The sequence below is a fragment of the Bacteroidota bacterium genome (assembly GCA_020402865.1).
GTDB lineage: Bacteria > Bacteroidota > Bacteroidia > Palsa-965 > Palsa-965.
This window is the reverse complement of the sequence record JADBYT010000001.1, coordinates 115,343-173,013: the sequence shown is the minus strand read 5'-3', so window position 1 is coordinate 173,013 and position 57,671 is coordinate 115,343. Positions and strand designations below refer to the sequence as shown.

The following is a 57,671-nucleotide window of genomic DNA, read 5'->3' as shown; positions in this document are numbered from 1 at the left end:
TACGACTCAAAATAATCGCGCACGCGGAAAAACCAGTCGAATGCGCCTTTGGAATAACCATTGGCCACAATGTGCAGGGTAGGACGGCCGGCAATCATCTTGCGCGATTCATCCACTTTTACCACCGCCTCACCGGCGTTTACCGCACCGTAGTGCAAGCGGAATTTAAGTTCTTCGCCGCGTTTAAAAGCGGTGTTATTTACCTTGCGGTAGCTTGCAGTCTGCGCCACGGCCGAGGTGGCCGCAACGACCAGCAAACCGGAGATGAGAAGAAGCTTTTTCATTTTTCGTAGTTTAATTAGCGTTTGCAGGTATAATCCAAACGATATGCCAAAGTGACGTTAAACTATAGACTTTTCGTATGTGAAAAGGTTGCTTTTTACCCCGCAATTCTGTTAAAAATACGAAACAAGCGGCCAAATGGTTACTAAACCACTGATTTTCAACTACTAACAGGCAAGCAGTTCAGATTTAAAAAATCAGGAGCACGATCTGAATGTGCAATTAAAAAACAGCTGTCCCGTCTTCCGCTATACTCCTTCCCCGCAGTTACGAAGCTGCGGAAAGTTTATCGCGTCAGCGATTGAAATTCGAAGCTGCGGAAAGTTTATCGCGTCAGCGATTGAAACTTTTCGCTCCGGTTAATCAAGTCTCCAGACTTGATTAACCGGAGCATCCTTTTCAGCTTTTAAATCACAATATTCACAATCCGCTTAGGCACGACCACCATCTTTTTGGGTGTTTTGCCTTCCAGCCATTTCTGCGCTTCTTCCGATGCCAGGATGGCTTTTTCCACTTCGGCAGGCGGCATATCGGCCGGTGCGGGAAATTTGAAACGCATTTTGCCGTTTACCTGCACCGGATACTCAAACGTATCGTCGGTAAGGTATTTTTCGTCCACCACGGGATAAGGGGCGGTGGTAATGCTGCCGCTGTGGCCAAGCTGCTGCCATATTTCCTCGGCAATGTGCGGGGCAAAGGGCGAAAGCGCTACCGCCAACGGCTCCAGCACGCTGCGTTTGCGGCTCTTGAGCTCGGTAAGCTCGTTTACGGCAATCATAAACGTACTTACGCAGGTGTTAAATGAGTAGCGGTCAATATCGTCGCGCACTTTCTTTACGGTGCGGTGCAGCACTTTCAGTTCGGCTTCGGTGGCTGGTTCGGCGGTTACGGCAAGGCCGCTTTCGTTGAAAAACAAACGCCAGAAACGTTTCAGGAAGTTGTGCACGCCGGTAATGCCGTTGGTATTCCACGGCTTGGCCTGATCAAGCGGACCGAGGAACATTTCGTACAAACGCAGTGTGTCCGCACCGTACTGGTCGCAAATGTCGTCGGGGTTTACTACGTTGTATTTCGACTTCGACATTTTTTCTACTGCGGGCAATAGTTCGCGTTTATCACCCTCAAAGTAGAAATTGCGGAAAGTAGCTTCGTATTCTCTTGTTTTTGCACCACCTTCCTGCGTGATGAAATACTTGCCGTTTTCAAACTCCACAAAATTTACCAGGTAATTTTTGTGAAAGCTCACTCCTTCCACCACAGGCTGGTCAACGGGCAGCATAAAGTATTTTTCAGGTTCAGAAGTACGATCAACCGACACATGTGCAATCATGCTTGTGCCCTGAATCATGCCCTGATTAATCAGCTTCTGCGCAGGCTCATTCACCGGAATAAAACCACGGTCGCACAAAAACTTGGTCCAGCTGCGTACATACATCAAATGGCCGGTAGCATGCTCGGCGCCGCCCATGTAGAGGTCGATATTTTTCCAGTATTCCGCAACACCTTTATCCACCATCGCATTGCCGTTATTCGGATCCATGTAGCGCAAAAAATACCAGCTTGAGCCGGCCCAGCCGGGCATGGTAGTGGTTTCGAGCGGATGGCCTTCGCTGTCCACGCAGCGGGTGCTTTCGTTCCACTTCCATTTTTCGGCACGCGCCAGCGGCGGCTCGCCGGTTTCAGTGGGGAGAAATTTTTCAATTTCGGGAAGCACCAGCGGCAGGTCGCTTTCCTTGAGCGGATGGGCAATTCCGTTTTTGTAGTAAATCGGAATGGGTTCGCCCCAGTAGCGCTGGCGACCGAAAGCCGCATCGCGCAGGCGGTAATTTACTTTGCCTTTGCCCAGGCCACGCTTTTCAATTTCTTCAATGGCTCGTTTCACGGCCGGCTTTACATCGAGTCCGTTCAGGAAATCAGAATTCACCAGAATGCCCGTTTTCGCATCATACGATTCCACTTCAATATTGCCGCCGCTTACTACTTCAGTTATCGGCAAATTGAAATGACGTGCAAAGGCATAGTCGCGGCTGTCGTGTGCGGGCACAGCCATAACCGCGCCTGTACCGTAACCGGCCAGCACATAATCGCCCGTCCACACGGGTACTTTGGCGCCGGTAAACGGATGCAGCACATACGCGCCGGTAAACTGACCCGACACCTTTTTCACCTCGGCCTGCCGTTCGCGCTCCGATTTGCTTTTGGCTGTGCGCACGTAAGCATCCACTGCCTCGCGGTATTCGGCCGTGGTTATTTTATCCACCAGCTCGTGTTCCGGTGCAAGTGTCACGAAAGTAACGCCAAACACCGTGTCGGGCCGTGTGGTAAATACTTCAATCTTCTCCGCATGCCCGTCGAGCTGGAAAAACAACGACGCACCTTCCGAGCGGCCAATCCAGTTGCGCTGCGATTCCTTTACGCTTTCGGGCCAGTCAATCGTATCCAGATCGGCCAGCAGCCTGTCGGCAAATGCGGTAATGCGGAAACTCCATTGCGGCATACGTTTGCGCTCAACCGGAAAACCGCCGCGCTCCGACACGCCGTCTTTAATTTCGTCGTTGGCCAGCACCGTGCCCAAACCGGGGCACCAGTTTACCCAGGCTTCGTCGAGATAAGCCAGACGAAAATTCATCAGCACATCAGCCTTCTTTTTTTCGTCAAACGCCTTCCATTCGGCCGCAGTAAATGGCGCAAGATTGTGCTCTTCGTTTCCGGTCAGGATGCGGTCATCGTTTCCGGTGTAGCCTTCGCTTTCAAACAAGGCTGTAAGCGTATCAATAGATTCCGCCTTTTGTGTGCGGTAATTGTACCACGAATCAAAAAGCTGCAAAAAAATCCACTGTGTCCACTTGTAATACTGCGGGTCGCAGGTGCGCACTTCCCGCTCCCAGTCGAACGAAAAACCGATACGGTCAAGCTGTTCGCGGTAGCGTGCAATGTTTTTCTCTGTGGTTACGGCCGGGTGTTGTCCGGTTTGTATGGCATACTGCTCGGCCGGGAGGCCAAATGCATCGTATCCCATGGGATGCAGCACATTGTAGCCATTGTTTCGTTTGTAACGCGCCACAATATCGTTGGCAATATAACCAAGCGGGTGTCCTACATGCAACCCGGCTCCCGAAGGGTACGGAAACATGCTGAGTGCATAAAATTTAGGCTTATCGCCTCCTGCTTCGGAAGCATATACTTTTTCATCGCGCCAGTAGCTGCGAATCTTTTTCTCAATCTCGCGGAAATTGTATTCCATATTAATAATGCTATTCTTTTACCGCCCGGTTATTTTACCGGCGCTGCGGGATTTTCATTGTAAATTACATCCAGCACCACAGTGCCTACCATTTTCAGCGTACTCACATCAATAACCGAAAGGTTATCGCTGTGGCGGTGGTGGTGCGGGAAGTAATCATTTGCATTGGTATCGTAATGTACAATGTCGATGGTGGGGATGCCGGCAATTTTGTTGAGGGGCACATGATCGTCGGTAGTGGGGCCGGTTTGTTCGTTGATGAAGATATTGCCGTAACCCATAGCGGCGGCGGCGGCCCATACTTTATCCTGCACGTGTGAGGCGTGTATGTATGAGTTTCCTTCGCGCGGGAAGATTGGATTCTGGCCGCCCACCATATCGAGCAGGATGCCGTAGCGGGGTTTGTAGTTTGCCGGTTTGTTGGCGGCCCAGTACTGCGCGCCCAGGCACCAGCTTTCGTCAGAGCCGCTGTTTCCCTGGTCTTCGGCATCCACCAGCAGAATGTCCACACCAATGTTGGGATCTTTCTGCTGGAGCACACGTGCAATTTCAATCAGTACGGCCACGCCGCTGGCGCCATCGTTGGCTCCGTCAATGGCTTCGTTCTTGCGGGCGGTGTCGCGGTCGGCCATGGCGCGGCTGTCCCAGTGGGCAAGCAGCAGCACACGGTCGGTGCGCTCGGGTTTGTAGGCAGCAAAAATGTTTTTCATGCGCACCGGCTGGCCATTGGGGAGTGAAATGGGTGCTTCCTGCATGGTTACGGTAAGGCCGTATGCGGTGAGTTTGTTTTTCATCCACTCCGCGCATTTGGCGTGGGCTTCCGAGCCGGGCACACGCGGCCCGAACTCCACCTGCGTTTTCACATGCGCAAAGGCCGAGTCGTATGCAAACAGCGGCGCAGCCACACGCGGAACAGCGGGTTTGGAAGACGTGGAATCGTTGCCTCCGTTTTGCGGGTTGTTGCTGCACGACACAGCCAGCAGCGCCACCGGCAGTAACGCCGTGAAGGTAAATTTCGAAAACATGTTCATTATTCGGATGCTTTAATATCCCAGCTTGTGCCTTCTTTACCGTCTTTGAGCACAATATGGAGTTTGGCTAATTCGTCGCGCACAAGATCAGACGTGGCAAAATCTTTTTTGGCTCTTGCCTCTGCACGCATTTTTATAATGAGCTGCATGAGCCCGTCGGTAGTACCGCCGGCTGCATTGTCGCCAATATCATCTTTCAGGCCCATGATGTCGAACACAAACGCATTGTACAACCCGGTGAGTTGATCGAGATCAGCCTGGTTGATGGTTTCGCGGCCGTCGGCCAGGTTATTGATCATGCGCACGGCATCAAACAAATGCGCCAGCAGAATTGGCGTATTGAAATCGTCGTTCATGGCCGCGTAGAAAGCGGTGCGCAGTTCGGCAATCTTTACGCTCGATTGCTCAGCGGGCTTAATTTTGGTAAGCTGGCGTGCGCCGGCCATCAATCGCATAAAGCCTTTTTCAGCCGCATCAAGCGCCTCATTCGAAAAATCGAGTGTGCTCGAATAATGCGTCTGCATCATAAAAAAGCGCGCCGTCATGGGCGTGTAGCCACGTCGCAACACATTGTGCGGGCCGCCGAGTTTGGCCTGTGAAGGTGTAGCTACGGGCGAATCGGCTGCTACAGCCATACCGGTAAGCAGCTCCACCGGCAAAATGGAGTTGTTGAGCGACTTCGACATTTTTTTGCCGTTTACCGTAAGCATGTTGGTGTGCATCCAGTAGCGTACCGGCGCTTTGCCGCAGCAGCCTACACTTTGGGCAATTTCGTTGGTGTGGTGTGTGGGAATAAGATCCATGCCACCGCCGTGAATGTCGAATGCATCGCCAAGATACTTGCGGCTCATGGCCGAGCACTCAATATGCCAGCCGGGAAAACCGTCGCCCCAGGGCGAAGGCCAGCGCATGAGGTGTTCGGGGCGGGCCATTTTCCAGAGCGCGAAATCAAGACGGCCGCGTTTCTCATTCTGCCCGTCGAGATCACGCGTGTTATTGATCTGTTCATCAAGGGTGCGGCCAGAGAGGATGCCGTAGTTATATTGCGTGGTAAACTTCTCCACATCAAAATACACCGAGCCGTTTGATTCGTAGGCAAGGCCGTTTTCGATAATGGCTTTCGTCATTTCAATCTGTTCAATGATATGGCCGGTGGCACTTGGCTCGATGCTTGGCGGCAGCGCATTAAAGAGCGCCATTACTTCGTGAAAACCGTGGGTGTAGCGTTGCACAATTTCCATCGGCTCAATCTGCTCAAGCTTGGCACGGCGGCCAATGCGGTCTTCGCCTTCCCCGGCATCTTCATCGGTAAGGTGGCCTACATCGGTAATATTCCGCACATAACGCACTTTGTAGCCAAGGTGCTTCAGGTAACGGAAAATCATGTCAAATGAAATAAAGGTGCGGCAATTGCCCAGATGCACATCACTGTAAACGGTAGGGCCGCACACATACATACCCACAAACGGGGCAGCAAGCGGTTCAAACTTTTCCTTAGTGCGGGTAAGCGTATTGTAAATAAAAAGCTCCTGAGCGGGCGGTTGGTTTGTCATAAGTACTATTCAAATTTCATGCAGGCGGCAGAACCACAAATTTAGCAGAAAAACATGGCTGTTGAGGGCCTTTCAAAACAAAACCGCTGCACGGAGAGGTGCAGCGGTTTCAGGTTATTATGGGTAATGTAAGCTTATTTTCCGCTTTGTCCTTCAACCGGCAGCGGACCATCGCCCACGTAGCGCCCTTCTTTGTAGAGCTTGATACGGATAAGCATGCCGTTCTGATCATAGATGCGCTGCTCGCCGTCAATGAGTTTTTTCAGGTGGAAAGTCCCTTTCATGGTAATCTGTCCGTTGGTGTACAGAATCCAGTAGCCCTCGCCGGTAAACTGGCCTTTGTTGGGCATTTCGTTGGCTTTTGCCACCGGTGCAGGTGCTTTTATTTCTTTTTCTTCGGGAGCTTTCGACTCAGCTACGGGCTTTTTGGGCTCATAGGTGCGTGATTTGGCGGGATCAATATTACCACCATTGAAGAATTTCTCGGCTTTGAGCTCGCCGTTTTCGTAATATTCTTTCATCATCCCCTCTTCCTTACCGGCTTTCATGTTTACTTCAATCATGAGTTTGCCGTTGGGATGATAATATTTCTGCACACCATCGCGCTGTCCGAGCGGATTATAGTTGAATTCCTGACGGAGCGTTCCGTCTTCGTAGTAAAGCTTATAAGGCCCTACCCAACGCGAACCCTGCCAGTTACCTTCTTCGGCCTTTTTACCGTTTTCGTGATACATCACGGCAGGACCGTTGGCACGGTTGTTCTGGAAAGTAAGTTCGCTTTTTTTAACTCCGGTGGGGAAATACTCAATCCAAATGCCGGTTTTCATACTGTTGAGGTACTTGCCCTCTTCCACTTTGGCATCAGCTGCGTATTTCGGATCTTTCTTCATTCTGCCGAAGATGATCCAACGCCCTTGTCGTTTGCCACCCGCATCAATCATATTGATGGTGTCGCCGCCATACATCTCGTAAGATTGGGCAATGCCCACCTTACAGATTATGAATAACAGTATCAGGGTAATTTTTTTCATCCTGTATGTAACTGTAGCGGTTTTCATCGTTCGGAAATCCAAACTATACAATAGTTTCGTATCTCCGATTTAGATTTAGATAAACTAGTGTTTTTAATCGACGAAAAAATGTCGTTCTGGTCAGTTTACAGCATTTTTTACGGGAATGATTAAGGCCGGGTTACACCGGATTATTAACTTTTTTCAGGTTTACCAACATCTCTTCAGTCATGCGCTGCAGATCGAAAGCCGGTTTCCAGCCCCAGTGTTCGCGCGCCACGCTGTCGTCAATGCTTTTCGGCCACGAATCGGCTATGGCCTGGCGGAAATCAGGCTGATAGGTAATTGTAAAGCCGGGTTGATGTTTGCGGATAGCCTCGGCAATTTCTTTGGGCGAAAAGCTCATTCCCGCAATGTTATAGCCACCACGGAACTTAATCTGTTCGGCCGGGGCTGTCATAATTTCGATAGTAGCCCGGATGGCATCGGGCATATACATCATGGGCAGGGTGGTATTTTCAGAAAGGAAGCAGTTATAGGTATTATGTGCCAATGCTTCGTGGTAGATATGTACGGCATAATCGGTAGTGCCGCCGCCCGGTGCCGATTTCCAGCCAATAAGTCCGGGGTAACGGATGCTTCGCACATCCACACCATATTTATTATGGTACCATTCGCACCAGCGTTCGCCGGCTTGTTTGGAGATGCCATAGATTGTTGTAGGCTCAATTACAGTAAATTGCGGCGTATTATCGCGTGGTGTGGTTAAACCGAACACGGCGATTGAGCTGGGCCAGTATATTTTTTGGATATGGCCTTCGCGGGCCATTTCGAGGATGTGGAAGAGGCTTTCCATGTTCAGCTTCCAGGCAAACATGGGATTTTTCTCAGCAGTGGCCGAAAGCAGGGCCGCGAGCAGGTAAACCTGATTGACCTTGTATTTTTTCACCACCTCAAAGATCTGATCGCGGTTCAGGGCGTCGATTACTTCGTAGGGGCCTTCACTGAGCTGCTCAGGCGTGGCGGGCTTAATGTCGGAAGCAATTACACGGTCGTGGCCGTATCGGGTGCGGAGTTCGGCAACGAGTTCGGTGCCGATCTGGCCAGAGGAACCTATAACGAGAATAGTATCCGTTTCCATAGCGAGAAAATATAGCGCGTAAAGGTAGTAATAGGTATGATACCAGAGCCGCCAGCATCAAATCTGACAAAAATCAGCCGTATTGGCGGAAGCGATTGGCTACCTTTGCTGCGTTTTTCAGAAAATACCTCCAGATGCCCTCGCTATACAACCGTGTGAACCGGCAGGAAATGCGCGAACGACTTATGGCCGAACCCTTTCGCCGTGTTACCCTTTCGTTTTACCGCTATGTGATTATCAGCAGCCCGGAAAAAATGCGGAACACGCTATGGCGCGAATGGGAAACGCTGGGCGTATTCGGGCGCATTTACATTGCGCGTGAAGGTATCAATGCCCAACTCAGTGTGCCTGAACACAACTTTCAGGCTTTCCGTGAGGTGCTCGACAACCACACCGAATTTAAAGATGTGCCGTTTAAAATTGCAGTGGAAGATGATGGAAAGTCGTTTTTCCGGCTGCAGATAAAAGTAAAATCCAAAATTGTGGCCGACGGACTGGCCGATGACACATTCGACGTGACCAACGTAGGCACACACCTCAGTGCGCAGGAATTCAATGCCGCACTTGAAACACCCGGTGTGGTGGTGGTGGACATGCGCAACCACTACGAAAGCGAAGTAGGCCATTTCGAAAATGCCGTGCTACCCAAAGCCGATACGTTTAAGGAAGAACTTAATGAGGTGCTCGACCTGCTTGGCGAGGATAAAGAGCGCAAGGTGCTGATGTATTGCACCGGCGGCATACGTTGCGAAAAAGCCAGCGCCTGGCTGCGGCACCACGGCTATAAAGATGTAAACCAGCTGCATGGCGGCATTATTGAATATGCGCGTCAGGTAAAAACGCAGCAGCTCCCGTCGAAATTCATCGGCAAAAATTTTGTGTTTGACGAACGGCTCGGCGAACGCATTACGGATGATGTAATTGCCTCCTGCCACCAATGCGGCAATGTGTGCGACACACACGTAAACTGCGCCAATACCGATTGCCACGTACTGTTTATCCAATGCGATGAATGCGCCGTACGCATGGAGCATTGTTGCAGCGAGGAGTGCCGCAACTGGATAAAACTGCCCGAAGACGAACGCGCGAAACTCCGCACAGAAGGAAAAACGGTGAGTGCAGCAGCACTTTACCACAGCAGGTTAAGGCCGGCTATCGGGTTAAAGAAAAATCAGCCGTAATTACACCCCTTCTTTTTTTTCTTACTTTCATTCGGCCAACAAGTATCAACGGATGAAAAAATCGTGTTTTATTCTTATTGCCTTTATTGGCGCGCTTTACAGCTGCAACACCAGCAAAATTAAGTCGGTTTACAAACTTGAAGTAAACGGAAATCCGGAGCAGGTAAAGGAAGTAAATTCAGCTCTCCTGAAAAGAATGAATGCCATTGAGGCGGGAAACGAAAAAATGGCCACGCGCACCGAAGGCAACCTGATTTTTCTTGAGTTCCTTTCCTCTGACACCGGCGCTGTTCACAAAAAACGGCTACGCGAGTGCATTCAACAACAAGGCGAACTTGTATTGAGCGAAACATACGCTGCCACTAAGTTTCTCAGCACTTATCTTGAAGATTATGATACAAACGACACGCTGAAAGCATTTTTCACGCGGCTGTTTACCCTGATGACACCCTACCAGCCGCAGGAGCAATATAACCAGGGCGAGTATCCGCTGCTGGGCTTTGTGCATTTAAAAGACACGGCCAAACTTAACCTCATGCTTAACGACTCACTCAAGCTGTTTCGTTTTTCACTTCCCGTACGCGCTGAATTTACCAGTGTATATGACGACCCTAATTTATGTCAGGTAGTTCTTATCAGCACCTCATCCGCAGCAACCATTCATCCGAAAACTACCGAAGTAACACACTCCACACAGGGCGGCCTTCCGGGCATCGAACTAAAATTCACGCAGGCCTACACGACACTCTGGCGCGAAATGACAACCCGAAATACAGGCAGGGAAATTGCCATACTTATCGACGGACAATTATTCGCTTTCCCGACGGTGATGAATCCTATAACAAACGGACGTTGTAGCTTTAACCTGAATTCACATGAACAGGCAGCGTTGCTCACTGTAATACTTGCCAATCCTTACCCCTGTTCTGTTGCAATAATTGAAGAAAATCACCAGAGCAATACCGGGAAATAAACAGGAATACCGTTTCTTCAAAAGAACAATTTTCGCGGGAAAACCATTTCTTATCATACATCAATTTTATCATTCCTCATACTGCCTGATCTTTGCGGTATGACGAAACTGATTCTTGCTACCTGTATTGGCATTGCGGCAACCCTGCTTCTTTATCTCGCCTCACACGTTATTCCGCAAACAGGCATTCAGCTGCATGCAAATCCGTTTATCAATAAAATCATCCAGTATCAGGCTTTTGCACTGGTGCTGGCTTTTGTGGTAATGTTTGTAACGCTGAAGGCTGCTCCGCAAAGTGTGCAGCTGCTCCGCATCGGGCAAACCGGTGTTGCTGCCGGGAAAATGACGTTACTGGGGATTTCGGGAAAGAAAAGCTGGACGCAGGAGTTTTTCAGCTTGCTTTTTGTCATCAGTGCGGCCACGTTTGGTTTCATGTTTTTTACACGGGCTCAGGCGGGAACATTTAAACCGGAAATGATTTTCTGGATTGTGCTCTTTTCGCTCACCAATTCGTTTGGCGAGGAAATTATTTACCGTTTCGGGATAAACGGAATGCTTACGGGTTATACACCTGCCTCCACGGTATTTCTTATTTCAGGATTGGTATTTGGGGCGGCACACTGGGGCGGCAATCCGGGCGGGCCGGTGGGTGTGCTCATGGCCGGACTTCTGGGCTACGTGGCTTCAAAGGCCACAGCAGAAACAAGCGGACTGGGCATTGCGTGGGCGCTGCATTTTGTGCAGGACGTGATTATTTACACTTTTTTATTCCGCGCAAACGGCTGAACTGAATTACTGTTTCGGCTGACATCTGTCATTGTTGCACCCGCAGGCATGGGTTAGTTTTGAAACTTTCAAAATCAAACCTATGCCCATTTATCACCGTCTCGGCAACTTCCCGCAAAAACGGCATACTGTTTTTCAGCAGCCCAACGGCCGCCACTACTACGAGCAGCTTTTCGGAACAGAAGGTTTTAACAACCACTCTTCCCTGCTCTATCATACACATCGCCCCACTCAGATCAAGGAAATTCTGAGTTCGAAAGAGGTGAGCCCGAAAATTGCGGTGGCTAAAAACATCCGCCCCATGCTGCTCAAAGGCTTTCAGGTGGCGCCCAAAGATGATTTTCTCGACAGCCGCACTGATTTGCTGGTGAACAGCGATTGTGTGCTGGGCCTTGCCGCACCGCGTAAATCGCTGCGCAGCTATTTCTATAAAAATGCCGATGCCGACGAAATGCTTTTCGTACACAAAGGTAAAGGCACGCTGCGCACACTCATGGGCAATATTCAGTTTGAATACGGCGATTACCTGATTATTCCGCGCGGCATGATTTACCAGATTGATTTCGACACCGAAGACAATCGTCTGCTGTATGTGGAAAGTCCTCATCCGTTCTTCACCCCTCGTCGTTACAAGAGTTCATCGGGTCAGTTGCTTGAGCATTCACCTTTCTGCGAGCGTGATTACAAACTGCCCACCGAGCTGGAAACGTTTGATGAAAAGGGTGATTTCATTGTAAAAATCAAAAAAGAAGGCCAGCTTCACGAACTCGTGTATGCCACGCATCCGTTTGATGTGGTGGGCTGGGACGGCTACAACTTCCCCTGGGGCTTCTCCATTCACAACTTTGAACCCATTACGGGCCGCGTTCACCAGCCGCCGCCGGTTCACCAGACTTTCGAAACTGCCGCATTTGTGGTGTGTTCATTCTGCCCGCGCCTTTACGACTATCACCCGCAGGCTATTCCGGCGCCTTACAACCACAGCAACATCGACAGCGATGAGGTGTTGTATTATGTGGACGGCGACTTTATGAGCCGCAACAATATTGAGCAGGGCCATATTACCCTGCACCCGAAAGGCATTCCGCACGGCCCCGCCCCCGGAGCCATGGAACGCAGCATCGGCCAGAAAGAAACAGCCGAACTTGCCGTAATGGTAGATACTTTCCGTCCGCTGCAGGTAACCGAAGCCGCACTCGCCATTGATGATGGCGTGTACTATAAATCGTGGGCAGAATAAGATGGTCTGCAAAGCCGGTATTTCTTACCTTTGTAAGGATATGTCGCTACGCAACATCATCCGTCCGCACATGATGGCCATGTGGTCATAACCGGCTGTGTTTCCAAACCCACAGCCGATAAACCAATTCTTTACACTACAAAAAGAACATCATCATGTCAACCGAACTCAAAAATGTAGAATACAGTCTCGAAAAAATTTTCGAGGGTGCACAAGATTTTCTCCCTCTCCTGGGTACCGATTACGTTGAATTTTATGTGGGCAATGCCAAGCAGGCTGCACATTATTACAAAACAGCCTTTGGCTTTCAGTCGCTGGCTTATTCAGGCCTGGAAACAGGCGTGCGCGACCGTGCATCGTATGTGCTGGCGCAGGATAAAATCCGCCTTGTACTCACCACTCCGCTCAACAGCGATTCGCCCATTGCCGAGCATATCAAAAAGCATGGCGATGGTGTAAAGGTGATTGCGCTTTGGGTGGATGATGCCCGCAAATCGTTTGAAGAAACCGTGAAGCGTGGTGCAAAACCGTTTATGGAGCCTACGGTTGAAAAAGACGAGCATGGCGAAACCGTTCGCTCGGGAATTTACACCTACGGCGAAACCGTACACCTGTTTGTGGAGCGTAAAAATTACAAAGGCATATTCCTGCCCGGCTACCAGAAGTGGGAATCAAATTATAATCCTGAGCCTGTAGGCCTCAAGTTTATCGACCACATGGTAGGTAATGTGGGCTGGGGTGAAATGAATACCTGGGTAAAGTGGTATGAAGATGTGATGGGCTTTGTGAACTTCCTTTCGTTCGACGACAAGCAGATTCATACCGAATATTCTGCGCTGATGTCGAAAGTGATGTCGAACGGAAACGGCCGCATCAAATTCCCGATCAACGAGCCTGCCGAAGGCAAGAAGCGTTCGCAAATTGAGGAGTATCTTGATTTTTACGAAGGCTCCGGCGTACAGCACATTGCCGTAGCAACCGACGATATTATCCGCACGGTAACGGCCTTGCGTTCACGCGGCGTGGAATTCCTCACGGCTCCGCCGCAGGCATACTACGATGAAATTCCGCAGCGCGTGGGCGCCATCAAGGAAGACCTTGAAGTGCTGCAAAAGCTGGGCATCCTCATCGACTGCGATGAAGACGGCTACCTGCTTCAGATTTTCACACGCCCGGTAGAAGATCGCCCCACGCTGTTCTACGAAATCATTCAGCGCATGGGTGCCAAAGGTTTTGGCGCCGGCAATTTCAAAGCCCTGTTTGAGTCGATTGAGCGCGAACAGATGCTGCGGGGTACGCTGTAATTTCTCGACTTCGTTCGAAATGACAACGTAGGATTCGTTCGAAATGACAGTGTAGATTTTGCTTGAAATCACAGCGTAGGATTCGCTCAGAATGACAGCGTAGGATTCGCTCGAAATGACAGTGTAGATTTTGCTTGAAATCACAGCGTAGGATTCGCTCGGAATGACAGCGGAGACTATGCAGGAAGTGACAGCGAAAAATTTCATTGTCCCTTGAAACAGAAAATGTTCTGTCTCTTCGAGCGGAGCCGGTAAGAGACAGAAACCTGCACTTATTCAGTAAGTAAATACGCTTATAAAGCCGGAGGCAGTGCTTCCGGCTTTTTTCGTAATTTCGGCGCTGAGACCCTATGAAAAACCGGAAAACATTATGGACTGTGCTGGCCGTGATTCTTGCTGCGGCGGCAGTCACATTCTGGCTCATGCAGCGCCCTGCACCCCGTATGTCGGCTGTAATTGATTCGATGAACGGGGGCCATTATGCGCTCGATCTTCCTTCTACCATGACAGCGGGCGATTTCGACGAGCATGCTTCCTTGCAATATGCCGACCGGAATGCAGAGCTTTATGTAATGGTTATTGATGAGTCGAAGGAGAAAATTGCCTCTTTCGGCTTGGATTATGACCTTGAAACGTATATGAAAATTGCCGTGCGCCGGCTCGACAGTACCGGTCTTTACCGGGCATCAACACGTAATCTGGGTAATTACAAAGCCATACAAACCGAAGTTAAGGCAAAGTTCAAAGGCGAAAACATGGTGTACCAGCTCACCACCATTGAAACCGAAACCGGCTTTTATCAGCTGCTGATCTGGACACTGGAAAGCCGCTACGAAAAGCACAAGCCTGAAATGGAGCGAATTATCACCTCCTTCCGCGAAACAAAAACACCTGCCGGATCAACCATGAAGAAGGCCGACTCATTAAATTAACGTGTTGATTAGCAATTTTTTACTAAATTACAGCATTAAATCCCCTTCCCGCATAGGGGAAGCCGGGCTGACGATTGTCATTATTCCAGTAATCAGGGAAAATGGCCACCGCAGCATTTCACATAACCGTTTCACATTCTGCTACGCAGACAGCCATGCTCCTTACGGAAACGAATGACATGATGCTAAGTGCGGCTATCCGCGAAGGCAACGAGCAGGTTTTCGGCGAGTTGTTTAAGCAGTGGTACAATCCGCTCTGCAACTATGCGCTGCGTTTTACCGGAAATGATGCCGATGAAGCGGAAGAACTGGTACAGCAGGTATTTTTAAAAATCTGGGAAAAACGCGGACAGCTGCCCGATGTGGTTTCCATGAAATCATACCTCTACAGAGCCGTACATAACACCGGGCTGAACCATGCCGAAAAGCAGAAACGCAATGTAAGTCTCGACAGTGGCGTTCACCTTCAGGTGGCCCATACCCGCGAGGAAGCACTGCCTGGACTGCGCACAAAAGAACTTGAAAAAGCGATTGCACAGGCGCTCGAAAAACTTCCGCAGCAATGCCGCCGGGTGTTTGAACTGAGCCGCTTCGAAGAACTGAAATACAAAGAAATTGCCGAGGTGATGAACATCTCTGTAAAAACAGTGGAAAACCAGATGGGGAAAGCCCTGCGCATTATGCGCGAGCAACTTGTTCACTACCTGCCGCTTGTTGTTGTTACACTGTTCACTCACCTCTTCAGAAATCACTAACATGCGCGAAGAAAATACATACATCATCAGCGGTCTCAGTGAGGCCGACAGCGATGCACTCTTCGCACGTTATATGAGCGGAGCATGCAGCGCCGAAGATCTTGCCCTGCTTAGTGCGTGGAGCGCAGCACATCCCGACCATAAGCTGTATCTCGAACAGCTTGGCGAAATCTGGAATCATGCACCCGAAGTTTTTGCTCCGCAGCAATTTGATGAAGATGCTGCCTGGAAACGCCTTCAGGCACGCATGCACATACAACCCGAAGCCGGGCAAACAGGCGAACGCAGCAGCGAAACACCTGTGGTAAAAAACCTTTGGGAACGTCTCGGCCCTGTGCGCATTGCGGCTTCGGTGGCATTGATTATTGGCATTGCCGCTACCATTTTCATCCTCAATTCGCAAACCGAGCAGCCTTTACAGCGCTCGCTGGCCGCTACTGATAAGCCCGTGGAAAGCCGGCTGAGCGACGGTTCCACCGTGCACCTCAACAACAGCACACGACTCGATTATCCCGAACAGTTTACGGGTGATGTGCGCGAGGTAACGCTTACCGGAGAAGCCTACTTCAAAATTCAGCGCGATGAAAAAAAGCCGTTCATCATTCATGCCGGACCGGTTGATGTGCGTGTGCTGGGCACTTCGTTCAATGTAAAAGCCTATCCCGGCCGCGAAGAAGTGCTGGTGAGTGTAGAAAGCGGAAAAGTACGATGCGCTGCTGCAAATGATTCGATTGAGCTTATTGCAGGTGAAGAAGGCATCTATAACCTGCGCACCAAAAAACTGCGCAAGCTGATTATGGATGATCCCAATGCATTTGCATTCCGCACGCGTTTCCTACATTTCCGCAATAAACCGCTGTCAAAAGTGCTTGATGAAATTGGCGATGCATACAGCGTGAATTTCATCATCCGGAATCCTGAACTTGAAAACTGCCTTTTCAGTTCACGTCATCAATCGGCACCACTCGAAGAAGTGCTTTACGCAATACGTGAATCGTTGAATGTAAGCACCACACGACAAGGCAACACGATCTACATAGACGGTTCAGGCTGCAACTGATGCGTACTTTTTGGTCTTTTATTTTCATTTTGCTCTTTGCTTCTGTTCATGCACAGGTAAGCACCACACCACTTGAACGAAAAATTACGCTCAAAGCCGAAAACAAACGCACCGAAGATATTTTCCTTCTTATTGCCGACAAAGCCGGTTTCGATTATTCCTATTCGCAGCACGCATTCGACAGAAACCGGATTACCACGCTGAACGTGATAAATGAAACGGTACGGCGTGCGCTCGACAAACTGTTTGAGAACAGCGTAAATTATAAAGTACGCGGCAATCATCTTATACTCGTTGCAGCTCCGGCACCGCTTCCTCCCGTAGTGGTGACTCCGCCCAAAAAAGTAGAATACAAGGTAAGCGGCTATATTACCGACAAACGAAGTGGTTATGTATTGCGCGATGTAACAGTAGTTGACACCGCACGCATTGTAGCTGTACTGAGCGATGTGTATGGATTTTACTCGCTCACTGTGCCTGCAGGAAAAGAGTCCATGCACCTGCGCGTGAAACGCATCGGGTATTTCGATACTACAATCACCATCACTCCGAAATCGAACCTTACGGCTGATATAGCCCTGCGTCCGATTCCTGCTCCCGAACCGATATTCAATGCACAGGAGCAGCGAACCGATTCGCTGTACGGGGTAACAAATGCAGCGCCCGATAGTGTTTCGACCGAATTTAATCGTTTGCGTTTTGAGTGGGCCAACGGATTACTGAACCGTGCACAGCGCATTCAATTCAGTAACCTGAAAGACGATGTGTTTAAAGGCAACTCACAGGTATCGCTTGTACCGGGGCTTTCCACGCGCGGACTGCTTACCGGGAAAACGCGCAACAAATACTCGTTCAATGTTTTAGCCGGCTACACCGGAGGCACCGATGTATTTGAGCTTGGCGGCATACTGAACTTTGACCGCGGCGATGTGCAGTATGTACAGATTGCCGGTGCCGCAAATGTGGTAACGGGCAATATGAAAGGCGTTCAGGCCGCCGGAGCATTTAACATCGTAACTGAAAAAACGACTGGTGTTCAGCTTGCGGGTTGCGGGAATTTTGCACTTGATACCATGCGCGGCATGCAGGTTTCAGGAGCAGTAAATCTCGCCAACAACTATTTTTATGGTGTACAGGGAGCAAGCAGTGTGAACGGTATTCTTGGTAATGCTCAATGCACGCAGGTTTCGGGGGCGGTCAATGCAATTTATGGGCACCTCGATGGTATTCAGGTTGCTGGAAGTGTGAATTATGCCAAACAGATTTCCGGCATGCAGGTTTCGGGAGCAATTAATGCTGTAACCGATACAATGCATGCAATTCAGGTTGCTGCGTTTGTAAACTACGGCTCCTCTGGCAAAGCAGGTCAGCTGGCAGGCGGTATAAACTGGATAAAATATGATCTTGAAGGCTTTCAGTTTGCCGGTTTTTTAAATCGTACAAACCGCCTTAACGGCTTTCAGATAGCACCTTTCAACATTTGCAAACAATACGAATCGGGCGCGATATTCGGGGTAATGAGCTTTGTGAAAAATGGTGTACATCAGCTCGAAATTTCGGGAAATGAAAAAGGATATCTGAATGCTTCATTCCGTTCAGGAATTCCCCGTTTTTACAATATCCTTGTGGCCGGCATCGGCGTTTTACCCGATCATCCTTACTGGAGTATCGGCTATGGTGCCGGCACCCGCTTCAATCTCAACCAGAAAAAAAACCTTCGTCTCACGGTTGACTATACCAGCCAGCACATCAACCGCTCGGCCATTACATTCAGAAGAAGCACGCTCGTGCAACTTACTCCCCGTGTTGAATGGGCTCCGGTTTCAACTTTTTCCATTGCAGCCGGCCCGGTAGTTAATCTTTACACCAATTCAACTACAGAGAATTGGTTTACACCGTATATCGGCTCTCCCTTTTACCAAAAAACAACCCCGGAATACACCAGACGGGCCTGGATTGGTGCTTCATTGGCTTTCCGGTTTCTCTAAGAGCCTGTTACCTTTCCTGCACTTAACCCAACTTAGGGTTGTTTGTTTCTTTCTCCGAAATCATCTCAATATTTAAACTATTTTTTGGCCGGATATATTTTCCCCCGACATAGGGGTATGCACAATGTTTCCTGTTCTAGTAATGAACAACAGGAAAAAACATGAAATCAATTTCTATTCTTTTTGGCTTATTACTGAGCACGGCAGCCATAGCGCAACAAGATTCGCTGAAACCGGCCAGCCCAAAAAAGAATGCATCAGTTACCATTATCGGAATCAATAATGGCCAGCACCAGCTTGCATTGTTTGGAAATATATCAGACAGCACGCCAATACAATCGCAGGCAGCCTTGCTGTTTAACACAAGCACGGGGCAAATTTCAGGCATGCAGTTCAGCAGTATTCTCAACCTTACTACTGACTCAATTTCAGGTGTACAGATAAGCGGTGTAATGAACATGGCCGAAGCCACAACGGGCTTGCAAGTGAGCGGAGTAGCAAACATGACACAAAAAATGGCAACAGGTTTGCAGGCTGCCGGTAGTTTCAATTATGCAGGGCAACTCAACGGTATTCAGCTTGGTGGCAGCGGAAATATTGTTTCGGGAACTGCGCGCGGGGCACAGCTATCAGGCGCTTTCAATTTTGCGGGAAATGATGCCGAACTGTTTCAGGTTGCCGGTTCGGTAAACTATGCCGGCAACCTGCGCGGCGTGCAAATAGCCGGTGCGCTTAACATTGCCAACGGTAACATAAAAGGCGCACAAGTTTCTGGTGCGGTAAACTATGCGCGCAATGTGAAGGGGCTTCAGCTTGGTGTATTTAATTTTGCCGACAGTGTGGATGGGGTAAGCATCGGCGTATTCAGTTTTGTGCGCCACGGCTATCATAAGCTTGAACTCGCAGCCACAGAAAGCATGGTTGGCAATATTTCGTTTCACACGGGAAGCCACTTGTTTCACAATATTATCGGTGCCAGTTTTACGCCTCGAAACAATGATCTGTACTGGGGGTATCACTACGGAATAGGTTCTGCCATTCGCCTCACACCTCGTATGGATCTGGTAATTGATCTTACCGGCCACCACATCAGCCGTAACAGATTTAACGAACGGGTTAGCGAACTGGTGCGACTAGAACCGCTGGTTGATTTCCATATTACCAAAAATATTTCTTTAACCGCCGGACCTGCGCTCAACTTGTTTGTATATGACATACAAGGAATGGCCGGCAATGAGTCGATGGCTGGTTTTGTTCCGTTTGATTTTTATAACCGGACTTATGATAACCGCTGGACAGTTCGTGCATGGGCAGGTGCTAAGGTAGGTCTTCGTTTTTTTTGATGCAGTGTGTGTAAACAACTAAACAACACAATATCATGTCAATTCACTTGCAACGCGTGCTTCTGAGTTTTTTACTTGCGGTCTTGCTTATGTTTTTGTTTTACGCTACATCGCTGGGGCAATCGGTTATCTGAACAACTGAATAATAATACAGCAGCGCACCAATTTTCTCTGGTCAGGTGCCGGGCGGTAGTTTCTTCAGGAATTACCGCCTTTTGCATTACAATGCAAAACCTGTACTTTCGGGGTGAACACAATATTGTACGCCACGCACGTGAAAAAAGCAGTAATAGTTGTAGCCGGAGGCAGCGGAAGCCGCATGAATGCAGCCATTCCCAAACAGTTTTTACTCCTTAACGGGAAGCCGGTGCTTATTCACACACTCGAAAAGTTTGCCTTGTTTGATGCCACTATGCAGGTGGTGCTGGTACTCCCTGAAAATGAATTCGGGCGGTGGGAAGAACTGAAGCGGCAATTTGGCAGCGGCGGTTTTGACGTGCAGCTTGCCAAAGGCGGCACTACCCGTTTCGAGTCGGTAAAAAACGGACTGGCGCTGGTAACAGCCGATGTGGTTGGCGTACACGATGCCGTGCGGCCGCTGGTGAGTATTGAAACAATTGCACGCGCTTTCGGTGCAGCCGTTTCGCATGGCAGCGGCATTCCGGCAGTACCACTCACCGATTCCATCCGGCGTGTGGAAGGCGACACAAGCCTTGCAGCCAGCCGCGAAGCATTCAGGCTGGTGCAAACACCGCAATGCTTCCGCAGCGATGTATTGAAAAATGCCTATCAGCAAGTGTTCCGGCCGCATTTTACCGATGATGCCAGTGTGGTGGAAGCATCGGGCAAAAGCATTACACTTACCGAAGGCAATAAGGAGAATATCAAGCTCACCACACCGTCAGACATGGTAGTGGCCGAAGCGCTGATGAAAATGAATCAGTAAATACGTGTAACGCCCGCATCTTGTGCAATGCCGCTGTGTGCGTCCACACCTTGCAGCAAAATCACTCCCGGCTTTTTGCCTCTTTCAAAACTACCGATATGCGGCATATTCAATGCAGCGGCACCTCCTGCTGTGGCCCATTGCAGCAATACAGCAGCGGGAATGCCGGGCGCAGCGGCGGTAATTACTTTCAGCTCATCAAGTATCGAAAGGCTGTGATTGGATGCCAGACTATCGGTGCCCACACAACAGCGCACACCCTGCGTATAAAACTGCATGAAGTCAGGCAGCGTGTTTTCGATATATAAATTGGCGTTGGGACAAAAGCACCAGTGAAGATTGCTGTGCTGCGTTTCGGCCCATTGCAAATCATCGGTTGATGTAAACGTGTTATGCACCAGCAGCAGCGGACGACCGGTAATGAGTTCGGGCAGCGTGCGCCGCAGGGCATTGCAGCCGGGCGGTGTAAACCAGCTTATGTCGATACCGAGAAATGCATACAACTCGTTGACACGGCCTTTGCCGGTTTCAAAAAATTCGTTTTCGGCCCGGCTTTCCTGGTTATGAATGCTGAACGGCAGTGTATCATCAGATACAGCTATGCTTTGCAGCAATACTTCGGAAACAGAATACGGCGCATGCGGTGTAAGCGAGGCCGGCTGGGGGCATCCGGCCAGCAAGGCTTTTCCGCTTTCCAGCACTTTACCGGCCAGCGCAGGATTTAACGCCAGCAATTCAATAAATGTGTGAATGTGCATGCGGCTGCCTGCTTTAGCTGCAAACGAATGTGTGGTATTTGCAATATCGCCCACGGCCTGCGTACCGCTGTTGTAGAGTGTCTCGCAGGCTTCGGCTGCTGCCTGCTCAATTTCGGCAACACTCAGCAGATTGCGTTTTGGAATAAGCTCTTTTGCGAAACCGGCAAAACCAGTATGCATGCTTATGGCGCCGCGCAGGTGCGAAAGTTCGAGGTGACAATGCGCGTTTACAAATCCGGGACAAAGCACACCCTCAAACAATTCGGGCTTCACACCAAGTGCATCCGCTTCTGATGGCCGCAGCAAATCACAAACCACACCAGCATCATCAAGCACCAGCACACCGTGCGGAACAAAACCCGTATGTGCCGAGAAAACGGCTTTTGCAGAGAGATAGCGCATATACAAAATTGACTAAGCGAAGTTACAGGAAAAAAGAAAGTGGTAAATTGGTGAGTCAAACAGAGACTATCATGCGCTATCTTCTTTTTTCTTTCCTGCTGCTGAGCATCCACGCATGCCAAACAAAATCCGAAAACCTGCGCGAACAAAGCATTGCCGAAATACGCGCAGCCGAAAAAGCATTTGAAACCATGTGTGCCGAAAAATCGGTTGCCGAAGCATTTTACTTCTATGCCGATTCGCAGGCTGTGATTAAACGGGAAAACGACACACTCATCAGCGGCCGCAATGCGATACGGAATTATCACACTTCCAACTTTTACAAAACCGCCAAAGCGAAATGGTCGCCCGATTATGTGGATGCCGCTGAGTCGGGCGATCTGGGGCATTCATACGGACATTATGAATGGAGTTATACAGATACTTCGGGTAAAGTATCGAAGTATCCGGGCGTTTATCACACCGTTTGGAAAAAACAGAAGGACGGAAGCTGGAAGTATGTGTGGGATTGATTCCCGGTGTACAAAAGTGTGTGGTAATTTGAAATACCAGACGAAATGATTTCTTAGCCCGGATTGCAGTGGAAATTTGCCAAAACAAAAATAAACTAATCCCAAACTCTCCGAGGTCTTAAAGACCTCGGAGAGTTGAACCCAAACTAATTTTTGTTTTGGCAAATTGGAACGGAAAGCCGGAGCCGGACAGTATTTTGTTGCACTAAAAGGTTCGCTCCAAAATGTTTTATACGTATTAAAAGCCACCCGAAGGGTTACTGGCTTTTCCGTACCTTTGCCCCACAATGAAATCCACTGAAAAACGCAGCATTCGCACGCTCTCGCAAGATGAGCTGAAAGCATTTTTTACCGAACACGGCGAAAAGGCTTTTCGTGCGAAACAGGTTTGGGAATGGCTCTGGCAGAAATCGGCGCGGAGTTTTGAAGGGATGACCAACCTTTCGAAAGACACGCGCACACTGCTGGAAACCAACTTCTCGCTGCCTGCCGTGTGTGTGGATACATTTCAGGTGAGCCGCGACCGTACCATCAAATCAGCGTTCCGTTTGCACGACGGAAATATTGTGGAGGGTGTGCTCATCCCTACCGAAACACGCATGACAGCCTGCATTTCGTCGCAGGTGGGCTGCAGTTTAACCTGTAAGTTTTGCGCCACCGGCCGCCTGGCCCGTTTGCGTAATCTTGAAGCCGAGGAAATTTACGATCAGGTGGCGCTTATTAAGGAACAGGCACAGCAGCATTATCAGCAATCGCTCACCAACATTGTATATATGGGCATGGGCGAACCACTGCTCAACTACCGCAACACGCTCGATTCGGTTGAACGCATCACTGCACCCGACGGGCTGGGCATGTCGCCACAACGCATTACGGTTTCTACGGCGGGTATTGCAAAAATGATTAAGAAGCTGGGCGATGATGAAGTGAAATTCAATCTTGCCCTTTCACTGCACGCGGCCAACGATTACAAGCGCAACAAGATCATGCCCATTAACGAGCAGAATACGCTCGATGCACTGGCCGAAGCACTCAACTATTTTTACGAAAAAACCGGCACCCGCGTCACATTCGAATTCATTGTATTCAAAGATTTCAACGATGCGGTGCAGGATGCAAAGGAACTGGCAGCCTACTGCAAAAAAGTACCGGCCAAAGTAAACATCATTGAATACAACCCCATAGACGACGGCGAGTTTAAACAAACCCTGCCCGAACGACTCAACCAGTTTACACGTGTGCTTGAAGACAACCACGTAATTGTAAACGTGCGCCGCAGCCGGGGTAAAGACATTGACGCCGCCTGCGGGCAATTGGCCAATAAAAACGAGGCCGTGCAGAAAAATCAGGAACTGGCACCGCGTAAAACCGAAAAACAGGAGTAAGACCGCTTTCTGGCCTGATTTTTGAGGCATTGTACTGCTTAAAATCCAATGTACATGCGCCTTACACTCTTACTTCTGCTTTCGCTCCTTGTGCTATCTGTACACGCACAAACCGAGCGCATTGCCGCACAAAGCCACAACGGCACCGTGCAGGCGCAAACACCCGGAAACATTCCCGGCAATCCGGTTATTCATCTCCACATCGACAGTATTGTGTTTGTGAATGACAGCACGGTGCGGCAATACACCAACTTCGGCAACCATGTGGTGCATCATCACCCCATTGCCAACGATCCGAAAATTTCGCTCGACAGCCTCAGGAAAATTTACCCCGATACAAAGCTGGTGGGCTTTGAAAAGAAAAAACTACAGGCGGGCATGTTTTCAATTGAGCGCAGCAGCAACAACGCCACATGGATCTGGCTGCTTGCCGTAGTGGCCACAGTGGCTGGCGGCTTGGGCTGGTGGCAACTGAAACGCCGCGCAGCCTGATTGCCATGAAATTGCTACACACACTTGCGCTGCGCACACTGCTTTTGTTTGTGGTGCTGTTTGTGATTTTTCTTCCCATGCCCTTTTCACTCCTGCCCGACAGCGGGAGTTTTCTTTTACCGTTTACCGCCGGCGCTGTGGAAGCATTTGGCAAAGCAACCACACTGCTGCCCGAAAACTACGAAGCCCTGATGGGCAGCGACAGTGCGGGGATGTATGTACTGACATTGCTGCTGTGTATTTGCAGCGCAACAGGTGCCCTGGCGTGGACATTCTTTAAACGTGAACAGCAACACGAGTGGCGCTGGCTACGAACAATCAGCACGTATTATCTGGCACTCATGTTGCTGGTGTACGGCTTCGACAAAGTGTTCAAGCATCAGTTTTATTTGCCCGAGCCAAACACACTTTACACACCGCTCGGAAATCTCTCGCCTGATTTGTTGTTTTGGAGTACGGCAGGCACTTCGTGGAGCTTTTCCTTTTTCACCGGACTTGCCGAAGTAATTTCCGCCGCGCTGCTGCTGTTTACCCGCACACGCGGTGCCGGTGCGCTAATGGCCGCAGGAATAATGCTGCACGTAGTGTTGCTCAATTTCAGTTTTGATGTATCGGTAAAACTGCTTTCACTTTTTCTGCTGCTTCTGGCATTTGTATCCGCATGGCCTGCGCTGAAACAACTCTACACACTGCTTGTGCAAAAACAACCCGTAACACCAGTTGCAGAACCCGCCTTGTGGCCGAAGCTGAGCAGGAAAGTTTATATCACAGTAAAAACGCTGCTCATCATCGCATTCCTCAGCGAATCGTTATACGGCTTTGTAAAAACAGGCAATTTCAACGACGACAAGGTAGTACGGCCATTTCTGCACGGCACTTACGAAGTTTACCTGCAGCTGAATGAGAATAATGAACTTGTGCTTCCGCTACAGGGAAATACCGAAAGCATCCGCCGCATTTTCATTCACCGCAAAGGACATCTTATTTTTCAACTGAATGATGAACGTATGATCAGCCACACACTGGTGTACGATACACTGCTGCATCAGCTTTATCTTCAACAACCCAAACAGGCACACACGTTGTGGAACTATGAATTGCACAACGACACCCTTGTGCTCAAAAATAATTCCACCCCAGAAGAAATTCGGGCTGTGAGGCGAGACTGGCAAGCACTGCCTTTGCTGAAACGGAATTGGAAATGGGTAAGTGAAGAGTAATTTTTCCCTTTCAGGCAGCTGTGCCCGGTGCTAACCTCGCACCGGTAGGGGAATCAAGAATAATTGAAAAAGGAGCGAAATTTAAGGTGCAGTAAAGTTCCACCTGCACGGGCTTTTCGCTACAAATCCTCAGCGGTTTTCATGCTAAAAGGCAATGTAAACCTTCCGGGTTTTCCGCTGCAATCCCGGCTATACACTCATACCGTCAGGTGTTTCAAAAAGCACGTCACACACTAAACCCGCACACCAATCACCAGCATATCATCAACCTGTTCCAGCTCGCCGCGCCAGCTTTCTATGGTGCGGCTGAGTGTGCGTTCCTGTTCGGCCATTTCAAGGCCCTGCACGCTAAGCAGCAGTGCTTTGAACTGGCTTGTTTTAAACTTCTTTCCCTGCGGCCCGCCAAACTGATCGGAGAAACCGTCGGAGAAAATGTAAAACGTATCGCCGGCCTGTAGTTGCAGGGTTTGCAGTTTAAAGTATTCCGGTTTGTCGGCCGTCCAGCTTCCTACCGAAATTTTATCGGGCTGCAGCTCGGTCATCTGGCGGCTGCGGAAATGCAGCAGCGGATTGTACGAGCCGGCATATTGCAACTCGCGCGTATCGGTATTGTATGCAATCAATGCGATATCAAACCCTTCACGCACGTGAAGTTCGTCTGTCTGATAACGCATTTTATCCGCCATGAGTATGTTGAGGCGGTCAAGCAGCTGCGCCGGTGTTTCGTGCTCATTGCCTGTTACCACCTGCTCCAGCAAATCGTTGGCCATAATGCTCATAAACGCGCCGGGTACACCATGCCCGGTGCAGTCGAGCGCAGCCATAAGTATGCGCTGATTCTTTTTGCGATAGAACCAGAAATCGCCGCTCACAATGTCTTTGGGCTTAAACATCACAAACGAATCAGGCAAATCGCGGCGCAGATGCCAGGCCGGAATAAGCATGGCATCCTGCAGGCGCTTGGCGTAGCGGATACTGTCGGTAATTTCTTTGTTCTTCTGCGCAAGCTCATCGTTACGCAGCGCAAGTTCAAGTGTACGCTCGCTTACTTGCGATTCGAGCGCCTCCTTCTGCTTCTTCAGTCCGCGTGTGCGCACACGATCAAATCCGAAAATCAGAAAACCCACCAGCAAAATCATACCGCCATAAAATACAGCCGTTTGCCAGAAGGGTGGTTTAATGGTGAATTTATAGCGCGCAGGCTCGCGGTTCCACACGCCATCGTTGTTACAGGCACGCACCAGAAAGGTGTACTCGCCCGGCGGAAGATTGGAATACGTAGCTTCATTTACATGCGTCGGCACCGGCGACCAGTCGTTATCAAAGCCTTCGAGTTTATACTGATAACGCACTTTGTCGGGACTGGTTAAACTGGTGCCGGTGAAAATGAAGGTGAGGTAATTCTGATTATAGGCAAACCGGTTTTCTTCCGGAAATTCTGCATCGCGCATAAAAATGCGCAGTCCGGAAACAGATACGACCGGCTCAATGGTGTTGCGGAAATTTTCCTTCGGACTAAACCGCACCGCACCCATCACAGTTCCAAACCAAAGGTTACCATCACGATCCATGCACACCGCATTCGGGTTTACTTCCGTACCCGGAAAACCTTCGTTGCGGCCGTAGTATGAAAACGTGGTATCACGCGAGGAAAGGCAATCAAGTCCGCGGCTGTTTCCGATCCAGATGTTGTTCATCTTATCGGCAATAATAGCGTAAGGCGATTCAGTGGAAAGTCCGTTTTTGCGGGTGTAGTTTCTGAATGTGCGCCCGTCATACGCATACAATCCGCCGCCGTAAGCACCAAACCAGAGGTTGTGGTTATTGTCTTCGCTAATGCAAAGAATAAAACGATGCACAATACCGTTGCTTTCATCGTAACGGGTAAACGTGCTGCCGTTATATACTGAAAGATAACCACCCAGCGACCCGAACCACAATTGTCCGCGGCTGTCGCAGAAAATACGATACACGTTGTTGCCTCCCAGCCCGTCGGCAGTGGTAAAATTGCGTACTGCTCTGGTATTGGGTGTTAAACGGGATGCGCCGTTGCGTGTACCAATCCAGATATCACCATTTCGGTCGGAACTGATTGCATACACCATATTTCCGGTGAGGGAATCGGATATGCTGTAGGTTTCAAGTGCTTCGCTGCCGGGGGCAAGTTTACTTACTCCGCCGCCATTGGTACCTGCCCAGATATTACCGGCTTCATCTTCGTGCAAGGCAAGCACGGCATCGCTGCCAAGTCCGTCGGCCGTGGTGTAGGTGCGCAGCGTAAACCGCTGATCGTTATTATCAGGCAGCGTGTAAAAACTCATTTTTACCAGTCCGGCATTTGTTCCAAGCCACACATTGCCCAGCCTGTCGGTACAGGTGGCCCACACAATATCATTGGGCAGTCCGTCCTGCCGGTCATACAAGGTAAACCGTTCGCCACGATACTGATTCAGGCCAACATCGGTACCAATCCACACACTCCCTTCACGATCCTGTAAAAGACAACGCACATTGAAATAGCTCAATCCGTTTCGTGTGGAGTAGTTGCGCACGGCCGCTTTGTCAAGTGCCGAGAAACGGGCTTTGGAGTTACCCGGAGTTATTCGCGCCACACCTCCTCCGGCAGTTCCGGTCCACACATTACCCAGATTGTCGCCGCAAATGGCTTCCACAAAATCAGCTCCCATTCCGTCGGCTGTACTGAAACGGCGCATGGTAGTAAGCAGCGTGGGCGCATTGCGGGCTACAAACGTAGGCGGCAATTGCATCACAAGCACGCCTTTGTCGGCCGTGCCCACCCACATTTCCTTTCCGTTGTTGAGCAGGGCAAAACAGGTAATGTAATCGCTCACAAATCCACGGCCGGCATTAAGATCGGTGTAAGCTGCGGGCGAGGTAATGTCCGCTTTTGTATCGCAAATGGTAATGCCGTGATCGGTGGCAATCCACATATTCGAATTGGCATCAAGACAAAGATCATACACATTGGCGCTGGCTAATCCGTCTTTCTTATCCAGCGCATACATCTGGTTTTTGGCCACATCGTAAATGTAAATTCCCGCACCCTCGGTGGCAATCCACAAAAAACCTTTTTTATCTTCCGTAATCGCGGTTATGGTATGAAAGCGTGTATATTCTTCGAGATTCATGCTCTCGAATTTCTTCCGGTTTACATTATACCGCGTAACGCCACCGGCCCAGTGGCCAAACCACAAATCGCCGCGTTTGTCTTTATAGGCGGCAGTCACCCAGTCTTCAGCCAGCCCGTCGCGGCGGGTGTAATTGGTAAACGACTGCCCGTTGTATTTCGACAGTCCGGCCAGTGTGCCCACCCACAAATTTCCATCCGCATCCTGCACCATGGTTTGCACCTGTGCCTGCGCCAGTCCCTGCTCTACGCCATACGAAATAAAGCCCGAGGTTTGCGCCCTGAGCAGAAAAGCAGTGCATACACACAGCAGCAACACACTAACTCTGCCTGTACTTTGTAATTTCATTGGTGTAGGTTTTCTCATCTATTTCCAAACCATCGCGGTAAAAATACGTAGCTCCCCACCAGTAAATCACCGCGCGGAATTCTACTTTTTTCCCTCCGGGCCAGCTTACCAGCGTGGTTTTCACATCCGAAAAAATATCATCTACAAAAGTCACCACAATAGTTGGCGACGGCTGGTAGTGGAAAGTCCCCATTTGTACTACAGGCCGCAGCTTTGCTGCATTGGCATCGCGCTGCACTTTGGCTGCGGTTTCCTGCAGTTTTTTCACCTGCGCATCTTTCACCTGTTTGTTTACCTGCTGTTGTTTTTGTTGTTGCTGCTGTTGTTCGCGCACAAATTCGGCCTGTGCTTTAACTTCCGACTCCACACGCAAGGCCTGCACGGCCGAATTGCCTCGTGCAGTTCCTTTCATTTTATCAAACTTCTGCACATTCTGCTGCCTTTCGCTTTCGGCGGCCAGTTTAAGCAGGTTGTTTTCGTATTGTTTTTTTACCTGCTGGTTAGCCTGCTGCTGCTGTTCTTTTTCCTTTCGTTCGCGCTCAAGCCGCTGTGCCTCTGTTTCAGCAGCCAGAGCTGGCAGCACAGTGGGTGTGGGCGTAGCAGGTGTTTGTGCTGCCTGTTGTTTGCGCCGGGCTTCTTCGGCAAGCACGCGCTGTTCTTCTTCCAGCAGTAGTTTACGCTTGCGGTCTTCCTCTTCAATACGCGCGCGCTCTTCGGCTTCGCGTTGCAGCTGCTTCTGTCGTTCTTCTTCGGGGTTTTTAAAAAGCGTGGATGTAAAATTCCATTTCGGATCGTCGTAAAAACCTTTGTTGCCATCAAAAATTACTTTGGCAAATGGTTTTTGCGCAAACTGCTCCGTGCGTACACGCGGATCGTTGGGTACGAAGAACGGAATTTCGCACACGTAGTCGGGATAAATCCAGCCTTTGTCGCGGGGCACCCGCAAATCCATCACCATATACATCGGCACACAACCCGGCGAGGTAAAGTCGATCCGATACTGATGCCCGAGATCAACCGTAAATCTGAACTTCCCGTTACGGCCGGTAGTAAGGTTAAGGAGCGGGCGTCCATCCATGAATACACTCACGTTGGCACCCGGCAAAGCCTGCCCGGCTTTGGTAGCCGTGCCGAAAAAACGCATATCGCCCTGCGCAAACAAAGGCCACACGCAAAGCAACAGCAATGCTGTGAGCAGTGGTTTTCGGGCACACACGAAATGTAAACGCATACCGGTTTTGCGCTGTTGCGCAGGAGGTTTAACGCGAAAGATAATAAAAAGGTTGGCAACAGGATGCCTGCCGGCTGCTGTTTATGTAGCCTGAAAGCGGGCGGGGAATACCCAATGGCTTACGGATTGCAATAATCGCAATACATGGCATCCTGAAATGCCTTTCGCTGTGGCGGAATGCGTTCTTCGCGGTGGGTACAGGACGTGCAGGTGTATATATGAAACAGGATGCCGCGCGTTGGCTGGTTGCAAAGTTCGCAGGGCAGGCCTTCAATTGCAGCGGTAACGGCAAAGCCCGGTTCGTGGCAGTTCGGGCAGCGGGAAAGCACTTTGGCGGCCAGTTTATGAGCAGCAGCTTCAATCGCTTTCATGCGCGTGGGGTTGTGCATGGCCCGCATATCGGTTTCGGCCCAGGCGGTATGACCGAGCGAAGTAAAGGCATTTTGCAATGCCTCTTCTGTAAAAATGCCTTTGAAACACTGTGTGAAGTTAGTTTCACGATCCTTAAGCAGCAAAGCATGCAAGGGGAACCCAACCCGGCGGGCAAACGTTTTTAGTTCGGTGAAATTATTTACCTGCTGCCCGGCAAAATTGGTTTCTGTGGTGATATGCCTTGCTACAATGTGCCGGTTAGTTTGCCGTTCCAGCAATACAAGCCATTCTTCGTTGCCCGGCACCAAACCAATTACCGGATGCGGGCCAAAAGAGCCTTCGCTGGCGAGTGCAAGCGTGGCATCTGTTTTTTCAAAAGCCGCATAGCACTTTTGCAGCGCCGCTTCTACGGGTGTTCCGGTGCGTTCAACCTCACCCGAAAATGTACCGAACGCATCGGAATCTATCTCCACAACTTCGCAGCGCACGCCCAGATGCTGCTCCATTACCGGAGCCAGCACCTGCTCTTTGCCGTGCATGGTGGCAATTACCATGCGCTGATTTTTGTAAGGTGATTCAGTCACGATACAAAAATCACACAATCAGATTAAAGCGCAGATTAAAGTTGAACCGTACAGCGGATATTGCCGGCAGCCGGATCTTTACTCAGGTAAGCACGCATTTCAGACAGCCCGCGCTGAAGTTCGATAATACGCTTTGCATGCTTTTACATTACCCAATGAGGCAATAAGCGCAGGAAGCTGATTCATTGTCATAGCTGACCGAAAAATACGAATTCACTGCCGCTCATCGTTGTTTTCTGTCGTTTCAAGGAACAGCGCATTGAGATTAACGCATAAAATCTCACCTTTGCGCAAAATTACCACGCATGAACTGGACATTCGACCTCAAAGCCATTGCCACCGTAACCATGGTATTGTTTGCCGTTATTGATGTAATCGGTTCCATTCCTGTCATTATCGGCCTCAAGCAAAAAGTGGGCGAGCTCAATGCGCGCCGTGCTTCGCTGGTTTCGCTGGCAATTATGGTTACGTTTATGTTTGTGGGTGAATTTATTCTCGGGCTTATCGGTATCGGGGTATCTGACTTTGCCATTGCCGGTTCGTTCATTCTGTTCTTTCTTGCGCTCGAAATGATTCTTGGCATTCGTTTATATAAAGACGAAATGCCTGCTACTGCATCGGTTATGCCGCTAGCGTTTCCGCTCATTGCCGGTACGGGTACGCTTACCACGCTGCTCTCGCTCCGTGCCGAATATTCAGAGCTGAGTATTCTCATTGCCATTGTTATCAATATCGGCATCGTTTATCTCGTACTGCGCAATATTGGCCGTTTGGAGAAAGTGCTTGGTGTAGGTGGTGTGGCCGTGCTGCGCAAGGTATTTGGCATTGTACTGCTTGCTATAGCGGTAAAACTGTTCCGCACACATGCGGGAATTTAAGAAGTTTGCTAAAAAGCATCGGGCATGATGAGGCGCAATCCTTTACCAGCTCTTATGAATTCGACCAGAGGTTTTTAAAATGATAGAAAAATCGTTCTACCAGTCGCAACTCCTCTGTAATAATTTCGGCATCGGCACGCATTTCCTGCCGGAATACAATTTCTTTCTGATACGTAGTCACGAGGCCCGAGGGTAAATCAACATTCACCTGATAAAATCCTTCTTTATCGGGCACAACAGACACAGAAGTAACCCGTCCTTTTAGAATTCCGAATTCATTACCGGGGTAACTTTCCAGTTTAAGATTAACCGTTTGTCCGGCCTTTACCTTACCTGATTTCAGCGAAGGCGTTCTCACTCTTGCCACAATACCGCTTTTCTGATCGGGAATAATTGCAAATATTAGTTCACCTTCAATTACACTTTGATTTTTGCTCCAGTAATTAATAAATGAAACCCGTCCCTGAATATCAGCCTGAAGCAAATATTTCAGTTCCCAGTCGCGCAGCGATTTTTTAAGTAAAAAATGAGCTTGCTGCAGGCTGTTCCGAAGCTGAACGTTTTCGCGTGTTTTATTGAATTCTGCATTACGGAGGTTCCGGTTATTGATGTTTTTATTTTCGCGAAGTTGTGAAAGCGCAAGGTTTATTGCTTTGAGCGAACGTCCGGCCTCAATAGCCGCAAGTTGTTTTTGCTCCAGCTCTTCGGCCGGAACAACGCCTTGTTTATGGAGTGTACGGTACCTGTCGAGATCCTGCTCTCTGAGTTGCATTTCTTTTTCGGCCAGTGAAAGCTGATTGAGCAAAGTGCTTTCCCGGCTGCTGAGCTCATACTTATTTTGCATGCCGCTGTAACTGTCGGCATCAAATGGCTGCAACCTGTCGTTTAATTGAAACAGAATGTAAGCAGTTTCAAACTTCGAGTAGTCTTCGCCAATTTCACCGAGGGAAAGGCCGGCACATTGCTCAAAAGGGAAATCATCAGGGCCTGAATTATTCAGAAGTAATTTCAGTTTGGCCACATCTGCATATCGGGCACTGTTTTCAATAACCGCCAGCGGAGTGCCCGGGCTCACAAGCTGATTATCTGTTACAAAAACAGAATCAAGTTTACCTGAAATGCGTGCGATTTCTTTTTGTGGCGGCGAAAGTGTGGTGATCACTGCCTTGGCTGAAATAATATCGGGATATTGAATAAACCACGAGAGCAACAGCAACATAATCAGCATACATGAAATAATGGCGGGTCCATAGGTCAGTACCGAAGAAGGCGGACGCCCGATGGCTTCGTTTACCGCCTGCCTGCCGGTTAGTTTTATCTGATCGGGATCCTGTGTGAGTTCTTCCTGATTTATCATTTTCCCAGTTCTAATTGATTTTTGATAAGGTTAAGGTAAGCCCCGCCAAGTTCAACCAGTTCGGTATGCGTGCCTTCTTCAATAATGCGGCCTTCGTCGAGTACAATTATTTTGTCGGCATTTTTCACCGTACTTAACCGATGCGCCACAATAATCACCGTGCAATCTTTCGTTACTTCGTTCAGATTATTGATAATTACTTTTTCATTATTGGCATCAAGCGCATTGGTCGATTCATCAAAGAAAAAAAGTTTGGGTTGTTTGTACACGGCCCGTGCAATGAGCAGACGTTGTTGCTGCCCCTGACTTAAACCAATGCCCTGCGGACCGATTTGTGTATTGTACGCCAGCGGAAGTTTTTCGACAAAATTTTGAATGTTGGCTACTTTCACCGCTTTAAGCAAACGAGCTTTATCAACCTGATCAGAGCTTTCGGCAATGTTATTGGCAATGGAATCGGAAAAAATAAATCCATCCTGCATTACTGCACCACATTGCTTGCGCCATTTATTTTTGTCGATAAGTGAAAAATCATAATCGCCCGTTTTAATGCTCCCGTTGACAGGCTCGTAATATCCGAGCAACAATTTGAGCAACGTGGTTTTTCCGCTTCCGCTGGCTCCCACTATAGCTACCGTTTTACCCTGCGGTATAACGAGATTAATATTTTTCAGCACCATGTCCGACAATTCATTGTACCTGAAAGACACATCTTTAAGTACAAGTGTGGAATCGTCTTGCATGAGTCCGTCAATATTCCCAAAACTTTCCTCTTCGGCTTTCATGCTGTACAACTCATTCATACGCGTAAGACTGAGCACTGCATCCTGTCCTTCCCTGAGAATATTGACCAGCTGAATAACCGGAACATTCAGCTGGCCGATAATGTATTGTACGGCAATCATCATACCGAGCGACATTCGTCCTGAGATTACTTCACTTGCGCACACGAAGATGATTAGAATATCTTTTAACTGATTGATAAACTGCCCGCCGAAATCCTGATAATTAACAAGAATGAGCGATTGAATTTTTGCTCTGAAAAGACGAGCCTGCACGCCCAGCCATTGCTGACGGCGTTTTACCTGACTACCCTGAAGTTTAATTTCAGGCATTCCACGAAGCATTTCCAGCACCGTAGTTTGGTTATAGGAGGCTTCCTGAAAACGTATGTAATCAATTGACTTCCTTTTTTTCATAAAGGAAGTAATCCAGAATACATACAGTGTAAGTCCGATAAGGTAGATTAAAAATATTTTCAGGCTGTAAAACAGCAATACAATTCCAAACACCACAAAACTGATCGAACCCATGATAAATGGAATGAAGGACTCGGACAGGAAGGTTTCAACCCGTTTATTATCCTCCATCCGCTGAAAAATATCGCCGGTATTTTTACTATCGAAAACCCTGAAGGGCAGTCTCATCAGTTTGGAAAGAAAATCATATACAAGTTGTATGGAAATACGTGAATTGATTTGTAAAATAATCCATCGCTGCATCACATTGATTAATGCACTAAATACAAAAAGCACAAGCTGTGCAATAAGGATAAGGACAATAAAACTAAGGTTGTTGGTAGAAACGCCCACATCAACAATGGCCTGGGTCAGAAAGGGGAAAATTAACTGTAGAATAACCGAAGCAAAAATTCCGATAAACAACTGCAGCACAAAACGCCGGTAAGGTCTGAAATAGCCAAAAAGATATTTCAGACCCAGCCGGGGTTCCTTTTCAAATTCAGCATCATAAAATTCGTTTGTAGGTTCGAGTAAAACGGCTATTCCTTCGCCCTGATCGGTTTCGAAAAACTTACTGAAATCGGCAATTGTGATTTTCATTTTTCCTGCTCCCGGATCGGCTATCCATACATGTGAGCGGGAAATTTTATACACCACTACAAAATGCTTCTGATCCCAATGAACAATGCAGGGCAGCGTAGCATGCTGCAATGTAAACTGATCGTCATTACTGATCGTGCGCAGTTTGACCACCATTGCCCTGAAACCAAGTTTTTCGGCAGCCTGATACAAACCCGCAAGCGAGACGCCTTCGCGCGAGAGGTACGAAAGCTCTCTGAGTTTCTGTAAACTGATGTCTTTGCCGTAGGCCGCACTTATCATTTTCAGACAAGTGGGCCCACAGTCCATCGAATCGTACTGACGAAAAAAAGGAAAACGGCGCATAGCTGTTTATACCTGGGTTGAATGTATTTCGGAAATTGCTTCACGCTGCTGGCCGAAAGAAAAATGGAATACCTCAAGGGCTTCCGCAACAGCATTTTCGTGACTGCTATGATGTTTATTCATTTCAAATTCCTCCACAAACCGGCTTAAAACAGGAAGGTACTGCCAGCTTTCGATGTCATTTAAAGCTTCTTTCAAAATGCCCAGTGCAGCCAATACCTGATTTTCCTGATAACCGTTGAGCATCAAGTTGCAAACAGCCGTTTCGAGAAGAGTTGTTTTACTCAACGTTTCGTTTTCATGTGCAGCATTTTGAATTAACTCGTTTACCTTTTCGAGTGCCTCACGACCATTTTGATTATCGCCAAGTTGAAGCAGACACTGGCAGGAGGTGAGTGCTACTTTTAAAAGCACATTCAACTCGCCAAGATCAACTGCTTCATCAATGGCCGTATTGATCAATGCTTCAAATTCGCTGCGGTTACCTTTTCCGGCTTCAATTACAGCAAGGCGGGAAATGAGTCCGATACGGTAATCAGGTGCCGGATTATTTTTCAGTTCATCTGTAAACAACGCTTCTGCTTCCGCATACCTGCCGAGTTTTGCAAGACAGCATGCTTTAAACCAGGATGTAGAGAGGAAGTAAAAGAGGTCATTGTAAACGGGTCTGAGCTTTTCGGCACGGGAGAAATAATCCAATGCCTTTTCAATATTGCCGAGACGGAAATTGAAATCAGCCGCGCATACCGTATATACATAAATCTGTCCGTGCTTGAGCTCAATTGCATCTTGTATTCCCTCTTCCGCACTTTTGAGCGCATTAATGATATCAAATTTGTTCCGGTGATAATCAATCCAGTGAAAAGTGTCAAACAACATAATGCGCGGCATAAATGACATGATTTCATCCATACGTTTATGCCACTTGCGGCTGTAGGCATACTCATTTTCCTCATCACCGGTGTACACCTGATGAATAGTGAGATTAAAAATTGAAAGCCTGTAGTCGGTCAGCCACACATTGTATGTTGTTTCTCCCTCAGCCTCCATTTTCCGGATTCCATCGAAAAGGAGCTGGTATGCAATTTCGCCATCACGCTCCACCTCCTCAAAACGCCCGGTATGTGCATATACATGACCGCGCACGTTATAGGCCCATGCAAGATGATAATTTCGCTGTACGTCGGATAACGATGATGTATTTACTTCTTCTACAAACTGATTGATCCATTTTTCGGCAGCCGGCATATCGCTGCGACGTTCGGCACAGGTAAAACAAATCCGGTAAAACAGCGCCATGCGCACATCGGCACGTGTTTCGTATTTCAACGCCTCTTCAAGATGATACATCAGATAATCATCAAACGGCGGATTGGCATGATGGGTAAACTGATAGAAATTGGCCGCGGAACCTACAAGTCCATGAACTTCTGCACGTATGGCATTATCAGTAAAATCAGGCCTTTCAAGTAATGCCACACCGGTTTTCATCACAGCCCGGAACGAAAACCGCGCATACGACTCATGAAGCTGTGCGCGTATTTCATTCAGTGGCAATTCACTGATGTGCTTTGCTGAAACCAGTTGATTGTAAATTGCTTCTTCCGCAGTAACCACGTCATAGGTATTCCAAATTACCGATGTGGTTTCGCCATCAGTCAGCTTGATGTGCTGTACATTCTCGTATTGCAGAAAACCACCCGCAAAAAACTGCACATCACCCTGATAGCGCTCCCAGATAATTCCGTTCACATCTTCCTTGTCGATCACATCGGTAGTAAAACCCAGATAAAGGCTCATTGACGAGGGGCTGTAAATCCGATAATAACTTTCAATTACACGAAGGCTTTCCGAATCAACCATACGGATATCCGGAATAATCAGATTAATTGTATTGCTCCCGATTAACTTACTGAGCAACGCAGCAAGGCGCTCAAACAAACCATACGGCACATTTAAGCGTGATTCAAATCTGGCGGAAAAGCTGGAAAATGCTTTCTTATCCTGGTCATTCATTTCCGATGCAGCTTCCGGATAAATAAATGCGTTCATTGCCGCATCAGCACGGAGTTGTTGCAACACTTCTTCTTCCCCGAAACGCTGTTTCAGGTAGTCGGTAAACATGCGCATACAATAAAACCCGGAAGGGAATTCTTTATGGGTATGCATTACAAACACATTGCTCTCGCGCTGCATGAATTCATGCAGGAAGAAATTAATCTGATGCTGAGCGCCTTGAATAACCTGTATCATTTGAATTATGTTTTAGCGGTTTATGTAGGAATGGATAATATTGAGGTGACTTATGCAGTCTTGCCGTTGTTCGGCAGCGGAAAGAATTTCTTTGATTGCCGAAGCCGAGCGCATGGTGAGTTTTTCTAAATCATGAGGAGATAACTTCGAAAGTATTTCCACCAGTTCGGGTAAAATACTCCACGAAGCCGTGTGATTGGGTAATGCTGCAGCCAGGTTCGAAACAGCATCGGGCAAATAGTTAAGCGGAATATCGCCGGTTTGGGCCAGCCCCAGATAGAGCAGCGCAAGCTCAGCCACCGGTGGCTTAAAGGGTAATCCGCTGAGTTCGAGCGTAAGCAGTTCGGCTGCTTGTGTAAAGGCTGAAGCTGCTTCGGAATTTCTTTTTGCATGTGTGCAAATACGACCTGCCTCCAGCAGTGTAGTAAAGAAAATATCCGAACCGCCATCATTCACGGCCAGTTCAATTGCCTCATTCATACAGGCATCCACCCCGGCCGTATCTTTTTGTATTCCGGCCAGCTGTGCATTTAACACAAGCAGCGCAATACGCTGGGCAGGAGTGTGCGTAAGTTCAAGCCGTTGTATTTGCTCAAGCCAATATGCAGCACGCGAATAATTTCCTGCACTCAGGTGCATGGATACCGCAGAATGAAGCAGATACAGCGCAGAAATTTCGGGATAGCTATGGCCTATCTGCGTGCAATACACATAGCTTTTTTCGTAATGGGAAGCCGCTTCATGAGCCATACCCATCCGGCTGGTAATTTCGGCCAGGCTTACTCTGAAGTAATAAGCAAGCACATAATTAAAACTTTTGCTACACAGCAACAATCCTTCCTCAGCATACAGTCTGGCTTGTTTCAGTTTATGCTGCCTGAAATATAAAGATTGCCATTCGGCTCTGGCAGAGGCGTGAAAAAAAGGCCAGCGCGCACTAAACGCCGTTTCAATTTCGAGCCAATGCTGCATGGATGTGTAATCTTTTTTTATGGCTGTAAGCGTAGCCAGATTTTCGGCAAGAATGGCTTTTGTAAATTCCAGCTCACGTACATACACCTCACCCGCCTCCACATCAATCTCGAATACTGACCCTATTGCTTCTTCATGCCGCGCTATTGCTTCTTCCAGCTTATTTTCTTTCATCAGCAGATAGCTATGAATGTTTAGTAACCATGCACGGGCAATTTTCAGCTTGTCGTTGAGCAATTCCGGCAATTCGGTATCGGCAATGCTTAAGTAACTGTAAGCACGTTGTATGTCATTTTTCCGTCTGCCAAACGTAACAACAAGTCTGTAGCAGAGTGCAATACGATGCAACAAACGGGTTTCGTATTGCAGTGCTTCAACGAAAATCTGGTGAAGAAAATCGGCAAGACGACTGTTTTCCTGCGTAAAAAAATGGCGGATATGTGCTGAAAGTCCGAGCACATGCAGTAATTCGGCACGCTGAGCGTGTGTTAGTTGTGAGAATATTTTTTCACGGGCACGCAGCCCGAGAAAGAGCGTATTGAAAAAGTCGTACTGCCTGAAACATCCGATTATTGCCTGATAAGTACGCTCAGCCTCTTCTGCGGAGAATGGCACATTTGCCGAAAGTCTTACAAAAGCCTCGTATTCAGGCGTGAGTTCGGGTTCGCATAATGTATCGTGTTGGGTTGCCGGCTGGCTGACAGCTGTTTCTGCCATCATTCTTAAATCAATAAGCTGATCAGCCGCTTCTTCAAAAGCATATACAAACGCCTGAAGCACAGTAACGGTATCGTGCCCGTAAAAATGACAAAGCCCGTTTTCATAATCCCATTCATCATCGGGCCATATCGGATTATATGCAATCAGTAAATCAGGAGATTCATCGCGGTGAAGATGGTATAAATGCTTAAGCAGATCCACACTGTTCACATCAAGCGTTGAAACGTCACTCACTACTATTCTGTAGGGAATCTGAGCATTGAATTCAATCATTAATGAGGCACAAGACTCAATCAGTGCTGATTTTGCAATCGGGCTATGCGCGTAATTTGAATCACACCGGGCCGCACAAAAATCGTTTTCACGCTCCTCTTCCTCGTTCATTTGTCCGGCAAGTTCACCATAAAGCAAACTCATTACCGACCGATACCTGCTTAAATAAGTCTCTACATGAACTTTACCTAATTCGGATACAAAAAAGCGAATCACTTCGCGAAACACAAGATGAGGTTGAATGAAATCAGCACGGTGTGTAATAAGCACAGCTCTTTTTTTATCAAAAAAAACGCTTAACTCGTTTATCGACTGGTTTCCAGCTGTTTTAATAACCTGTATCATCTAATTATATATAATTAATGAATAGTATTTTTTCGATCTGATTATAATATTATCCGATATACAATTGTTTTATTTATATTGTTTAGATAAATAATAAGAAGAGAATCATACCGAAACCGGTATGATTCTCCTGAAAAAAGTATTAACTCATTGCTTTCTTCACGCAACAGTGGCTGTTGTATGCACCGCCACCCATTACTTTCTTCATTGCTTCGATAGAAAGTGTTTGTGCAGGGGCTGAATTCTGCACTGTTTTCACAGCACTCGGCTTAATCTTAAACAGATTCATGATTAGAAATATTAACAAAATGCCTACTCTTATGGCTTTTCGGCTTCCGCCATGAGCAAAACGAAACCAGCCTGCAGCATTCCGGATTTACTGCATAATCACTGTGGAATTAATCCACCGTAAAGATTATTTTTTGACTGGTTACCAAATGATTACATCCGCATGCAGGAGAGTCTTTCTTTGATTGCCTGCTCACAAAGCGAAGATAATGTCATTGTTTTCCGTGATTCATGATAATATCAATAAATGGCCGCTTTTAATTGATAAGTGGGCTTATTTTATTAATAATTCATCTTTTTTTGATTTGTTATAATTAAATATATAAATCAGATAAATCCATAATATACGTATATATCAATCAATCGGTTTTAATTTCACCCAAACTAATTGAGCAATTCTTGCAGAAGGCGAATGAATATGTTGCATGTTGTATTAATTGAACATACAACCAGCAACAATCGTTTGTACGCACATATTTATATTTTATTATGGAATCAATGTATAATTTGTTGCCAGAAAGTTATCATTTGCTTCAACTCCTTAGCCAAAGTCTCCTGTTTCACCATATGGCCTTCAGGTGACACCCCAAGCCGCAAAGTTTGGGATCGGATTATCTGCATATATTCTCTTTTTTTAGCACACAAATGCGATTATCTTTATTGCAGCCTGAAATGCGGAAAAACCGTGCAAGGATAAACTGTGAACATCTACTCGAAAAAACAGCGATGGAAATGGCTGCTGCTGCTGGCGGCAGCCACAATTGTATCCGCATCACTCTGGTACACGAGTCAGCTTGTGCGCAAAATTGCCGACAGCGAAAAGCGCAATGTAGAACTCTGGGCCGAAGCCGTGCGCCGCAAGGCGCTTATGATGGAAGCCACCAGCCAGCTCTATGCCAAAATTGCCCGCGAAGAACGCAAAAAAGTACAGCTCTGGGCCGAAGCCAATAAAATGCTGCCCCAACTGCCCGACGATGATGTGGCGCTTGGCTTTGTGTTTGCGGTAATTGTGGACAATGAAACCGTACCGGTAATTCTCACTGATGATAACGGCAAAATTCTCCTCTCGCGCAACCTCGATCAGAAGCGTGAAAAAGACAGCCTTTACCTGCGCGAAGAACTTGCCGAAATGCAGCGGCAGCATGATTCCATCCCAATGGAAGTAGGCCCCGGAAAATACCACTACCTCTACTACCGCGATTCGGAAGTGTTTACCGAAATACGCCTTTCGTTTGAAGACAATGAACGATCGTTCATTAAAGAAGTAGCCGCCAACCCGGCTTCAGCCCCGGCCATTTATGCCGATTCGGCTTCCGGCCAAATTATTGCCTTCGGCAACCTCGACTCGGCAATGGTGGCGAAAGACTCAGCCGCCTATCTGGCAAAAATGCTTACCGTGCTGCAAAAGGAGGGCAACCGTATTGATGTGAATCTTGGCAACAAGAAAAACTATATCTGGTATATGGAGTCGCCTCAATTGAAACAGTTGCGCTACTTCCCCTATATCCAGTTTACCGTTATCGGCATCTTCCTGCTTACCGCCTATTTCCTGTTCAGTACCTCACGCCGCGCCGAACAGAATCATGTTTGGGTGGGCATGGCGAAAGAAACGGCACATCAGCTCGGTACACCGCTTTCATCACTCATTGCGTGGCTCGAATACATGCAACTCAAAGGCATCGACCCGGAAATTACCGTTGAAATAGGTCGTGATGTAAAACGCCTTGAAATGATTACCGAGCGTTTTTCAAAAATCGGTTCCCAACCTAAACTCAAACCCGAAAACCTTTCCGACGCCCTCGAACAGGCCGTTGATTATATCCGCGCACGCTCCCCGAAATCAGTAGAATACACGGTTGATACTGGCAACGGAATCATTGCCCCGCTCAACATCCCGCTCTTTGCATGGGTCATCGAAAACCTTTGCCGCAACGCGGTTGACGCTATGGACGGGCGCGGCAGCATTACGGTAACCGTGCAGGAAGTACCCGAAAAAGTAATCATTGATATTACCGACAGCGGCAAAGGCATTCCACGCTCCAAACACAAAACCGTGTTTGAGCCCGGCTTTACCACCAAACAACGCGGCTGGGGGCTCGGCCTTTCACTCTGCAAACGGATTATCGAAAACTACCACAGCGGCAGCATTTTCGTAAAACGCTCGGAGCCGGGCAAAGGAACCACATTCAGAATAGAGTTGAAGCAATAAGCAGGGTGGTTGAACAGATCAAAGCCACTGAAAATAATACATTGACCGGTGGCTGAATACCTGCAATTTAGGCGGAGGTCGAAGCCACCACATCTAAAATCATTTCAGAATTATCCGCCCCAGCAACGACGAAAAATGGCGCTTTGCATTGAGCAGATTAAGCTGCTGCTGCATAAGTTGCAGTTGTATCTCCTCATCAGGATTATCACGCAGTTGTTTCTGATTGTCGGCAATCATTTGCTCAAGCCGTGTAAGTTTAAGCACATTTACACTGTGCACCGCAGCCTGCCGCAACAACTGACTTTCGGTTTGCACATAAATAAAATGTCGTTCCCAGTCTGACAGCTGATAGGGAATCTGCACCAGATCAACCGCAAGCTGCGAGATATTCTGATCGGGATAATTTACAAAGTAGTTTAAATCGGGAACGTTGCCGTTGTTGATGTGCTGCGTGTATTCACTGAGTACCTGCTGATAAACGGCATGCGTAAATGTAATTTCATCACTCTCCAGTTCGTGCAGCATGAGTTCGGCCAGCGGCACTGTTACTTCAATTTCTTCGCCCAGCTCATCAGTGGTTTTGGCAGTTACAGGCTCCTGTCCGTAGTTGAGCAGCAGGCGCACCAGTTCGCGCTCAAATACTTCGCCCGACTGTACTTTGGCGTGATCGCCCTCGCGCGCCGGCTGATCAGGCACAAACTCATCGGGCGGATATACATCGGGCGGAAGTTCGGGCAGCGGCGCTTCTTTCACCGCCTGCTCATCGTGCTTTTTCTCGTGCAGGCGGCGGCGGAGTTTATTCAGCTCGGTAAGCAGTGCCTGTTCTTCAATATCAAGTATGCGGCTGCACTCTTTTACATACACGCTGCGCGTAATGGCATCGGGAATGAGTGCAATACTGTCCACAATTTCGTGAATGAGTGAGGCGCGTTTGATGGGATCGTTGCCCACATCGGCCTTCAGCAATTCGGTTTTGAAATTGATGAAGTCTTTGGTATTCGCCGAAATAAATTCGCGCAACGCATCGGGCGTTACTTTTTTCGAATACGAATCTGGATCATCGTTATCCGGAAAAAGCAGCACACGCACATTCATACTTTCTTCCAGAATCAGGTTAATCCCTCTGAAACTGGCTTTTATACCGGCCGGATCGCCGTCGTATAAAATGGTAATGTTGCTGGTGTAGCGGCGAATGAGGCGTATCTGCTCCACGGTGAGCGATGTACCCGACGAAGCCACCACGTTTTCAATTCCCGCCTGGTGCATTGAAATCACATCGGTGTAACCTTCTACCAGGTAACACACATCTTCCTGCATAATCGCTTTCTTGGCGAAAAACAGGCCGTAAAGCACATTGCTTTTGTGGTAAATTTCAGTTTCGGGCGAGTTGATGTATTTGGCAACTTTCTTATCGGTCTTGAGTGTGCGGCCGCCAAATGCAATTACACGCCCGCTGGCATTGTGCACCGGAAAAATCACCCGCCCGCGAAAACGATCGAAAAATTTCGACGCATCTTCTTCATTCTGTATCGTTAAACCAGCCTTTACCAGATACTCCAGCTTGTAACCGGCCGCCAGCGCAGCATCGGTCATGTCGCGCCATGTATCAGGGCTGTAACCGAGCTGGAATTTTTCGATAATGTCTTTACGAAATCCGCGTTCGAGAAAATAGCTCAGGCCAATGGCTTTTCCTTCTTCGGTTTCGTGCAGGTTTTTGGTGTAATGTTTCTGTGCAAAGTTGCTGACGATGAACAGGCTTTCGCGTTCGTTTTCCTTAGCGGCCTGTTCGGGGCTTCGCTCCTGCTCTTCAATTTCAATATTGTATTTCCGGGCCAGCCAGCGTAATGCTTCAGGATACGAAAGCTGTTCGTGATCCATCACAAAATTTACCGGATTGCCGCCTTTTCCACAGCCAAAACATTTGTATATGCCGCGTGCAGGCGACACATTAAACGAGGGCGTTTTTTCGTTGTGAAACGGGCAAAGACCAATCATGTTTGCACCGCGCTTTTTGAGCGATACAAACTCTCCGACCACCTCTTCAATGCGGGCGGTTTCGAGAATACGGTCAACGGTTTCCTTCGGAATCATAAGGCTGGCTCACGAAGGTACAAAATGCCTTTCAGGCAGCACTCAGCGAATAAGATTAACAATGCCCCGATGATCAAAGATATTCCCGTCTTTGTCGGTTATGCTTATGAGATACACATACGTATCAATCTGGCATTTTTCGCCGGTTTTTTGCATGCGGCCATCCCAGCCTTCGGCAATGTCGGTGGTGCTGAATATCATATTTCCCCAGCGGTCGAATACATAGAATTTGTATCCTGCAATATAACCGGGATCGCTTACTACCGGCTTAAACACATCGTTTAATCCCGTTCCGTTGGGTGTAAATGCGTTCGGATACCAGATCAGCAGTTCGGGAAGTATAACGATACATTCAGTGGCTGTATCCGGACAAACTCCGCCCGGGCCGGCAGCAATCAGAGTAACGCAAAATGTACCGGTATCGCTGTAGGTGAAACTGGTGTTCTGATCAGTTGAGAAGTTTCCGCCGCCGAAATCCCAGAGCCAGGTAACCGGCGAACCGGTGGAGGCATCGATGAAATTAATTACCGGATTGTTAATGGACGATGCCGGCGGCGAAGCGGTAATGGCTGCTACCGGGCCGGGAATTACATTCACATAGCCCTGCAGCGAGTCGGTATTCTGGCAGCCATCAGCTGAGGTTACGGTGAGGCCCACGGTGTAAGCGCCGTTTACGGTGTAGCAGTGCTGCGGGTTGGCAGTGCCTGCGGTGCCGCCATCGCCAAAGGTCCAGGCCCAGCTGGTAATGTTGCTGTTGGTGACTGTGCTCTGATCGGTAAAATCAGTACAGAGCGGGGCGCAACCACTCAGTGGGGTACCGCTAAATACAACTTGCGGCTTGTGATACACCGTTACGGTTGTATTCACGGTATCGGAGCAGCCGAGTGAATCTGTAACGGTTAGATTTACCGTGTAGGTACCGCCTGCGTTGTAGGCATACTGCGGAAGCTGCAGAGCTGATGTATCGCTGCCGTTGGCTACAGCCGGATCATTAAATTCCCAATGCCAGCTTACAACAGGTCCGTTGCCGGGAATTACAACTGTGCCCTGACTGTTAAAACTGATGAGACTGTCGGGGCAGGCGCTTGTGGCGGTGAATTGTGCAGTGGGGCCGGGCACCACTTCCACTACTACAGTGCCTGAAGTGGTTTGCACGGGTGTGCCGTTGTCGGAGCCTGAAATGAGCAATGTATTGTAGCCGATATTACTTTGCATGCCCGTGAACACACCCGCCAGAACGGCTGTTGAGCCGGGTGTGTTGCTGACCTGGGTATAGCCGGTGCCGCTGGGTGTAACGGTAATGGTGGTAATCTGATTGGTTTCGGGCGAGAGGAAAGTGGCTGAAATGGGCAATGTATCACCCACGCAGAGCGTGAGCGTATCGCACACCTGTGCGGCGTTCATAATGGGCGGTATGTTGTTGCCGTTGCCCACGTTGCAGGCGTTGAAAAAGAACTGCTGATAATCGAGCCAGCTTACCTGACTTGCCGGGCCAAGCGGACCGTTGTATGTAGTTCCCGCCTGGTCGAATGTGCCGATCTGAATAAAATTTACACCATCGCCGGCATTAGCCCCTACGGTAGCGGGTACGCCGCCAAAACCATTGTTCCCGCCAGATGCGTCGCCGGTAGTCCATGCCATATCACCATAGCAAAACGACACGTTGCTGCCTGCCGGAAGCAGCGGATCAAAACCATCGGTAAGGATAAGCTGAAAATCGTTGAGCTTGTCGGCATGCTGGGAAAAATAACCCACCGTTTGCCAGCGAACAATTAAAGCGGAAGGTGTTACTTTGTAATAAACAATACCACTGAGCGGATTCTGTGTATCCACATCCGCCCAGAACGGCGCAATCATATCCACCTGATTGGTAGGAAATCCGCTGGCTGTAAATGTACCGTAAGGATTACTGAACGATACATTCCCGTTATTATTAATAAATAAACTTGTATAAATATTCCCATAAAAACAAAACACAAACGGAATATTAATCAGCGGAGATGAACCGTCGTCGTTCCGGTAATCAGGTGGCATACCAATTGTAAATGGCACCACCTGAAATGTATTGTCAATGGACAACATGCAATTGCAGTTTGCCGGCGCCGACTGGCTAACCGGCGGCTGCACCACGGGTTGTACAGGAGCAGCCGGATTACCTGATGCCTGAATATACAGTCCGCTGTTCAACAATCCGGTAGCCTTGAGGCTGTCCCATTGTGAGGGTGTAATTATTACAGGGGCCTGTGCAAATACAATGCATGCAGCAAACAGCTGCAGCAGCAGGAATACTTTTTTCATGTAACTGGTGTCACTCGGTTTGGGATAAGTGACAGGGTGAATCAGTGGTCGCTCAGTTCAAATATATAAAATATCAGCAAGGCTGTATTGCAGCTAACGGGGAAGCGGGCGTTTATTTAGCTCATATAATGGAAATTCACGATTCAGAGGTGCCATCGGGCCATGTATCAAATGATTTAGCCCGAACACATCCAAGGGTTCAAACGTGCAGCCACTTTGCTCGTCGGGATTTACGACAGGGCGTACCGTTATTTTCAATCCCCGGCCAGTTAAAGGGTGTATAAGCGTATCAAACCGGTAATAACCGTAACTCCTGAACGAAACCCGTAAAGGAATACTGTCGGGCAAACTATCGAATACTACGAAATCCTTAGCAAACGGAAGAGCAACCGTATCTGTTTCCGAAAACAGGTTTTGTTCAGGTCGTTTCAACGCAAGTTCGTTGCCGGCGGTATCTGTCAGCGCCACATGCCAGAAAATCAACTCCTCATCACTGCATAATTTCACACAAAGAGTAGCGGCAGAATCCACAAAGCCTGTTTCTGATTTTACACTAACTGAGTGTGAAAGCGGATGCTGGATATAGCAGGATGAAACACTCAACAGAAAAAGAAGATACACACGCATTACAACCTGTTTTTACAGATAACGCATGGCGGCTAAATTTCCACAATTGAGATCAGGAAACAAAAAGTCAGCGGGACTCCTGTTTTTCCAACCGAATTTTATCGGTGGTTATCTGCTGAAGCAACCAGGCTTCGGCCGGGTCGTGCTGGCTGAAAAAACGGGTTGGCACCACGGGACGATTAATGCGCATGTAGAAGTTGCCGAGAATTTTCATCGCCACACTCGGGCTCACCAATGCCACGGCAATAAAGTGCGAATTGTATTCTGCAGAAGCAGACACCTGCCGCATTTCAGGCGTGGTAACAATATCGCCCTCTGCTTCGAAAATGAGCCCGCAACGTTCCCAGCCGGCCAGCTCAAGTGCCGCCGTGCGATTGTCTATTGCGTGCTCGGCATCAAACGTGGCTCCGGGATGCGCAGTCATTTGCACAATCCTGTTTTGAGGATTGTAGCTTACGGTGGCCGTAGCTGTTTTTACCGGACTGTTATTGGCGTAATGATAGAGCACAGCATTGATTTTATGGGCAAATAAAGGTAGTATCGATTATTCATTTCTTCCAAGCAATTTCTGCCTGATATATATCGGAGTTCGTCGATACGATTTACAGAATTTGTCGAATGTCGTACTTGTTTCCATGTTCCCACATTAAAAAAAACAGCTGCGATTTAAAATCAACCAGTTACCAAAAAGCGAGAAGCACTTATGATTTAACTGCATCCTTTCCCGGATAAAATATTATTTTTATTTGACAACTTTCCTCTGCATGAAACACGTTTACATTTTACTCTTTCTTTGCACTGTATCGGCAACCTCAGCACATGCGCAGCTTGCCGCATCATGTTATGAGGCTACAGCCCAGGTTGATCTTGATATTAATAATGTGCGCGCCCGGATATTAAACGGCGGCGATATGTGGTGGGATTTGCAAAATGCCGGTTATGAAGTACCAAAGGGTGGCAGTTTACACAGTAATTTTGCAAGTTCTTTATTAATAGGGGGGCTTGATGATAACGGACTCCTTCATTTAGCAGCCGGGCATTACCGGCAAAGCGGCATGGATTTCTGGCCCGGACCACTCGATACGGCCACAGCAGCAATTGCCGATTCAACCTGCGCTGCATTTGATAAAATATGGAAGCTGAACCGCGCAGAGGTTGAACAGTTTATTGCCTGCCGCAATTTGCCGGGTTATGTAATTCCCGAAAACATACGCACCTGGCCGGGCAACGGAAGACCCGGACAGGCTCAACGGCTGGCTCCGTTTGAAGATGTGGACGGCGACGGCCTGTACAACCCGAACGCGGGCGATTATCCGGCCTTTGCTCTTTCAGGCATACCCAACAACTGCGATTATCACCTTCAGGGCGATCAATGCCTGTGGTGGGTGTTTAACGACAAAGGCAATACCCACCAGATGAGCGGTGGCAATGCAATGGGCATCGAAATACAACAAATTGCGTTTGCGTTTCGCACCAACAATGTAAACAACGATGCCACATTTTACCGATATACCCTGATTAACCGCAGTAATACACGTTATCACAACACTTGGTTTGGCCGGTTTGATGATGTGGATATCGGACTTTTTTCAGACGACTACAGTGGCTGCGATGTGATGCGGGGACTGGGATATATTTACAACGGAACTACCAACGATGGCGGAAGCCCATCACCTAACCCGGGAACTTATGGCGCACACCCGCCCGCAATTGGCATCGACTTTTTGCAGGGACCGCAAGCCGAGCCGGGCGACGGGATTGACAACGACCGCGATTTTATTACGGATGAATCCGGCGAACGCATCCCGATGGCGATGTATAAGTTCTATAATAGTGATTTCACAATTGCAGGAAACCCTGTTTCGGCACAGGCGCACTATAACTATATGCAGGGAAAATGGCTCGACGGCAGCCAGCAAACGTATGGCGGGAGCGGCATTATGGGTACTGTCCCCTGCATGTTTATGTTTCCCGACAATTCTGATCCGTTTGGTTTTGGCACCGGCAATGTGCCTCAGCCTGCATGGTCTGACGTAACCGAGAGTAATACACCCTCCGACCGGCGAATGCTGGTTACCATGGGGCCGTTTACGCTTGAACCGGGCGAGGTGGAAATTATTACCGAAGCTGTTTGCTGGGCGCGCGACACAAACGGCAATAATTTCGATGCAATTCCCCGGCTTCAGGTTGCCAGCGATTCGGCACAGGCACTTTTCGACCGCTGCTTTTCCATTCCCTGCACACAGCAGGTTGCCCCCGAAATTTTTGTACACCAGTCGGCACCCGGATTCTACTGGTTTTCAGCATCGGGCACGGCCTTGTCGTGGCAATGGAATTTTGGCGACAATACTTCTTCCTCACAGCAATTCCCTTCGCATCAGTTTACGCAAAACGGCACCTACGAAATTTGCCTTGAGGTAAACACCGTCTGCGGCACATTCACATCCTGCCGAACCATAGCCGTGGTTATGAACGAACAACCCGGTTGCGGCCCCGAACTGGTGCGCATTGAAGGACAGGGTTGCGGCTGGCAGGAATTGCGGCTGAAGAAGGAAACGGTAAATGAAATTCTCACCTCGCCCGATCATCGTGCACTTTATCCGAAATACGAAGGCATGCACGGGCCGGTACTGGTGAGGTATGAAAACTACGATCATCTTACCGATGGCGAATATCGCATTGCGTTTGACTCAACCGGTTTTGATTCGGGCTGGAAAATGTGGCGTGTGGGCGCTGCTGATACAGTTTATTCAGACAGCACGCTTGGCAGCGGATACCGGCAGGTGATTCCGCAATGGGGACTGAGTGTGGAAATGCAGCAGGTGGAAGCGCCGGGATCAACACTGAATCCGGTGCGCAACGGCATGCTTTCGGCGTTTGTGCAATGGGGCGATCCGCAAAAGCAATGGCTGGGGGGCGTGGCTGACGATGATGATTTTCCGGGCACTTTCGACTGGATTCTCAGCGGCTCGCGCAATCCGGGAATCAATACACCGTGCGCATCACTGCTGAAAGATGCCAACCTCCTTGGCACCTACCTCGATCCGTCTGAAGATTTTGAGCAGATACTGGGCGGCACCTGGTCGCCATACAGATTATCGGCATCTGCACAGCCAAGTACATCAACCAACCTGTGTCGCGAGTTTGGTGTGTCATGGACCTGGCAGGCATTGGTCAGTCCCTTCGGGCCGCTTACCGATGTGGCCGGTGTGGATGTGGTAATTACGCCCGACCGCAGCAAGTGGTCGCGTTGTGTGGTGTTTGAAACCGGTGTGGCACAAAGCCTCAATCAAGGGCAACGCGGCACACATCTTTTGCGTGACCATGCTTCGGTAGATAAAGACGGGCGCACCGTGGCCGAAGGAGCGTTGTCTGATCCGACAAACCCCGAAGCAGCTGATTATATTGGCGCACAGGGCATGAGCTGGTTTCCGGGCTATGCGATAAATACCGAAACCGGCGAACGGCTCAATATTGCTTTCGGCGAAAACTCCGCACTCGCCATCGAAAACGGCACCGATATGTTGTGGAATCCATCGTCGCGTGTAACAACGTCACTTAACAGTTTACTTTTCGGCGGCATGCATTACATCTATGTATTCGGCCACAACGGCGATGCACGTTACCCGGCCAATTTCATGACGCCCGATTTGCGCAACGAACTTTCGGATGTACCAATGTATGATGAATGCCGTGCCATTTACCGCATCATGTCTTCAAGTGCAGCGGCTACAGAACGACGCGAAGTATTCAGGGATGCCATCTGGACTACCATTCCGCTGCTGCAGCCCGGCCACACCCTGCTCGAAACCGAGGTAAGCATAAGCCTGCGCGTAGCAAAACCTTACAGCAGCTACGCCACCGATACGATTGCGCAAAACAGCAATTATCCGCTCTACGGTTTCCGCATCGAAAAGAAAACAATCTGCTGCAATTTATTTGCCGGACAGGCCACTGCATTTCCCAATCCGTTTCATCAGGAAACAATGATTCTTTTCGATAACCGGAACAACAAACCGTTTACGTTTGAACTGTATGATGTGCGCGGTGCGTTGATACGACGAGAGACTACGCTCAGCGACCGTATTTTTGTGTACGGAGCTGAATTAAGCAACGGCGCTTATCTCTGGCGTATCACCGGAGAAGGCGAGCCTGCACAAACCGGAAAAATTATAAAGTATTAACCCGCGAAAGCGCAAACGAGGCAAGCCAATCTTCGGCTGATTCGAGCCGTGTGAAAAAGCGTGTGGGAATTTCGGGGCGATTGATGCGCAAGTAAAAATTGGCCAGAATTTTCATGGCATGCGATGAACTCATCAGTCCCACCGCATAAAGGCCTTCACAGAACTCAGCCGAAGCCTGAAGCTGACGGGCCTGCGGAGTAGCCGTAATTTCGCCTTCAGTAATAAACAATAATGAAAACAATTGCTGATCAGCAATGCTGAGTGCGGCAGACTTATTCTCCTTTACCTGCTCTACGTCAAACATGGCACCGGCACGTGCAGTGACGTACATAATGCGCTTTTCGGGATCAAAACGGAGGTGTGATGTAGAAGTAAGCGTTTCCATTTGTACTGAATCCAGGGTTATCATGCTGCAACGTTAGCGTTAGCCTCGCCGCTTGATTTGATAGAAAACATGGAAATTGAACAAGGGTTACTTCTTGAGGTATTCGGCCGGAATTTCGCCACCGTAATCAATCTCTTTCTTCACACCATTCAGGTTATATACCCATTTCCCTACATGTTTCCCGTCTTTGTAATATCCTTCTGATGTCATACTTCCGTTTTCGTCGTAGCTCACGGCATATCCCTGACGGAGGCCGTTTTTATATTCTCCCTGGCTGTAAAGTTTTCCGTTCGGATGGAAGGTGAGCCAGGTACCTTGTGCCTGCCCGCCCTGAATGTAGCCGCGTTTAAAGATGATGCCGCTTTCGTAGCGTTCAATATAATCGCCGTTGAAAATGGAGTCGGATACTTTTTTTGTAACGGGAGCCGAAACGGGGCTAACGCTCAAACCGCGGGTCTGTCCGGGTTGGGTAGTTGTATCGGCGTTTGTTATTGGGGCCGGTTTGCCGGAGCAGGCGGCCAGCAGGAGGCAGGTAAAAGCGATAAAGGTGTGTGCAGCGTATTTCATTGGGAAAAAGTATCGGATTCAAAAATACGCAATGTGCAGTGATTGATGCGGGTATGTTTGCGCGCGGCGGAAGCGTATTGATAAGTGGCGGTTACTTACGGCGCTCAGTGGTAAAGATGAGCAGGTCGTTGAGGGCCTTGCGGGCAGGGCCGTCGGGGAAAGTGTTGAGAATATCGAGTGCGCGGCGGCGGTAATCGTACATTTTTTCGGTAGCGTATTGTATGCCGCCGCTTTTGTGTACAAAGGCCACTACGTCTTCCACTTTGCGGGGATCTTCGTTGTGGTTTTTTATGATGTTGATAATGCGGCGGCGCTCAGGTGCGGTGGCATTGTGGAGTGCAAAAATGAGCGGCAGGGTCATTTTTTTCTCTTTAATGTCGATGCCGGTGGGTTTTCCAATCTGCCCTTGTTCGGCGGGATCGCCATAGTCAAACAAATCGTCTTTAATCTGGAAAGCAATGCCGGTGAGCTCACCAAACTCCTGCATTTGTTTCTGCACGGCCTCGTTGTCGGTTACACTGGCAGCTCCGCAGGCGCAACAGGAGGCAATGAGTGAAGCTGTTTTCTGGCGAATGATTTCGAAGTAAACCGGCTCGGCAATATCCAGGCGGCGTGCCTTTTCAATCTGCAGCAGTTCGCCCTCGCTCATTTCACGCACGGCGTTGGATACAATGTGCAGCAGTCTGAAGTCGTTGTGATCAATGGAAAGCAACAAGCCGCGCGAGAGGAGATAATCGCCCACGAGCACGGCTATTTTGTTTTTCCAGAGTGCGTTTACAGAGAAAAAGCCGCGCCGCATGTTCGAGTCATCCACTACATCATCATGTACCAGTGTGGCCGTGTGCAGCAGTTCAATAAGCGCCGCTGCACGATACGTAGAGTCGTTGATCTCTCCGCAAAGCTTGGCCGCCAGAAACACAAACATGGGTCTGATTTGTTTGCCCTTGCGTTTTACGATGTACTGGGTAATCTTATCGAGCAGCGGCACCGAACTTTTCATCGACTGCCGGAACTTCTGCTCGAAAATTTCCATTTCGGCAGCAACCGGCGATTTGATGTCGTTGATATTCGGCATAAACTAAGGGCAAATGTACGCATTGTTTCGCACGCACCGCCACGCTTTAATGCGGCCTTTACCCGAACCGGGATACCAGTAAATCATACAGCTGACGTGGAATCATCACTTCTTTTACCTCGTCTTTTTCAGCTTCCGTTTCCTTGCCTTTGCTGTCTGCTTTTACCGCTACTTCTTTCACCGTAAGGTAAATTTCGTGCAGCTGGTTGTTGGTGTACAAAACCAGCCGGCGAAACGGTCAGGCCGCAAAAAGAAAACGCCCCGGCTGCAATGCTGCCGGGGCGTTTAGCAATCGGGGTAAGTTAACCGATGAGCCGCTGTTCCACTGCAAAGCGGATAAGACCGGCTGTGTTTTTCACGTTGATTTTGCGCAGCAGATTGCGGCGGTGTGTTTCCACGGTGGGAATGCTGATGTGCAGTGCATCGGCAATTTGCTTGGTGCTGTATTGCTGGGCAATGAGCTGAAGCACTTCCAGTTCGCGGCGGGTGATGCTGCGCACGCGGGCATCGTCTTCGGGCGAACTCATGTTGCGCAGCAGCGCCTTGAGTTCGTTTTCCGTTTCGGTTTGCTGCGTAATATCAAGCGCCACGCAAAGCAGCAGTTTGGGCATACCGTTGGCATGACGTTCAAACACACTGAAACGGCTGTTGAACCGGAGTGTATCGCCAAAACGGTTGGTCATGCGGCAAATCTGCTGAAACACATGCTGATTTTCATCGGCAAGTGCATTGGCTGCATCAGCAATACGGTTTTGTTCCTCGCTTTCGAGCACGGCATCAAAAAATGCACCGCCACGTTCAATCGCTTCCTCAGCCGTCCAGCCAAGCAATGATTCCATTTGCGGGTTTGCCCACTTCAGGCTTCGGTTTGCCGGATCAATCATCATTACCAGTGCCGGAATATGCGTTAAAATCTGCTCCAGCAAACGCTGGTTGTCACGCAATTCACGGGTCAGGTTTTCGAGCGCGTCAGAAGCAGCTTTCAGCTCACCGAGTGCACCGCTGGCATCAGCCAGGCGCGATGTCAGTACATCGAAATCAGGTTGGGTTTTCATGGGTCTGTATTTCTGTTTTCAATTGCACATGATTACATAAACACGGTTTCATGCAATTGTTTTCACGCAATTGTTTTCCCCGACATGGGATGGAAAAACAAACGCGTTTTCTATGCAAGATATGGTAGAAAACGATGATACGCACCCAGAAGTTTCGGATAATAGACCAACGCCCCAAAACACCTGTTGAAACATCTTATCCAACCGACCTACGCCAGCACACAGATAAAGAGTTTTTGAGCCTTGTTATCACGCAAAGTATAAAGCGATTGAAAACCCACTTCAGCAATAATGAAATTTACATCGGCCGACTTATACTCTTCTTCCACGCGGCGTATATCAAGCCCTGCGAGTTCGTCTTTCGACTGATAGCGAATGTAGAGTTTGAGGGTAAAGTCTTTGTCGAGTAACGTTTCATCGTTCCCGGTTTGCCCCTGTTCTTCTTTGAGCCGTCGAAGTTTGTTGAGCTTTTTATAGGCATACTTATAATTATAGGTAAGTGCCGAAATATCAGACAGTACTGCGCTTCCGGTGGGATGGCTTCCGGCGCCTTTACCGGTAAATGTTTGTTTGCACGAGTATGCGCCTTCTACCTCAATGCCGTTGTATTCGTATTGCACTTTATACAGTTCATCATCGGCTTTTACAAAATGCGGCAATACGTAAACTCTGAATTTATCGCCTGCTTTTGCGGCATAGCCAATGAGACGTATGCGCAGCCCTTTTTCACGGGCGTAGCGGATATCGGCAAAGCTGATGTGCTGGATGCCCAGATTAAGAATCTGTTCGGGCTTAAGCACAATACCAAAGGCATGAATACTCAGCAGCAGTGTTTTATACATTGTATCGTATCCGGCCACATCCGACCAGGGATCCGCTTCGGCAAAACCGCTTTGCTGGGCATCACGGAGCACATCCGCATAATCGCGGCCTTCAAGTTCCATTCGCGTGAGGATGTAGTTGGTGGTGCCGTTGAGGATGCCGCGTATGCTGCTCAGCAATTCATTATCGTAATACTCTTCGAGTGTGCGGATAATAGGAATACTTCCTCCGGCCGATCCTTCGTATATGAGCGCCGTACCATGCGCCTCCTGCAAACGATGCAGTTCGCTGAAATAGGTAGCAAGCATTTTTTTGCTGGCACTTACCACATTTACACCATTACTTAAAGCCCTGCTTACTATGCGGTAGGCCTCATCGGTATCGGTAATCATTTCCACCACCACGTCAATATCGTTGCGGCCCAGAATATCTTCTTTATTAAAGGTAATCAGCGAACTGTTTACCCGGCGTTCCTTTGCCGGATCCTTCACACAAATACGGGCAATATCAGCCTGAAATACTTCTGAATGGTTTAACACATCGTAGAGCCCCTGCCCCACGCATCCGAACCCGAAAAGGGCTACTGAGAGTTTTTCGTTACTCATAAAATCGGTAACTGCCCGGCGGTGCAGCCTTTGTTTCTGATTTGATTTTCACGCCGGCCGCCGCCGGGTGGTGTGTTGAACAATTATGAACGAATTGCCGGCCTTTGAGCTTCGGCCCAAGCAATGGAATTACGTTTTACAACATCCGCGCATTCGGCAGGCGGGTAGCTGGTGGTTTGAGTGAATGGCTGATCGCAAATCGGGTCTCATCTGTATATTCTGTTTGTTGGCTTGGGTTTAAAAATCAGATCGGAATGAAGTGGTATGAAATAAAAAAAGCCCTCCGGTTTTACCGGGAGGGCTTCGCTCAACACACCAACAATCAACTTAGTTATGACGCAGGTGTTCCCGGTTCGATGCGGATGCAACGACACATACACATGCTGGCGCACATGTAAGTAATTCGGGCTGCGGACACAACAGGTCTCATGTTGAAATCTTGGATATTTTGATTACGCTGTTTTGCCTGACAGACGTAACTGTGTTTCTAAATTCATAGCAAATATATAGAGATTTAATTCACATCTGCAAGCAATCGCGTTATTTTTAAGTTACGGATTATACCTTAAAGTCAGAAGCGGTCTTTTATGCACCGATCTGAAAGCAAGTCATTTGCCCTGATTTGAACTTACGTCTAAATCGGTGTAAATGCAGTAAAAAAATTTCGGGCAGCCCCTTATTTTATTTTCACAAAAGTAGCCACGGGCCTGAAAAGTCCCTTTTGCTGAAGTTGTTTAAGCTGTGCCGGGGTGGCCGCCACAATAAAATAGTTATCGTCGGGTTTATTGCGGCTAAAGGGGGTGATTTGCGAAAAAGTGCCAGAATTATCCGTATCACGCCCCGAATTAGCCATACGCTGGGCAATGGCTCGTTTTTCTTCGCGGTTGAGGCTGGGCACGGCAATTATGAGTTGTTTCTTGCGTACCGAAATCTGCATGACTTTCCAGGTGGCCGAATCGGCGCGTGTACTGAGCCACCAGCTTGCGTTCCAGGCTTTAAGGGTGGTATCGCGGCCAAGCTGGTAATGGTTTACCGTGCGCGAAACAATGATCATGGAATCACCGCTTACGCGCTCAACTGAGCGGAAGTCGCCGGCGCGGAACACGTATTTGCCGGCTGTATTGCGGCTAATTCCCATGCGGCTTGTATCGGCCAGCGGCACAGTGCGGCGCGAACTACGGGCCAAGCTCAGCCGGCGGGGGGCAATGGTAAGGGTATCGGAGCCGCTGGCCCACACGCCACGCAGCACGGCCGGAACC

The 57,671-nt window shown here is 48.7% G+C and carries 44 protein-coding genes (2 of these 44 running past the window's edge); 18 read left to right on the top strand and 26 right to left on the bottom strand.

Annotated features, from left to right (window positions below; translation table 11 throughout):
* From IM638_00690 to IM638_00665, 6 genes are all read right to left on the bottom strand, one after another.
* A protein-coding gene (locus IM638_00690) for a DUF3108 domain-containing protein (protein MCA6361529.1) crosses the window boundary here: on the bottom strand, positions 1–284 show its 5' portion. Its footprint begins 499 nt before the window's first position; 284 of the gene's 783 nt are visible here — the first part of the coding sequence; its start codon is at positions 282–284; the stop codon falls past the left edge of the window.
* A 404-nt stretch (positions 285–688) separates the two neighbouring features.
* Complete coding sequence (locus tag IM638_00685) at positions 689–3,526, bottom strand: leucine--tRNA ligase (GenBank protein ID MCA6361528.1); 2,838 nt, start codon at positions 3,524–3,526, stop codon at positions 689–691.
* 29 nt (positions 3,527–3,555) lie between these two features.
* Complete coding sequence (locus IM638_00680) at positions 3,556–4,557, bottom strand: M28 family peptidase (protein MCA6361527.1); 1,002 nt, start codon at positions 4,555–4,557, stop codon at positions 3,556–3,558.
* Positions 4,557–6,110 (bottom strand): cysteine--tRNA ligase, encoded by a 1,554-nt coding sequence (locus tag IM638_00675; GenBank protein MCA6361526.1) that lies wholly within the window; start codon positions 6,108–6,110, stop codon positions 4,557–4,559. Before IM638_00675 ends, IM638_00680 begins: the two co-directional genes overlap by 1 nt.
* A gap of 134 nt (positions 6,111–6,244) precedes the next feature.
* Positions 6,245–7,141 (bottom strand): toxin-antitoxin system YwqK family antitoxin, encoded by an 897-nt coding sequence (locus IM638_00670; protein ID MCA6361525.1) that lies wholly within the window; start codon positions 7,139–7,141, stop codon positions 6,245–6,247.
* Between the two features lie 160 nt (positions 7,142–7,301).
* Positions 7,302–8,261, bottom strand: a complete 960-nt coding sequence (locus IM638_00665) for an NAD-dependent epimerase/dehydratase family protein (protein ID MCA6361524.1) — start codon at positions 8,259–8,261, stop codon at positions 7,302–7,304.
* Positions 8,262–8,395: 134 nt separating this feature from the next.
* On the opposite strand from IM638_00665, the gene IM638_00660 reads away from it, so the two are divergent.
* The 11 genes from IM638_00660 to IM638_00610 all read left to right on the top strand — a co-directional run bounded on the left by IM638_00660 (position 8,396) and on the right by IM638_00610 (position 20,769).
* Complete coding sequence (locus tag IM638_00660; GenBank protein MCA6361523.1) at positions 8,396–9,442, top strand: rhodanese-related sulfurtransferase; 1,047 nt, start codon at positions 8,396–8,398, stop codon at positions 9,440–9,442.
* A gap of 52 nt (positions 9,443–9,494) precedes the next feature.
* Positions 9,495–10,415 carry a hypothetical protein gene (locus IM638_00655; GenBank protein ID MCA6361522.1) on the top strand — a complete coding sequence of 307 codons (921 nt, stop codon included), beginning with the start codon at positions 9,495–9,497 and terminating at the stop codon, positions 10,413–10,415.
* A gap of 99 nt (positions 10,416–10,514) precedes the next feature.
* Positions 10,515–11,201 (top strand): CPBP family intramembrane metalloprotease, encoded by a 687-nt coding sequence (locus tag IM638_00650; GenBank protein MCA6361521.1) that lies wholly within the window; start codon positions 10,515–10,517, stop codon positions 11,199–11,201.
* An 82-nt stretch (positions 11,202–11,283) separates the two neighbouring features.
* Positions 11,284–12,441 (top strand): homogentisate 1,2-dioxygenase, encoded by a 1,158-nt coding sequence (locus IM638_00645; GenBank protein ID MCA6361520.1) that lies wholly within the window; start codon positions 11,284–11,286, stop codon positions 12,439–12,441.
* A gap of 155 nt (positions 12,442–12,596) precedes the next feature.
* Positions 12,597–13,745, top strand: a complete 1,149-nt coding sequence (hppD, locus tag IM638_00640) for a 4-hydroxyphenylpyruvate dioxygenase (protein MCA6361519.1) — start codon at positions 12,597–12,599, stop codon at positions 13,743–13,745.
* A 350-nt stretch (positions 13,746–14,095) separates the two neighbouring features.
* Positions 14,096–14,677, top strand: a complete 582-nt coding sequence (locus IM638_00635; protein ID MCA6361518.1) for a hypothetical protein — start codon at positions 14,096–14,098, stop codon at positions 14,675–14,677.
* 155 nt (positions 14,678–14,832) lie between these two features.
* Positions 14,833–15,432 (top strand): RNA polymerase sigma-70 factor, encoded by a 600-nt coding sequence (locus IM638_00630; GenBank protein ID MCA6361517.1) that lies wholly within the window; start codon positions 14,833–14,835, stop codon positions 15,430–15,432.
* Between the two features lies 1 nt (position 15,433).
* On the top strand, positions 15,434–16,492 hold the full coding sequence (locus IM638_00625; protein ID MCA6361516.1) for a FecR domain-containing protein: 1,059 nt from the start codon (positions 15,434–15,436) through the stop codon (positions 16,490–16,492).
* The gene (locus IM638_00620; GenBank protein ID MCA6361515.1) at positions 16,492–18,480 is read left to right on the top strand and encodes a hypothetical protein; all 1,989 of its coding nucleotides are present in this window, start codon (positions 16,492–16,494) and stop codon (positions 18,478–18,480) included. The genes IM638_00625 and IM638_00620 overlap by 1 nt, the downstream gene beginning before the upstream one ends.
* Before the next feature lie 161 nt (positions 18,481–18,641).
* Positions 18,642–19,823, top strand: coding sequence for a hypothetical protein (locus IM638_00615; protein ID MCA6361514.1), 1,182 nt, complete (start codon positions 18,642–18,644; stop codon positions 19,821–19,823).
* A 274-nt stretch (positions 19,824–20,097) separates the two neighbouring features.
* On the top strand, positions 20,098–20,769 hold the full coding sequence (locus tag IM638_00610) for a 2-C-methyl-D-erythritol 4-phosphate cytidylyltransferase (GenBank protein MCA6361513.1): 672 nt from the start codon (positions 20,098–20,100) through the stop codon (positions 20,767–20,769).
* Here IM638_00610 and IM638_00605 read toward each other — a convergent pair.
* Positions 20,763–21,929 (bottom strand): amidohydrolase family protein, encoded by a 1,167-nt coding sequence (locus IM638_00605; GenBank protein MCA6361512.1) that lies wholly within the window; start codon positions 21,927–21,929, stop codon positions 20,763–20,765. The two genes, IM638_00610 and IM638_00605, sit on opposite strands and share 7 nt — an antisense overlap.
* A 71-nt stretch (positions 21,930–22,000) precedes the next feature.
* On the opposite strand from IM638_00605, the gene IM638_00600 reads away from it, so the two are divergent.
* The 4 genes from IM638_00600 to IM638_00585 all read left to right on the top strand — a co-directional run bounded on the left by IM638_00600 (position 22,001) and on the right by IM638_00585 (position 25,538).
* Positions 22,001–22,441, top strand: coding sequence for a hypothetical protein (locus tag IM638_00600; GenBank protein MCA6361511.1), 441 nt, complete (start codon positions 22,001–22,003; stop codon positions 22,439–22,441).
* A gap of 287 nt (positions 22,442–22,728) precedes the next feature.
* Positions 22,729–23,826, top strand: a complete 1,098-nt coding sequence (gene rlmN, locus IM638_00595) for a 23S rRNA (adenine(2503)-C(2))-methyltransferase RlmN (protein MCA6361510.1) — start codon at positions 22,729–22,731, stop codon at positions 23,824–23,826.
* A gap of 54 nt (positions 23,827–23,880) precedes the next feature.
* Positions 23,881–24,318 (top strand): hypothetical protein, encoded by a 438-nt coding sequence (locus IM638_00590; GenBank protein ID MCA6361509.1) that lies wholly within the window; start codon positions 23,881–23,883, stop codon positions 24,316–24,318.
* Positions 24,240–25,538: a hypothetical protein gene (locus IM638_00585; GenBank protein MCA6361508.1), complete on the top strand. Its 1,299-nt coding sequence runs from the start codon at positions 24,240–24,242 to the stop codon at positions 25,536–25,538. Before IM638_00590 ends, IM638_00585 begins: the two co-directional genes overlap by 79 nt.
* Positions 25,539–25,771: 233 nt before the next feature.
* On the opposite strand, the gene IM638_00580 is transcribed toward IM638_00585, so the two are convergent.
* The 3 genes from IM638_00580 to IM638_00570 all read right to left on the bottom strand — a co-directional run bounded on the left by IM638_00580 (position 25,772) and on the right by IM638_00570 (position 31,192).
* Positions 25,772–29,035, bottom strand: a complete 3,264-nt coding sequence (locus IM638_00580; GenBank protein ID MCA6361507.1) for a SpoIIE family protein phosphatase — start codon at positions 29,033–29,035, stop codon at positions 25,772–25,774.
* Entirely contained in the window at positions 29,007–30,266 is a 1,260-nt protein-coding gene (locus IM638_00575) for a hypothetical protein (GenBank protein ID MCA6361506.1), read from the bottom strand. The genes IM638_00580 and IM638_00575 overlap by 29 nt, the downstream gene beginning before the upstream one ends.
* A gap of 119 nt (positions 30,267–30,385) precedes the next feature.
* The gene (locus IM638_00570) at positions 30,386–31,192 is read right to left on the bottom strand and encodes a hypothetical protein (GenBank protein ID MCA6361505.1); all 807 of its coding nucleotides are present in this window, start codon (positions 31,190–31,192) and stop codon (positions 30,386–30,388) included.
* 335 nt (positions 31,193–31,527) lie between these two features.
* Here IM638_00570 and IM638_00565 point away from each other — a divergent pair, with 335 nt between their 5' ends.
* Positions 31,528–32,100: a MarC family protein gene (locus IM638_00565; protein ID MCA6361504.1), complete on the top strand. Its 573-nt coding sequence runs from the start codon at positions 31,528–31,530 to the stop codon at positions 32,098–32,100.
* A 52-nt stretch (positions 32,101–32,152) separates the two neighbouring features.
* Here IM638_00565 and IM638_00560 read toward each other — a convergent pair whose 3' ends face one another.
* From IM638_00560 to IM638_00540, 5 genes are all read right to left on the bottom strand, one after another.
* Positions 32,153–33,457 carry an HlyD family efflux transporter periplasmic adaptor subunit gene (locus IM638_00560; GenBank protein ID MCA6361503.1) on the bottom strand — a complete coding sequence of 435 codons (1,305 nt, stop codon included), beginning with the start codon at positions 33,455–33,457 and terminating at the stop codon, positions 32,153–32,155.
* Positions 33,454–35,643, bottom strand: coding sequence for a peptidase domain-containing ABC transporter (locus IM638_00555; protein MCA6361502.1), 2,190 nt, complete (start codon positions 35,641–35,643; stop codon positions 33,454–33,456). Before IM638_00555 ends, IM638_00560 begins: the two co-directional genes overlap by 4 nt.
* A 6-nt stretch (positions 35,644–35,649) precedes the next feature.
* The gene (locus IM638_00550) at positions 35,650–37,896 is read right to left on the bottom strand and encodes a hypothetical protein (protein ID MCA6361501.1); all 2,247 of its coding nucleotides are present in this window, start codon (positions 37,894–37,896) and stop codon (positions 35,650–35,652) included.
* Positions 37,897–37,908: 12 nt separating this feature from the next.
* The gene (locus tag IM638_00545) at positions 37,909–40,005 is read right to left on the bottom strand and encodes a hypothetical protein (GenBank protein ID MCA6361500.1); all 2,097 of its coding nucleotides are present in this window, start codon (positions 40,003–40,005) and stop codon (positions 37,909–37,911) included.
* Positions 40,006–40,348: 343 nt separating this feature from the next.
* Positions 40,349–40,495: a hypothetical protein gene (locus tag IM638_00540; GenBank protein MCA6361499.1), complete on the bottom strand. Its 147-nt coding sequence runs from the start codon at positions 40,493–40,495 to the stop codon at positions 40,349–40,351.
* 699 nt (positions 40,496–41,194) lie between these two features.
* On the opposite strand from IM638_00540, the gene IM638_00535 reads away from it, so the two are divergent.
* Complete coding sequence (locus IM638_00535) at positions 41,195–42,703, top strand: HAMP domain-containing histidine kinase (GenBank protein ID MCA6361498.1); 1,509 nt, start codon at positions 41,195–41,197, stop codon at positions 42,701–42,703.
* Positions 42,704–42,802: 99 nt separating this feature from the next.
* Here IM638_00535 and IM638_00530 read toward each other — a convergent pair whose 3' ends face one another.
* From IM638_00530 to IM638_00515, 4 genes are all read right to left on the bottom strand, one after another.
* Positions 42,803–44,794, bottom strand: a complete 1,992-nt coding sequence (locus IM638_00530) for a DNA primase (protein MCA6361497.1) — start codon at positions 44,792–44,794, stop codon at positions 42,803–42,805.
* A 42-nt stretch (positions 44,795–44,836) separates the two neighbouring features.
* A complete protein-coding gene (locus IM638_00525; GenBank protein ID MCA6361496.1) occupies positions 44,837–47,092 on the bottom strand; it encodes a PKD domain-containing protein in 2,256 nt (751 codons plus the stop codon).
* A 93-nt stretch (positions 47,093–47,185) separates the two neighbouring features.
* Positions 47,186–47,713, bottom strand: coding sequence for a hypothetical protein (locus tag IM638_00520; GenBank protein ID MCA6361495.1), 528 nt, complete (start codon positions 47,711–47,713; stop codon positions 47,186–47,188).
* Between the two features lie 73 nt (positions 47,714–47,786).
* Positions 47,787–48,227, bottom strand: coding sequence for a hypothetical protein (locus IM638_00515; GenBank protein ID MCA6361494.1), 441 nt, complete (start codon positions 48,225–48,227; stop codon positions 47,787–47,789).
* Between the two features lie 256 nt (positions 48,228–48,483).
* Here IM638_00515 and IM638_00510 point away from each other — a divergent pair, with 256 nt between their 5' ends.
* Positions 48,484–51,903, top strand: a complete 3,420-nt coding sequence (locus tag IM638_00510; GenBank protein ID MCA6361493.1) for a T9SS type A sorting domain-containing protein — start codon at positions 48,484–48,486, stop codon at positions 51,901–51,903.
* Here the strand turns inward: IM638_00510 and IM638_00505 are convergent.
* From IM638_00505 to IM638_00475, 7 genes are all read right to left on the bottom strand, one after another.
* Entirely contained in the window at positions 51,890–52,312 is a 423-nt protein-coding gene (locus tag IM638_00505) for a hypothetical protein (protein ID MCA6361492.1), read from the bottom strand. The two genes, IM638_00510 and IM638_00505, sit on opposite strands and share 14 nt — an antisense overlap.
* 63 nt (positions 52,313–52,375) lie before the next feature.
* Complete coding sequence (locus tag IM638_00500) at positions 52,376–52,855, bottom strand: hypothetical protein (protein MCA6361491.1); 480 nt, start codon at positions 52,853–52,855, stop codon at positions 52,376–52,378.
* A gap of 91 nt (positions 52,856–52,946) precedes the next feature.
* Entirely contained in the window at positions 52,947–53,930 is a 984-nt protein-coding gene (locus tag IM638_00495) for a polyprenyl synthetase family protein (GenBank protein MCA6361490.1), read from the bottom strand.
* Positions 53,931–53,988: 58 nt separating this feature from the next.
* Complete coding sequence (locus IM638_00490; protein ID MCA6361489.1) at positions 53,989–54,150, bottom strand: hypothetical protein; 162 nt, start codon at positions 54,148–54,150, stop codon at positions 53,989–53,991.
* Between the two features lie 82 nt (positions 54,151–54,232).
* Positions 54,233–54,985 (bottom strand): helix-turn-helix transcriptional regulator, encoded by a 753-nt coding sequence (locus IM638_00485; GenBank protein ID MCA6361488.1) that lies wholly within the window; start codon positions 54,983–54,985, stop codon positions 54,233–54,235.
* A gap of 209 nt (positions 54,986–55,194) precedes the next feature.
* Complete coding sequence (locus tag IM638_00480; GenBank protein MCA6361487.1) at positions 55,195–56,412, bottom strand: homoserine dehydrogenase; 1,218 nt, start codon at positions 56,410–56,412, stop codon at positions 55,195–55,197.
* Positions 56,413–57,088: 676 nt separating this feature from the next.
* On the bottom strand, positions 57,089–57,671 hold the 3' portion of the coding sequence (locus IM638_00475; GenBank protein ID MCA6361486.1) for a hypothetical protein. Its footprint extends 116 nt past the window's final position; only the last 583 of its 699 coding nucleotides appear in the window; the start codon falls outside the window, past its right edge; it ends in the stop codon at positions 57,089–57,091.

Bases quoted from the DNA above. Each gene is read 5' to 3' on its own strand.
- IM638_00685 (MCA6361528.1), bottom strand. From the start codon at position 3,526: ATGGAATACAATTTCCGCGAGATTGAGAAAAAGATTCGCAGCTACTGG.
- IM638_00680 (MCA6361527.1), bottom strand. From the start codon at position 4,557: ATGAACATGTTTTCGAAATTTACCTTCACGGCGTTACTGCCGGTGGCG.
- IM638_00675 (MCA6361526.1), bottom strand. From the start codon at position 6,110: ATGACAAACCAACCGCCCGCTCAGGAGCTTTTTATTTACAATACGCTT.
- IM638_00670 (MCA6361525.1), bottom strand. From the start codon at position 7,141: ATGAAAAAAATTACCCTGATACTGTTATTCATAATCTGTAAGGTGGGC.
- IM638_00665 (MCA6361524.1), bottom strand. From the start codon at position 8,261: ATGGAAACGGATACTATTCTCGTTATAGGTTCCTCTGGCCAGATCGGC.
- IM638_00660 (MCA6361523.1), top strand. From the start codon at position 8,396: ATGCCCTCGCTATACAACCGTGTGAACCGGCAGGAAATGCGCGAACGA.
- IM638_00655 (MCA6361522.1), top strand. From the start codon at position 9,495: ATGAAAAAATCGTGTTTTATTCTTATTGCCTTTATTGGCGCGCTTTAC.
- IM638_00650 (MCA6361521.1), top strand. From the start codon at position 10,515: ATGACGAAACTGATTCTTGCTACCTGTATTGGCATTGCGGCAACCCTG.
- IM638_00645 (MCA6361520.1), top strand. From the start codon at position 11,284: ATGCCCATTTATCACCGTCTCGGCAACTTCCCGCAAAAACGGCATACT.
- hppD (MCA6361519.1), top strand. From the start codon at position 12,597: ATGTCAACCGAACTCAAAAATGTAGAATACAGTCTCGAAAAAATTTTC.
- IM638_00635 (MCA6361518.1), top strand. From the start codon at position 14,096: ATGAAAAACCGGAAAACATTATGGACTGTGCTGGCCGTGATTCTTGCT.
- IM638_00630 (MCA6361517.1), top strand. From the start codon at position 14,833: ATGCTCCTTACGGAAACGAATGACATGATGCTAAGTGCGGCTATCCGC.
- IM638_00625 (MCA6361516.1), top strand. From the start codon at position 15,434: ATGCGCGAAGAAAATACATACATCATCAGCGGTCTCAGTGAGGCCGAC.
- IM638_00620 (MCA6361515.1), top strand. From the start codon at position 16,492: ATGCGTACTTTTTGGTCTTTTATTTTCATTTTGCTCTTTGCTTCTGTT.
- IM638_00615 (MCA6361514.1), top strand. From the start codon at position 18,642: ATGAAATCAATTTCTATTCTTTTTGGCTTATTACTGAGCACGGCAGCC.
- IM638_00605 (MCA6361512.1), bottom strand. From the start codon at position 21,929: ATGCGCTATCTCTCTGCAAAAGCCGTTTTCTCGGCACATACGGGTTTT.
- IM638_00600 (MCA6361511.1), top strand. From the start codon at position 22,001: ATGCGCTATCTTCTTTTTTCTTTCCTGCTGCTGAGCATCCACGCATGC.
- rlmN (MCA6361510.1), top strand. From the start codon at position 22,729: ATGAAATCCACTGAAAAACGCAGCATTCGCACGCTCTCGCAAGATGAG.
- IM638_00590 (MCA6361509.1), top strand. From the start codon at position 23,881: ATGCGCCTTACACTCTTACTTCTGCTTTCGCTCCTTGTGCTATCTGTA.
- IM638_00585 (MCA6361508.1), top strand. From the start codon at position 24,240: ATGGATCTGGCTGCTTGCCGTAGTGGCCACAGTGGCTGGCGGCTTGGG.
- IM638_00580 (MCA6361507.1), bottom strand. From the start codon at position 29,035: ATGAAATTACAAAGTACAGGCAGAGTTAGTGTGTTGCTGCTGTGTGTA.
- IM638_00575 (MCA6361506.1), bottom strand. From the start codon at position 30,266: ATGCGTTTACATTTCGTGTGTGCCCGAAAACCACTGCTCACAGCATTG.
- IM638_00570 (MCA6361505.1), bottom strand. From the start codon at position 31,192: ATGGTAATTGCCACCATGCACGGCAAAGAGCAGGTGCTGGCTCCGGTA.
- IM638_00565 (MCA6361504.1), top strand. From the start codon at position 31,528: ATGAACTGGACATTCGACCTCAAAGCCATTGCCACCGTAACCATGGTA.
- IM638_00560 (MCA6361503.1), bottom strand. From the start codon at position 33,457: ATGATAAATCAGGAAGAACTCACACAGGATCCCGATCAGATAAAACTA.
- IM638_00555 (MCA6361502.1), bottom strand. From the start codon at position 35,643: ATGCGCCGTTTTCCTTTTTTTCGTCAGTACGATTCGATGGACTGTGGG.
- IM638_00550 (MCA6361501.1), bottom strand. From the start codon at position 37,896: ATGATACAGGTTATTCAAGGCGCTCAGCATCAGATTAATTTCTTCCTG.
- IM638_00545 (MCA6361500.1), bottom strand. From the start codon at position 40,005: ATGAGTTTGCTTTATGGTGAACTTGCCGGACAAATGAACGAGGAAGAG.
- IM638_00540 (MCA6361499.1), bottom strand. From the start codon at position 40,495: ATGAATCTGTTTAAGATTAAGCCGAGTGCTGTGAAAACAGTGCAGAAT.
- IM638_00530 (MCA6361497.1), bottom strand. From the start codon at position 44,794: ATGATTCCGAAGGAAACCGTTGACCGTATTCTCGAAACCGCCCGCATT.
- IM638_00525 (MCA6361496.1), bottom strand. From the start codon at position 47,092: ATGAAAAAAGTATTCCTGCTGCTGCAGCTGTTTGCTGCATGCATTGTA.
- IM638_00510 (MCA6361493.1), top strand. From the start codon at position 48,484: ATGAAACACGTTTACATTTTACTCTTTCTTTGCACTGTATCGGCAACC.
- IM638_00505 (MCA6361492.1), bottom strand. From the start codon at position 52,312: ATGATAACCCTGGATTCAGTACAAATGGAAACGCTTACTTCTACATCA.
- IM638_00500 (MCA6361491.1), bottom strand. From the start codon at position 52,855: ATGAAATACGCTGCACACACCTTTATCGCTTTTACCTGCCTCCTGCTG.
- IM638_00495 (MCA6361490.1), bottom strand. From the start codon at position 53,930: ATGCCGAATATCAACGACATCAAATCGCCGGTTGCTGCCGAAATGGAA.
- IM638_00485 (MCA6361488.1), bottom strand. From the start codon at position 54,985: ATGAAAACCCAACCTGATTTCGATGTACTGACATCGCGCCTGGCTGAT.
- IM638_00480 (MCA6361487.1), bottom strand. From the start codon at position 56,412: ATGAGTAACGAAAAACTCTCAGTAGCCCTTTTCGGGTTCGGATGCGTG.